The sequence below is a fragment of the Streptomyces sp. NPDC018263 genome, assembly GCF_055562575.1.
The window spans coordinates 1-53,242 of record NZ_JBVHFA010000013.1; the positions used below are offsets into that span (position 1 = coordinate 1).

The following is a 53,242-nucleotide window of genomic DNA, read 5'->3' on the forward strand; positions in this document are numbered from 1 at the left end:
CCAGTCAGAGGGGGTTGTCTTCCCGGCCCGCTGGGCCGTTCCGACGTCTCAAACCTTAGCGGATCATCCCCGGCAGTTCCTAATCGGGCTGCCGGCTCCCATTCGAATTGAATTCGGACGCGCCGAAAGCAATCCCAGGGGGATGGTCGTACTGGTGGTTGAGTGCCGCTCTCGCGGCGAGGTGCCACCGCGGAACCGTTACGGCTCCGGGGCAGACCAAGAACTCTACGGATCGGCCAAGGGGGTGTCAACTCGTCCTATCAAGATTTTTTCGAGCGGGTGTTCGCCCCGGCGACGCACTGGGGCCCCTCGACCGGTGTCGAGGGGCCCCAGTGCAGGTCAGAGCGTCGGGATCAGACCTCGACGACGACCGGGAGGATCATCGGGCGCCGACGGTAGGTGTCCGAGACCCACTTGCCGAGCGTGCGCCGGATGAGCTGCTGGAGCTGGTGAGGCTCCACGACGCCGTCCTGAGCGGACCGCTCCAGCGATTCCGTGATCTTCGGGAGGACCTCCGAGAAGGCACCGTCGTCGATACCGGAGCCGCGGGCCTGGATGTGCGGGCCACCCGTGATCTTGCCGGTGGACGCGTCCATCACCACGAAGACCGAGATGATGCCCTCGTCGCCGAGGATCTTGCGGTCCTTCAGCGCGGGCTCGCGCACATCGCCGACCGAGAGGCCGTCGACGTAGACGTAACCGGCCTGGACCTTGCCCGCGATCTTCGCCTTGCCCTCGACCAGGTCGACGACCACGCCGTCCTCGGCGATGACGATCCGGTCGTGCGGGACGCCGGTCGCGGCGCCCAGCTCGGCGTTGGCGCGCAGGTGGCGCCATTCGCCGTGGACCGGCATGAGGTTCTTCGGGCGGCAGATGTTGTAGAAGTACAACAGCTCGCCCGCGGACGCGTGGCCCGAGACGTGCACCTTGGCGTTGCCCTTGTGCACGACGTTGGCGCCCCAGCGGGTCAGGCCGTTGATCACGCGGTAGACCGCGTTCTCGTTGCCCGGGATGAGGGACGAGGCCAGGATGACCGTGTCGCCCTCGACGATGCGGATCTGGTGGTCCCGGTTGGCCATGCGGGACAGGGCCGCCATCGGCTCGCCCTGGGAACCCGTGCAGACCAGGACGACCTTGTCGGCCGGCAGGTCGTCGAGCTGCTTGACGTCGACGACCAGGCCCGGCGGGACCTTCAGGTAGCCGAGGTCCCGCGCGATGCCCATGTTGCGGACCATGGAGCGGCCGACGAAGGCGACCTTGCGGCCGTACTTCTGGGCGGTGTCCAGGATCTGCTGGATGCGGTGCACATGGCTGGCGAAGCTCGCCACGATGATGCGGCTGTGCGCGCCCTGGAAGACGTTGTCCAGCACGTTGGAGATGTCGCGCTCGGGCGGGACGAAGCCGGGTACCTCGGCGTTCGTGGAGTCCGAGAGGAGGAGGTCGATGCCCTCCTCGCTCAGCCGCGCGAAGGCGTGGAGGTCGGTGAGCCGGCCGTCCAGCGGGAGCTGGTCCATCTTGAAGTCGCCGGTGTGCACGACCATGCCGGCCGGGGTGCGGATGGCGACCGCGAGGGCGTCCGGGATGGAGTGGTTGACCGCGACGAACTCGAGGTCGAAGGGGCCGACCCGCTCGCGGTCGCCCGCTTCCACCTCCAGGGTGTACGGGCGGATGCGGTGCTCCTGGAGCTTGGCCTCGATCAGCGCGAGGGTCAGCTTGGAGCCGATCAGCGGGATGTCGGGCTTCTCGCGCAGCAGGTAGGGGACCGCGCCGATGTGGTCCTCGTGGCCGTGCGTGAGGACGATGCCCTCGATGTCGTCGAGGCGGTCCCGGATGGACGAGAAGTCCGGCAGGATCAGGTCGATTCCGGGCTGCTCCTCCTCGGGGAAGAGCACGCCGCAGTCGACGATCAGCAGACGGCCGTCGTACTCGAAGACCGTCATGTTCCGGCCGATCTCACCGAGACCGCCGAGGGGGGTGACGCGCAGGCCGCCCTTGGCGAGCGGCGGCGGCGGGGCCAGTTCAGGGTGCGGATGACTCAAAAGACTCTCCTGACCACACGCGCCACGTACCGGTGGGCACGTGGCGCGCATGACGTTCAGTGCGTGCGGTTGTCGTAAGGGGGGCGGGACGCCGGTGCGCCCGCTGTTCTGTTGTGTGCTGCGGTTGTGTGGCTCGGATGGTGCTGAAGTCTGATGTCAGAGCTGTACCCCGCCGGCGGCAAGATCGATCTTGAGCTGGGCGATCTCCTCCGGGGAGCACTCGACCATGGGGGCGCGCAGCGGACCGGCGGGCAGGCCCAGCAGGGCGAGCGCGGCCTTGGTGGTCATGACGCCCTGGGTGCGGAAGACGCCGGTGTACACCGGGAGCAGCTTCTGGTGGATCTCGGCGGCCTTGACGACGTCGCCCGAGGTGTAGGCGTCCACGAGGGCGCGCAGGTCGGGGGCGACGAGGTGACCGACGACGGAGACGAAGCCGACGGCGCCGACGGAGAGCAGGGGCAGGTTCAGCATGTCGTCGCCGGAGTACCAGGCGAGGCCGGAGCGGGCGATGGCCCAGCTCGCGCGGCCGAGGTCGCCCTTGGCGTCCTTGTTGGCGACGATCCGCGGGTGCTCCGCGAGGCGGACCAGGGTCTCGGTGCTGATCGGAACGCCGCTGCGGCCGGGGATGTCGTAGAGCATCACCGGCAGGCCGGTGTTGTCGGCGACGGCCGTGAAGTGGCGGTACAGGCCCTCCTGCGGGGGCTTGTTGTAGTACGGCGTGACGACCAGCAGGCCGTGCGCGCCGTCGCGTTCGGCCTGGCGGGCCAGTTCGAGGGTGTGGTGGGTGTCGTTGGTGCCGACTCCGGCCACGACGCGGGCGCGGTCGCCGACCGCTTCCACGACGGCTCGTACGAGGTCCGATTTCTCCGCGTCGCTGGTGGTGGGTGACTCGCCGGTGGTGCCGTTGACGATCAGGCCGTCGTTGCCTGCGTCCACCAGGTGGGCGGCGAGCCGCTGCGCGCCGTCGAGGTCGAGTGCGCCGTCCGCCGTGAAGGGCGTGACCATGGCGGTGAGGACCCGCCCGAAGGGGGTCTGCGGAGTCGAGGTCGGAGCCATGAGTGACACGCTACTCGGTACTCGATCCATGGTCTGCCCGTGGGGTGTCGGGAAAGTCAGGACAAACGCGGGTCAAACTCTCGACCCGCCCCTCGATCCGTCTCTCGGCCGAAAAGGAGCCCGGCACTGCCTGCTCGGGGGTTCAAGCAGTGCCGGGTCCGTTTGATCAGGCTAGATGAACTTCTCTAAATGCCGCAATACGGACACTTCGGGAGGCTGATCCGTACATCCGTTCCGCACGGGGGAACAGGGTTACGGGGCCACCCGGCCGTTGGCGTTGAAGGCCGCGTAGGTGAGCGGCATCAGACGGGCCCACTCGGCCTCCATCTTCTCGCCCACCATCTCGATCTCCCGCTGCGGGAACGACGGCACCTTGGCCAGCTCGTGCTGGGTGCGCAGACCGAGGAAGTGCATCAGGGAGCGGGCGTTGCAGGTGGCGTACATCGAGGAGTACAGCCCGACCGGCAGGGCCGCGCGGGCCACCTCGCGGGCGACGCCCTCGGCGAGGAGCTTCTGGTAGGCGGCGTACGCCTGCTCGTAGGACTCCGTCAGGGTGTCGCGCACCGCGTCGTACTGGGCGGGGCTGCCCTCGACGAAGACGTACTTGCCCGGGCGGCCCTCCTGGACCAGCTTGCGGGAGGTGTCGGGGACGTAGAAGACCGGCTGCAGCTCCCGGTAGCGGCCCGATTCCTCGTTGTAGGACCAGCCGACGCGGTGCCGCATGAACTCGCGGAAGACGAAGATCGGGGCGCTGATGAGGAAGGTCATCGAGTTGTGCTCGAACGGGCTGCCGTGCCGGTCGCGCACCAGGTAGTTGATGAGGCCCTTGGAGCGCTCGGGGTCCTTCTGGAGCTCGTCCAGGGACTGCTCGCCCAGGGTGGAGACTCGGGCGGCGAAGAGGACGTCGCTGTCGGACGCGCTGGACTTCACTAGCTCGACGGTGACGTCGCTACGGAGCGTGAGCGGCTCGGGGGTGGTCACAAAGGTCCTTCCATCACTTCTGCGGTTTGCAGCCACCATACGGGGCACGCGCACCGGTCAGAGCAACACCTCACCCCATAAATCGCATCCAGCGGTTTTCCGGACATGGGCACCTTTTGCGGCACTCGGACGTCTGAGGGGGTGAGGTCGCAGACCCCCGGAAGGAGACCCACCCCAGATGTTCCGTCGTCGTGAGCCCGTACCCTTCGCCTTCATCGCCGAGGCCGACAGGTTCCGCGGCAATGTCACTCCCCCGCCCCCCGAGCGCGTGTCCCGCGCCGAGCGGGCCGGGCGCTCGCTGCTCATGCTGACCCTCGTCGCCGGGATAGTCGGCGCGCTGGTCGTCGGCATGCCCGCGCTGTCCACTCCGGCCGCGCCGCCGGCCGGCCAGTCGCAGGCGGCGCCGGGTCACTGACCCTTGTGGCCGCCCACGGCTGGTGAGCCCCGCCACCGGCGGATAGCCTCACCGGGCACAAGCCCGTGCGAGGACCTTGCGAGGAACAGCCGTGCCCCTGCCCTTCCTGACGGCCGACCGCACTTTCGAGGCGGCCGACGAGAGCTCGCTGCCCTATGACGACCGGGACCGCTGGCGGCGCCCGTACCGTCCCGGCCCGTGGCGGGTGGGCGGGGCGGCGCTGGGGCTGCTGTTCTCCTCGTTCGTGCTGTTCGGGGCCGTGCTCACCGCGCTGACCGGCACCACGACCTCCGCCGGGGTCACCTTCGTGCTCGCCGGGGCGATCGTCGTCGGCGCGCTGCGGGTGCTGCGCATGGGGGTCTGGGTCAGCCCGCGCGGCCTGCGCCAGGTCGGCTTCCTGGTGACGCGCACGGTGCCGTGGGAGCGGGTGGTCTCGCTGCGGACGGCACAGCAGCCGGTGCGCTGGCTGGGCCTGCCCCGCACGGTGCAGGGACAGGCGCTGACGCTGGTCCGCGACGACCGCGCCCCCGACGACACTCCCCCGCTGCTGACGACGCACACGCTGGACTTCCTCAACCGGCCCGCCGGGTTCGACCGGGCCTCGGACACGATCGAGGCGTGGGCCGCGGAGTACGGGCGCGGCTGAGGCGTCAGGCCGGGATGTGGCGGCCGTCGTGCAGGGCGATGGCGCGTTGCATCGTCCTGCGGGCGCGCGGGGTGTCGCGGGCGTCGTGGTAGGCGACGGCGAGCCGGAACCAGCTCCGCCAGTCGTCCGGGGCGGCCTCGGTCTCGGCCCTGCGCCGGGCGAACACCTCGTCGGCCGAGTCGCGGTCGATCCGGCCGTCCGGGGTGCGGCGCAGCTCGTCGACGGGCAGGCCGCCCTCGGCCTCCAGTTCGGCGGCGAGCTGGTTGGCCCGGCGGACGAACTGGGTGTTCTTCCAGAGGAACCAGACGCCGATGACCGGCAGGATCAGCACGGCCACGCCGAAGGTGACGGTGAGGAGCGTGCCGGACTGGATGAGCATCACGCCGCGGCTGCCGACCAGGACGAAGTAGAAGACCAGGACGGCGGCCGTGACGAGGTAAGTGATCTTCGCGCGCATGAGGTGGGGGTACTCAGCCCAGGTCCAGGAAGTGTTCGAGGCCGAAGGTGAGGCCCGGAGCGGACCCCACCCGGCGCACACCGAGCAGGATGCCCGGCATGAAGCTGCTGTGGTGCAGCGAGTCGTGGCGGAGGGTGAGGGTCTCGCCCTCGCCGCCGAGGAGGACCTCCTGGTGGGCCAGGAGGCCGCGCAGCCGGACCGCGTGCACGGGCACCCCGTCCACGTCGGCGCCGCGGGCACCCTCCAGCGCGGTGACCGTGGCGTCCGGGGCCTCGGCGGTGCCGGCCCTGCGGCGGGCCTCGGCGATGAGCTGGGCGGTGCGGGTGGCGGTGCCGGAGGGGGCGTCCACCTTGTTGGGGTGGTGCAGCTCGACGACCTCGACGGACTCGAAATACGGCGCGGCGATCTGCGCGAACTTCATGGTGAGGACGGCGCCGATGGAGAAGTTCGGGGCGATGAGCACGCCCGTCTCCGGGGACTGGTCGAGCCAGCCCTGAAGCTGCGCGAGGCGCTCCTCGGTCCAGCCGGTGGTGCCGACGACCGCGTGGATGCCGTGGCGCACGCAGAAGTCGAGGTTGCCCATGACCGAGGCGGGGGTGGTGAGGTCGACGGCGACCTGGGCGCCGGCGTCCACCAGCGTCTCCAGCTTGTCGCCCCGCCCGAGGGAGGCGACCAGTTCCATGTCCTCGGCGGCCTCGACGGCCCGTACCGCCTCGGACCCGATACGGCCGCCTCCACCGAGGACCGCCACGCGCAGCTTGCTCATCTCTTCGTTTCCTTACCGCAGTTGAGGGGCGGGGTCAGGCGACCGCGTCGTCGAGCCGGGCGGCCTGCTTCTCCTTCAGCGGGCCTATGACCGACAGCGACGGGCGCTGTCCCAGGATGTCGCGGGCGACCGAACGGACCTCGTCCGGGGTCACCGCGGCGATCCGGGCCAGCATGTCGTCCACCGACATGTGGTCGCCCCAGCACAGCTCGCTCTTGCCGATACGGTTCATCAGCGCGCCGGTGTCCTCCAGGCCGAGGACGGTGGCGCCCTTCATCTGGCCGATGGCCCGGTTGACCTCGTCGTCGCTGAGGCCGTTCGCGGCGACCTGGTCCAGCTCGTCCCGGCAGATCTTCAGCACGTCGTGCACCTGGCTCGGGCGGCAGCCCGCGTACACCCCGAACAGGCCGCAGTCCGCGAAGGCCGAGGTGTAGGAGTACACGCTGTAGGCCAGGCCGCGCTTCTCCCGGACCTCCTGGAAGAGCCGGGAGGACATGCCGCCGCCGAGGGCGGTGTTGAGCACGCCCATGGCCCAGCGGCGGTCGTCGGTGCGGGCGAGGCCGGGCATGCCGAGGATGACGTGCGCCTGCTCGGTCTTGCGGCCGACCAGCTCGACGCGGCCCGCGGTGCGGATGGTGCGGCTGCCCTCGCGCGGGGCGATCGGCTGGGCGCCGTTGTCCCGCAGGGCGCCCGACTTCTCGAAGGCCGCGCGGACCTGGCGGACGACCTTGGCGTGGTCGATGTTGCCGGCGGCCGCGACGACGAGGTGGGTCGGGTCGTAGTGCTTCTTGTAGAAGCGGCGGATGCGGTCGGCGGTGAGGGCGTTGACGGTGTCGACCGTGCCGAGGACCGGGCGGCCGAGCGCGTTGTCGCCGAACATGGTGTGCGCGAACAGGTCGTGCACGCAGTCGCCGGCGTCGTCCTCGGTCATGGCGATCTCTTCGAGGATCGCGCCGCGTTCGACGTCGACGTCCTCCTCGCGGATCAGCGAGCCGGTCAGCATGTCGCACACCACGTCGATGGCGAGCGGCAGGTCGGTGTCGAGCACGCGTGCGTAGTAGCACGTGTACTCCTTGGCCGTGAACGCGTTCATCTCGCCGCCGACGGCGTCGACCGCGGCGGAGATGTCGAGGGCGGAGCGCTTGTCGGTGCCCTTGAAGAGCAGGTGCTCCAGGTAGTGCGTGGCGCCGTTCAGCGACGGGGTCTCGTCACGGGAGCCGACGTGGGCCCAGATGCCGAAGGTCGCCGAGCGCACGGAGGGCAGCGTCTCGGTGACGATGCGCAGACCGCCGGGCAGGGTGGTCCGGCGGACGGTGCCGATGCCGTCTCTGCCCTTGATGAGGGTTTGGGTACGGGCGACGGCCCGCGCCTCCGAGGAGGTGCGGGCCGTCGCCTTGAAGCTACGGGACGTCACTGGTCGGCGTCGTCCTTCTTGTCGTCCGAGCCGTCCTCGCCCTCGATCACGGGGATGAGGGAGAGCTTGCCGCGGGAGTCGATCTCGGCGATCTCGACCTGGACCTTCTGGCCCACACCGAGGACGTCCTCGACGTTCTCCACGCGCTTGCCGCCGGCGAGCTTGCGGATCTGCGAGATGTGCAGCAGGCCGTCCTTGCCGGGGAGCAGGGAGACGAAGGCGCCGAAGGTGGTGGTCTTCACGACCGTACCCAGGTAGCGCTCGCCGACCTCGGGCATCGTCGGGTTGGCGATGCCGTTGATCGTGGCGCGGGCGGCCTCGGCGGACGGACCGTCCACGGCGCCGATGTAGATCGTGCCGTCGTCCTCGATCGTGATGTCGGCGCCGGTGTCCTCCTGGATCTGGTTGATCATCTTGCCCTTGGGGCCGATGACCTCACCGATCTTGTCGACCGGGATCTTGACGGTGATGATCCGCGGGGCGTTCGGGGACATCTCGTCGGGCCGGTCGATGGCCTCCATCATCACGTCGAGGATGTGGAGACGGGCGTCGCGGGCCTGCTTGAGGGCCGCGGCCAGGACGGAGGCCGGGATGCCGTCCAGCTTGGTGTCGAGCTGGAGGGCGGTCACGAAGTCCTTCGTGCCGGCGACCTTGAAGTCCATGTCGCCGAAGGCGTCCTCCGCACCGAGGATGTCGGTGAGGGTGACGTAGTGCGTCTCGCCGTCGGCCTGCTCGGAGATCAGGCCCATGGCGATACCGGCGACGGGGGCCTTGAGCGGCACACCGGCGTTCAGCATCGACATGGTGGAGGCGCAGACCGAGCCCATGGACGTCGAGCCGTTGGAGCCGAGGGCCTCGGACACCTGACGGATCGCGTAGGGGAACTCCTCGCGCGTCGGCAGCACCGGCACGAGGGCGCGCTCGGCGAGGGCGCCGTGGCCGATCTCGCGGCGCTTCGGGGAGCCGACACGGCCGGTCTCGCCGACGGAGTACGGCGGGAAGTTGTAGTTGTGCATGTAGCGCTTGCGCGTCACCGGGGAGAGGGTGTCGAGCTGCTGCTCCATGCGGAGCATGTTCAGGGTGGTGATGCCCAGGATCTGGGTCTCGCCACGCTCGAACAGCGCCGAGCCGTGCACGCGCGGGATGGCCTCGACCTCGGCGGCGAGCGTACGGATGTCCGTGACGCCGCGGCCGTCGATGCGCTTCTTCTCCTTGATCACACGCTCGCGGACCAACTGCTTGGTCAGCGCGCGGTAAGCGGCGGAGATCTCCTTCTCGCGGCCCTCGAACTCCGGCAGGAGCTTCTCGGCGGCCAGAGCCTTGACGCGGTCCAGCTCGGTCTCGCGCTCCTGCTTGCCGGCGATCGTGAGGGCCTGGGCCAGCTCCGGCTGGACGGCCTTCTTCAGCGCCTGGAAGACGTCGTCCTGGTAGTCCAGGAAGATCGGGAACTCGCCCTCGGGCTTGGCGGCCTTGGAGGCGAGGTCGGCCTGAGCGCGGCACAGGACCTTGATGAAGGGCTTGGCGGCCTCGAGACCGGCGGCCACGACCTCCTCGGTCGGCGCCTCGGCGCCGCCCTCGACCAGCTTGATCGTCTGGTCGGTGGCCTCGGCCTCGACCATCATGATCGCGACGTCGCCGTCCTCCAGGACGCGGCCGGCGACCACCATGTCGAAGACGGCGTCCTCGAGCTCGGTGTGCGTCGGGAACGCGACCCACTGGCCGCGGATCAGCGCGACGCGGACGCCGCCGATCGGGCCGGAGAAGGGCAGGCCGGCGAGCTGCGTCGACGCGGACGCGGCGTTGATCGCCACGACGTCGTACAGGTGGTCCGGGTTGAGCGCCATGATCGTGGCGACGACCTGGATCTCGTTGCGCAGGCCCTTCTTGAAGGAGGGGCGCAGCGGGCGGTCGATCAGGCGGCAGGTGAGGATCGCGTCCTCGGAGGGGCGGCCCTCACGGCGGAAGAAGCTGCCGGGGATCTTGCCGGCGGCGTACATCCGCTCCTCGACGTCCACCGTGAGGGGGAAGAAGTCGAGCTGGTCCTTGGGGGCCTTGGAGGCGGTGGTGGCCGACATCACCATGGTGTCGTCGTCCAGGTACGCCACGGCGGAGCCGGCGGCCTGCTTGGCAAGGCGGCCCGTCTCGAAGCGGATGGTGCGGGTACCGAAGGAACCGTTGTCGATAACGGCCTCGGCGTAGTGGGTCTCGTTCTCCACTAGCGTTCTCTCCTCGTCTTCGTCCCGCTCGCCCGTGTGGCGTGGGGACGGTGGTGGGAGAAGCGCTCCGTCTGGTGCGGGCCGGTCTTCGATCGAAGCACCCAGGGGCTCTCTTCCCCCCTGGGGGCCACTACCGAGGACCGGCGGCGGCGCGGTGCGCCTCTCCTCGTTCTGTGTCGTACGTGATGCGTTGTGCCAACACCCTACAAAGGGGGAGTGACAGTCCGCACGTTTCCGCACCTACAGCGGGTACGGGCGCTGGGCCCGGCAAGCAAAAAAGGAGCGGCTCCCGACAGGCTCGGGAACCGCTCCCTCATGGCGACTTACTTGGCGCCGGCCGCACCGCGGCGGATGCCGAGGCGGTCGACCAGGGCGCGGAAGCGCTGGATGTCCTTCTTGGCCAGGTACTGCAGCAGGCGGCGGCGCTGACCGACCAGGATCAGCAGACCACGGCGGGAGTGGTGGTCGTGCTTGTGGGCCTTGAGGTGCTCGGTCAGGTCGGAGATCCGGCGCGACAGCATGGCGACCTGGACCTCGGGGGAGCCGGTGTCGCCCTCCTTCTGGCCGAACTCGGCGATGATCTGCTTCTTCGTAGCGGCGTCGAGAGACACTCGTACTCCTCATGGTGGTTGCCACCGAGTGCCCCCGGTCTGAATCTCGGGGGAGCTTCCGTTACTCGGGAGGCGGGGCTCGCTGGGCGCGGCCTCCAGAGCTGCTGCTCCGGGGGTGCGTACACGAACGGCCGTCACTCAGGGTACCAGGGGCTTCCGGGGCCTCCTCACGGCCCCTAGGGGGCGTCTGGTCGGTCACGCCGGGCTCGCGGCGCCTGGCACCGCACCTCGCCGCGTTGTCGTCGGTCCCCGATGCTCCGCATCGACTCCCTCCTCCGCCTTGCGATGCACGGCACCAGACGCCGCTCCCTGACCCGGCCTGACCGACCAGACGCCCCCTAACCGACCATCGAGCGTACGTCCGCGAGGACGCCGAGGGTGGCGAGGCACAGGGGGGCCAGGGCGAGCAGGACGGCGCCCTCGGCGAGGTCGAGGAAGCGGCCCCAGAAGGGTGACAGCCCCTTGCTGGGGACGGTCAGCCCGATCCCGGTGATCAGTACGGCACCCGCCGCGACGGCCGCCGTCAGCCAGGCGGTGCGCAGGTCGAGGGCGCCGCGGTCCTGGTGGAGCACGAAGTCGGTGAGGGCCGCGTGGGGCGGGTTCAGGGCGAGGCCGAGCAGCAGCAGCGCGATGGCGGCCAGGCCGGCGACCAGGACGCAGGACACCTGGGCGGTGTACCGGAACAGCCGGGCGCGGATCAGCATGGCGAGGCCGGTGGTGAGGGCGAGGAGCTGGCCCCAGACGTTGTCGCAGAAGCCGAGGACGGCGGCGGAGGCGACGACCAGGGCCGCCGTGCCGCCGACGAGGCCGAGCAGCATCTCGTGTCCGCGCCGGGCCTGGGCGGCGACGAGGTCGGCGTCGAGCGGTTCGGTGTCGGCGCCCTGCGCGGCGTCCGGGTCGAAGGCGTCGTCGGTGGCGGAGTGCGGCGAGGCGTAGCCGATGGGCAGCCGGGCGAAGCGGGCGGAGAGGCCGGGCAGGAAGGCGACCAGGCCGATGGCGACGGGGGCGCACACGGCGGCGGTCGCGGTGGCGGACGCGTCGGTGAGCAGGGCGACGAAGGTGGCGACGGTGCCGACGGCCGCCAGGAAGGAGGCGGCGACGAAGGGGGCGTCCCCGCCGGGCGTGAGCGCCACCAGGACGACCGAGGCGATGAGCACGGCCACGCAGCCGAGCATGAACTGGAGCTTGCCCGGCCCCTGGGCCGCCGGTGCGCCGATGATCCCGGAGCCCGCGATCATCAGCAGCGGCAGCGCGCCGAGGCCCACGGCGACGGCGGCGCCCCGGTCGCCGTACACCCGCGCGCGGACCCCGGCGAAGGCGGTGAGGAGCACGCCGAGGCCGCCGGCGATGACGCCGGGCAGTCCGTTCATGTCGTGGCGGACCGGGTCGGCGTACCAGAGGACGAAGCCGGTCAGCAGGATCAGCAGGGCGCCGCCCGCAAGTCCGGCGACGCGCAGCAGGTCCTCGCTCCACAGGTGCCGGTCGCGAACGACGGCGGAGGCGACGGCGTCGGAGACGTCGTCGTAGACGGCGGGCGGCAGGGACTCGGCGAAGGGGCGCAGGCTCAGCACCTCGCCGTCCAGGACGCCCTCGTCGGCCAGGGTGCGGGCGCTGTCGAGCACGCGCCCGTCGCGCCGGACCAGGTGGTAGCCGGCCGGGGTGCCGACCTCCTGGGTCTGCCCGGTCAGCCGCAGTATCTCCGGGTAGATGTCGGCCACGGCGATGTCCACCGGAAGCGCCACGTCGATGCGGCTGTCGGGTGCCACGACCGTGACCCTGCTGAATCCCGTCGCCGCTGTCGTAGTCACCTTCACAGACCCCCTGTTCGCGGATGCGCACGCTGCGGGCGTCACCCTACCGGGGCCCGGTGTCAGTGGTGACCAGTAGGATCGCCGGCAAGCGGAGGACGACCGTCGCCACGGGGGTGCCGGTGATCAACCGATCGTCCGCGCAGGAGGATTGACGCTCCGGTGAGCCAGCTCGTCATCAAGCGCCCGCCTCGTGCGCTGCCGCCCGAAGTGTCCTCGGAAGAGGTGCAATTGGAGGCTCCTCCCGAGCTGCCGCGCGGGCAGCAGGAGGGCATGCTGATGCAGGTCCTGCCGACCCTCGGCATGGGCTCCTCCGTGGTGTTCTACTTCGCATCCCCGAACGCCCATCCGTTCATGCGGATCATGGGTGTGGTCATGCTCGTGTCCACGGCCGCGATGGTCGTCTCGCAGATCGTCCGGCACCGTCGCGGTACGCAAGGGCAAATGGCCGACGTGCGCCGTGACTACCTCCGTTACCTGGCCCAGACGCGGCGCACGGTGCGCAGGACGGCCCTGCGTCAGCGGGACGCGCAGCTCTATCTGCACCCCGCTCCCGAGCAGTTGTGGTCGCTGGTCGCCGAGGGCAGCCGGGTGTGGGAGCGGCGGGTGGCGGACGAGGACTTCGGGCAGGTCCGGATCGGCCTGGGTCCGCAGCAGTTGGCCACTCCCCTGCTGGCGCCGCAGACCGCGCCGGTGGACGAGCTGGAGCCGCTGTGCGCGGGTGCCATGCAGCGTTTCCTGTCGGTGCACGGCCAGTTGGACGGTCTGCCGGTGGCGCTGTCGCTGCGCGCCTTCTACCACGTGACGGTCTCCGGCGACCCGGAGCGCGCCCAGTCGGCCGCGCGCGCCCTGGTCGCGCAGGCGACGACCCTGCACTCCCCCGACGACCTGATCGTGGCCGTCGTCGCCTCCCGGGGCGCGGCGGAGCGCTGGGACTGGACGAAGTGGCTGCCGCACTGCCAGTTGCCGGGCCAGTTCGACGGCGCGGGCACCCGCAGGCTGTTCAGCGACGACCTCGGTGAGCTGGAGCAGTTGCTGGCCGGGCGGCTGGAGGAGCGGCCCCGGTTCAGCCGGGGCGGGCAGCCGTTGCTGGACCAGCCGCACGTCCTGGTGGTGCTCGACGGCGGCATCGTGCCGCCGTCGTCGGTGTTCGCGGCCGCCGAGGGCCTTCAGGGCGTGACGATCGTGGAGGTCGTCAGCGGCGAGCTGGACACCCCGCGCGGTGACCTCTCCATCGTGGTGCGCCCGGAGCGGCTGCGGCTGGACTCCGGTGGCGACGTGGCCTTCGAGGGCACCCCCGACGGGCTGTCGCTCCCCGGCGCCGAGGCGCTGGCCCGGCAGCTCGCGCCCTTGCGGATGGGCGGCGGGGACGACGACGAACCGCTGCTGTCCAACCTGGACTTCACCGATCTGCTCGGCCTCGGGGACGCCGCCTCGGTGGACGTACGGCGCACCTGGCGGCCGCGTTCCATGTCGGAGCGGCTGCGGGTGCCGATCGGCGTCGGCGAGGACGGCCAGCCGGTGATGCTGGACCTGAAGGAGGCCGCGCAGGACGGCATGGGCCCGCACGGCCTGTGCGTGGGCGCGACCGGCTCCGGCAAGTCGGAGCTGCTGCGCACCCTGGTGCTGGGCCTGGCGGTCACGCACTCCTCGGAGACGCTGAACTTCGTCCTCGCGGACTTCAAGGGCGGCGCGACCTTCGCGGGCATGTCCCAGATGCCGCACGTCGCGGCCGTGATCACCAACCTCTCCGACGACCTCACCCTGGTCGACCGCATGGGCGACGCGATCCGGGGCGAACTCCAGCGCCGTCAGGAGCTGCTGCGGGCGGCGGGCAACTACGCCAACATCCACGACTACGAGAAGGCGCGCGCGGCCGGTGCCCCGCTGGAGCCGCTGGCCTCGCTGGTCCTGGTGATCGACGAGTTCAGCGAACTCCTCACCGCCAAGCCCGACTTCATCGACATGTTCATCCAGATCGGCCGGATCGGCCGCTCCCTGGGCGTGCATCTGCTGCTCGCGTCCCAGCGGTTGGAGGAGGGGCGGCTGCGCGGTCTGGACACGTATCTGTCGTACCGGGTCGGTCTGCGGACGTTCTCCGCGGCCGAGTCGCGGGCGGCGCTCGGGGTGCCGGACGCGTACCACCTGCCGTCGGTGCCCGGTTCGGGGTACCTGAAGTTCGGCACGGACGAGATGACGCGCTTCAAGGCGGCGTACGTCTCGGGCACGTACCGCGCGGGCGGGGCCGAGGTCGCGCAGGGCAGCGCGCCCGTGGAGCGTCGTCCGGCGCGGTTCACGGCGCTGCCGGTGCCGATGGCGTACGCGGCGCCCGACCCGGCCGAGGAGCGGGCACGCGCCTCGCGCGCGGAGGACGACGCGCTCGCGGACACGGTGCTGGACGTGATCGTGCAGCGCCTGGACGGCCAGGGGGTGCCCGCGCACCAGGTGTGGCTGCCCCCGCTGGACGAGGCGCCCGCGCTGGACCACCTGCTGCCCGCGCTGTCGGTGTCGCCCGAGCGGGGTCTGCACGCGCCGGAGTACCCGGGCGCGGGCGCGCTGACCGTGCCGCTGGGTCTGATCGACAAGCCCTTCGAGCAGAAGCGCGAGGTGCTGTACCGGGACTTCTCCGGCGCGGCCGGCCACATGATGGTGGTCGGCGGCCCGCAGTCCGGCAAGTCGACGCTGCTGCGCTCGCTGGTGACGTCGTTCGCGCTGACCCACACCCCGCTGGAGACGCAGTTCTACTGCCTGGACTTCGGCGGCGGGGGCCTCGCCTCCCTGGCGGACCTCCCGCACGTCGGCGGGGTCGCGTCCCGGCTGGACCCGGAGCGGGTGCGCCGTACGGTCGCCGAGGTCGCGGGCATCCTCAACCGCCGCGAGCAGTTCTTCCGCACGAACGGCATCGACTCCGTCGCCACCTACCGCAGGCGCCGCGCGGCGGGCGAACTGCCGGGCGAGGCGTGGGGCGACGTGTTCCTGGTCATCGACGGCTGGGGCAATTTCAAGACGGAGTACGAGGGCCTGGAGGGTGTCGTCAACGACATCGCGGGCCGGGGTCTCGGCTACGGCATCCATGTCGTCGTCTCCGCGTCGCGCTACATGGAGGTCCGCGCGGCCCTCAAGGACCAGATCCTCAGCCGGCTCGAACTGCGGCTGGGCGACCCGATGGACTCCGAGTTCGACCGCAAGGTCGCGGTGAACGTGCCTGCGGGCGTGCCCGGCCGGGGCCAGGTCTCGGAGAAGCTGCACTTCATGACGGCTCTTCCCCGTATCGACGGCGCCTCGTCGGCGGGCGACCTGTCCGAGGCGACGGCCGCGCTGGTGCAGCGGGTCAAGGCCGGCTGGGAGGGTCCCGCGGCTCCGACGGTGCGTCTGCTGCCGCGCAAGCTGCCGGCCGACCAGTTGCCCAAGGGCTTCGAGTTCCCGCAGGCGGGCATCGCGATCGGTATCGACGAGGCCAACCTGGAGCCGGTCTTCGTCGACCTGGACACCGACCCGTTCTTCCTGGTCTTCGGGGAGAGCGAGTCCGGCAAGACCAACCTGCTGCGGCTGATCGCCAAGCAGATCGCCGAGCGGTACACCCCGGCGGAGGCCCGCATCGTGGTCGGTGACTACCGGCGCACCATGCTGGAGGCGGTCGGGGAGGAGCATCTGCTGGAGTACGCGCCGATGGCGTCGGCGATGCAGGTCCACATGGACGCGATCCGGCAGTTCATGGAGATGCGCGCGCCGAAGCCGGACATCACGCCGCAGCAGTTGCGCGACCGCAGTTGGTGGACCGGCCCGCAGCTCTTCGTCATCATCGACGACTACGAGCTGGTGGCGACCAACTCCGGTAATCCGCTGAGTCAGTTGGTCGAGCACCTGCCGTTCGCGCGGGACGTCGGCGTGAAGTTCATCATCGCCCGCAGCCAGGCGGGCGCCTCGCGTGCGATGTACGAGTCGTTCATGCAGCGGGTGAAGGAGCTGGGAGCACAGGGCGTCGTTCTTTCGGGCGACCCCAGCGAGGGCGACATCCTCGGCACGGTACGGGCGCGTCCCATGCCGCCGGGGCGTGGCGTGTTCGTTTCGCGCAAGCGCGGAACGTCCCTTATTCAACTGGGGTTGCTTCCGCAACGCCATTAGAGTGATCGATGGAAACCACCCCCGTTCCCGCGTTCGAACGAGCGAAGGGACGGGGATGACACGGGGAGAACGGGGAGGCGGCTGAGGTGAGTTCGGACGGGGGCGGCAAGGTTCCTGACACGGGGACCGGCTTCGACACCCTGGCGGGGGTCAATCCGGCGATGGCGCTGGACATCCAGCACAACGCCATGAAGAGCTTCAAGAAGCGGGTCGACGCGCTGCTGGTCGAGCTGGACAAGTCGGAGGCGGCACCGGGCAAGGTCGGCGAGGACCGGCTGCCGCGTGCGCAGCTCGGGGCGGCCACCTTCAAGGAGGCGCAGTTCCTCCACGACTCGTACACCATCGTCCACGACGAGTTGGAGAACCTCTCCAAGGCCCTCAGCGCCCAGATCGAAAGCATGAGCCTCGCGGTCCACGCCTCCCGCGTGGGCTACGAGAACCTCGACGAGGACATCAAGGCGCGGATGCGGGCGGTGAACGCGGAGGCGGAGAAGTATTACGACGCGGCGCGGGATCCTTATGCGCGGGGCGCGAAGGACTCGGCTGCGGCCAAGCCGGGCGCAGGAGAGTCCAAGGAGGGATTGTCGTGAGTGAGCGGAAGCAACCGAAGCTCAGTCGTACGGACTTCGAGTCCATGACGCATGAGCAGCTCGCGGCCATGCTCGACTCCGCCGACCGGGAGTCCGCGGCTCATCTCGCCACCAAGCTGCACAATGCCTCGTCAACGATCACCAAGATCGGCGATGACTTGATGAAGCACGTCAAGAGCCTTGAGTGGCAGGGCAAGGCCGGTGACTCCTTCCGCGATTGGGGTGGCCACACCGCGAGTGCCACCCTACGGCTGGGCGAGTACGCGGGGGCGGCGTCGCAGTGGATGAGCGAGGTCTCGCAGGCCATCGCCAATGCGAAGGCATCCATGCCGGACACGTCGGAGACGACCCAGGCAAAGGCCGTGCTGGCCGACGCCCACAAGACGATCGATGCGGCGAGGCAGCCGGGGTCGCGGAACGACCCTGATGCCCGTAAGGCAGCCGAGACCGCCCATTCCGACGCGGCCGCCGCCCAGACCTATATTGACGCGACCCGCCAGGACGCCATCCAGCAGATGCGGAAACTGGCGGAGTCGTATGAGCATTCAGCCTTGCAGATAAACAGCATCACGCCTCCTACGTTCGCGCCGGCGTCGGGGCGAACGGGAGATGCTGAGTGGTGGGTCAATGACGAGAGGGTGGTTCCTAGCAGATCCACCGAGTACGCCGGATACGACTCGTCCGGTGCGGCCAGTTCTACGGCCGGCTCCGGGGGGAACTCGCAGTCTGCTGCCGTACACCGCGCCGCGACGGGCCCGGTCCTCGACGCCCCGACGCGTTCAAGTGGCCATCCCGCTACCCGTCCCGAGCCCGTGTCCCTGAACATCGACAGCGCCGATACGCTCCCGCGCACGTCGGCGCCGCCCCTCACCACGTCGTCGACGGGTCCGGTTCTGCCACAGCGTGAGGTGTCGACGCCGGGACTGCCAGTTGCTTTGCCGCCGACCTTCGCCGGAGGTGGCCGCCTCCCCGGCGCAGAGCTGCCCGCACGCACGCCCGGCCTCGGCCGGCTCCCGCAGGTGCCTGGTCTGGCGAAGCCGATCGAAGGCATGACGCGCATGCCTCGGGACACGGGCATCGTCGGCGGCAGACCGGTCAGCGCGACTGGTCGGCCGACGAACGGGATTCCACGAGGAACCGTCATCGGAAGCGAGAGCGGGCAGGGCCGCACCCCTCTCGGTCGCGCCATCACGCCCGGCTCCGTGGAGGGAGCTCGGTCCGCAGGAGCGATGGGCGGCTCCGGTCGCCGGCTCGCGTCCGAGACGGGAGGGGTTCTCGGTGGGCGTTCCGGCCAACCGGGGCAGCCCGGCGGTCGTCCCTTCACCTCGGGCGGTTCCGGACTCGTTCGCCCGTCGGCCAAGGGCGCCGACCAAGCACAGACATCCCATGTCGGTCGCGCCGGCGCCCCAGGCAGGCCCGCCGACTCGCGCAAGTCTCAGGAGCACGACAAGCGGCCGGACTACCTCGTGGAAGACGAGGAGACCTGGACAAGAGAGGGGCGCCGGACTCTGCCCCCCGTGGTCGACTGAGTCCGCATCTATCAACCCCAGGAAGGCACATGCGCACCAGAGGCATGCAGCGCTGTCGAGTCACCTCCACGGCGGCGGCAGCTCTAAGCCTGCTACTCGTCGGTCTCTCGGCCGGTCCCGCGCAGGCGGAGCCCATACGAGCGGAGCAGTGGTACCTCGACGCCATGCGCGCACCCGAGATCTGGAAGTCCAGTACGGGGCGCGGAATGACAGTTGCCCTCATCGACTCCGGGGTCGATGACTCACTCGCAGATCTCAAGGGCCAGGTCCTGGACGGGACGGACTTCTCCTCGCTGCGCGGCGACGAGCACACCGATGTCGCGGGCCACGGCACCTCGATGGCCGCGCTAATCGCGGCGACGGGAGCACGCGGAGGGGCAAACGCTTCGTACGGGCTCGCGCCGGGAGCGAAGATCCTGCCCATTCGAATGCTGGACAGCCAAGAGGTCAGCGGTCGGATGGATGCCAATACGGAGTACTCCGAGAAGTTGACCCAGGCGATCCGCTACGCCGCCGACTCCAAAGCACAGATCATCAACATGTCGCTGGCGCTGAGCGACTCACGTGGGCGCCACGACGTCGGCACTCCACAGCTTGAGGCTGCCGTCAGATACGCCTTGTCCAAGGGGAAGCTGCTCTTCGCCGGGGTCGGCAACAGGGGCGACAAGGAGAACCTGCCTTCTTACCCGGCTTCAACCCCTGGCGTGGTCGGAGTTGGAGCGGTGGATCGGGATGTCAAGGTGGCCGCCTTTTCCCAGCGGGGACCTGAGGTCGACATAGTCGCTCCTGGCGTGGACATGTTCCACGCTTGCACCTCGGAGACGCAGCTCTGCGAGTCACAAGGCACTAGCGACGCCACCGCCATCGCCTCCGCCTCTGCAGCCCTCATCTGGTCGGCTCATCCCAGCTGGACCAACAACCAGGTTCTGCGCGTCATGCTCGGCACGCTGGCCAAGCCCGCGAACGGCGCGAACAGGACCGATCTTCTCGGCTACGGCGCCATACGCCCCCGGCGCGCATTCACGGAGCCCGTGGACCCCGGCCCGGCCGACGTGTACCCCCTCCCCGACCTGGCCGCAGCCGCCGCCAAGTCTCCGTCTCCCAAGACGCCCAAGCCCACGGCGCCCGCCAAGCAGGAGAAGGTGGCGGCGAAGTCGAGTGAGGGTGGAAACGCGCTCCTCTGGACCGGCGTAGGCGTCGCGGCCGCCCTGCTCATCGGCGCCGTGGTCACCGTCGGCGTACTCCGCTCCCGTCGCCGCACGCCCGCGACACCGCCCCCTCCCGCGTACCCCCCGCACGCCCCGGCCCAGGGCCCGTACAACGACCCCCCGCAGAACCCACAAGCCGGGTAACGGCATGCAGGCCATTATCGAATCGGGCAGCGCCAGCGTCTACTTTCAGTGCGACTCAAAGGACCGGATGCGCCCACTTTCTTTCACCGGCACTATTTACAGTGACTTCTACATGAGCTTCGAAGCGCGTTTCCGGCCTCTGTTCCGCTCCTCGCTCAAGGTGGCGAAGATTCTCAAGTGCGAGAACGAGATCAAGTTCCCGGATCCCGCGAAGATGAAGTACCTGCCGCTCAAGAAGGACTAGAAAGCCAGCCATGTCATTCGACGCGATGTGGGGTCAGGCGCGTGATACCGCCGCGGCCCGGCAGCAGAGCAGTATGCGGATCGATCACGCGGCAGCAGACGGGGCGGGTGGGGGTGCCTCCGATTACACCGTCACGTCGCCCGAGCTGAAGGCCGTGGGGAACGACGCACAGGAGTTGTTTCACCATCTGGAGACCGACGCGTTCCACGCCGGCGCCACCACCGGCACGGCCTCGACCCAGTTGACCGACGACGGCTTCAAGACCGGCTCCGCACTGTTCTCCGCGTGGGACACGTGGTGTTCGCAGGCGGAGGCGCTGCTCAGTGCATGTGCGCATATCCACAACCACCTGGAAGACACGGTGTGGACGCACAAGAACTATGAGGAAACCCTCAAGACCAATCTTTCCGTCGAGGAAATCGACAAGCATTTCAAGTAAGGAAACCTGAGCATGGTCGCGTTCGACGATCTCCTCCATGCCCGCCTGGGCAGCATGCAGGACGCCGTGAACGACTGGACGGAGACCGTCAAGAAACTGAAGACGCTGCAGGAGAAGGCCGAGAACGGCATGCAGCACAAGGCGGAGAAGGCGGACTGGAAGGGCCAGAACGCCGGCATCACCCGCCCCTTCATCAAAAAGACCGCCAAGGAATTCAGCGACGCGGCCAAGGAAGCCGAAAGCATCCGGAACATCCTCCGGGACGCGCTCCACGAGTTCAAGACCGCCAAGGACAAGCTCAAGAAGATCGTCGACGACGCTCCCGGCCAGGGCATCCGTATCGACTCGGACGGGACGGTGAGCTACCTCATCCATCCCGACCGGCGGCCGAAGGACTACGCCGGGCCGAAGCCGAAGCAGGCGGACTTCGACCATGTGCGCAGCGGCATCGAGAACGCCGTGACCGCGGCGACGGAGGCGGACGAGACCGCCGCCCGTGCCCTGCAAACGCTGACCGGGAAGGACGACAACAACTTCTCCGGCACGGAGTACAAGTCCCTCAAGCAGGCGGCCCACGCCCAGGACGCCGAGGATGCCAAGGCGGCGGCGAAACTCGTCGCCAAGGGGGACGACGCCTCCTCCGCGGAGATCGCCCGCCTGAACAAGTACCTCGAGGACAACAAGGGTGACGCGTACTTCGCCGAGCGCTTCGCTCTCGAGGTCGGAGTGAAGGGCAATCTCGACTACTGGGTCGACATGGGTGACCCGTCGGACGGCTCGCGTCTCGGGCTCGACCATCAGAAGCAGATCAAGGAGCTTCAGCAGAACTGGAGCATGACGCTGGCCGAGGCGACCCACTCGCACAGTCCGGCCATGGAGCGGTGGAAGTCCGACGTCATCAGTTCGGGCACCGATGTGGTGCAGAGCCGGGGTACGTCCGCCTACGGCTTCCAGGTGATGAGCAACCTGATGCGGCACGGGTCCTTCGACACGAAGTTCCTGAAGGACTACGGGAACGCGGTCACGGTCGCCGAGAGCCGGATGACGCACAACGGTGCCCTGCGGCCGGGGCAGGTCTGGAACGCCGGGCTGGGGATGGCACCCCATTTGAGCTGGGACGGCAAGGATCTCGGGCGTGATCCCATGGCCGGATTCATGGAGGCGCTCGGGCACAACTCCCGGGCTTCCACCGACTTCTTCAACAGCAAGATCGACGTGCCCGGGGAGCACAAGCCCCTCGACGCCTTCAGTTACTTCACGAAGGACCGGGCGTGGGTCGAGGACGCGTACAAGGACGGTTACGGCACCAAGTACGGCTACGACAGCCTCGGCCACGCCCTGGAGTCCGCGGCGACCGGCCATGCCTACGACGCGCCGGCCGAGGGGTTGAAGGACACGCGGACGCTGGACAACGCGAAGGTCGTCCAGAAGATCGTGGAGTTCTACGGCAGCGATCCCAAGTTCTCCCACGAACAGGGGATCTCGGACAGCCTGGGGAAGATCGGTAGTGCGTACATCGATGAGTTCAATCGCTCCATGGAGCAGGAGAGCATCGATTCCATGCGTGAGACCCGCAACTCCCCCTTCGGGGCCAACCTGCCGGATGGCACCTCTCGATTCGGGTCTGACTACAACGAGCGCCTGCTCTTCAACAGCGGCGACGCGGTCAATTATTTGAGCATCGTGTCGCAGAGCAAGGAGGGGCATGCACTGCTCTCTGCGGCGCAGACCGTGTACACCGCTCACACCCTCGGGGTGGTAGGTCCTGAGCCCAGCGGGGCAGAGATCAAGAACACCGATATGACCGACGCTCACACCATGGTCCGCGTGAGTGCCGAAACTCACGGAATTCTCGATCACTCACGCATGGGACAGATCGACCAGGACTATGCGGACGATTCGGAAGAGAAAAAGAAGGCCATTGCCCAGTCGTCCGAGTGGATCAAGTTTGGCACCGAGGCGGTGGTGGGAGGTGGCCTCACCATCGCGACTGAGGGTGCGGCCAGTCCTTTTGTTCCACTGGTCGCCGATACGGTGGGAAATGCCGTGGTCAGCGGCCTCGGCATGTATACGGATGAGGCCGCTGAAAACCACGCCGAGCACATGGATGACGAACTGAAGAAGACGTACAGCGACCTTAAGGCCGATACCTTGGCGCGAGGGAAAGAAGCCACCCAGATGCCTGTGGACGCTTACGTGGACGCGCCTGGCTGGAGTGAAGAAAACAGAAACTATATCCAGGAGGATCTGACGGGGTTGCTTAAAGACTCACGCCTGCACTTTGGGGACTCCGATCTGCCCGATCCATACAAGAAGGAAAAATAATGCCGCGCAGTTTGAAAGTAGCTGCGACAGGAATTGCCCTGGTATGGGCTGTTTCAGCGTGCAGCGCGGATCCCCAAGACGAGGATTCCGGGATTCGGGCAGGTGAAGTGTGCGGAAAGTTCGCCCATGATCCTTCAGTGGAGTCCGCACTCACCAAGATCGCTGGCACAACGCGCTTCAGCGACACTGGCTCCGAACCGGAGAAAGCGCTCGCAACACTTCGAGCCGCAGATGGGCGGGTCGGGGGCGGGGAGATGGAAGGAGTGCCCAAATGTCTCCTGAGGCCGCCGTCGGGAGGTGAGCATCTGGTCACGCTCTACTTCAGGGAGGCCGCCATCGTCCTGAAGGCCAACCCTGAACTGGAGAAGATGTATACGTACTATCGGACTGGAGCGTCGGCGTCGTCCTCAGACAGGCTGGCTTCCATCTATTTCCGGTGCCGTATGTCCAGCCCGAAGAAGAACATCATCGTCAACGCATCACTGGAGCGCGAGAGCAAGGTCAAGATCTCGGGCAAGGAAGCCGCCGACAAGCAGATGCTCGTCGCCAACGCGGCCGCCCAGAACGTTGCTCAACAGCTCGGCTGCCAGGGGACCGACCTCGTGAAGGGTGCGCCGCAGGCGGTTTCCGGGGTGTACGGACCCCGCTGAGGTAGCTCTTCCGGGTGAAACGCCGAGGGGGCGCCACGCGTGATGCGTGGCGCCCCCTCACAGACTCAGGCCCGGACTCAGCCCATCAGCATGCGGAACCGGGCCGCGTTGCCCTGGTCCGTGTCCTGGTAGCCGACGACCGAGTCGTCGAGGAGCTTGGCGATGCGGGCGAGCTTGTGGGTCATCTGGTCCATCTGCTCGCTGCTGTCGCGCTGGATCTCGGCGTAGGCGGTCTTCGCCTCGCCCTCCCAGGTCTCGGCGACGGCCTTCACGCGGCGCATGAGGGTCTCGAGCTGTTCGGACAGGTTCTTGGCCGTGTTGCGGACATCGCTGGCGGCCTGGGTGACGGTGTCGTAATTGACTGCGGTGCGGTCTGCGGAGTAGCTCATGATGCGTTTCTCCCTCGTGGATGCGGCCGGGATGTCAGGCGAGGTCAGTGATGCGGCTCTTGACCTCGTAGGAGTTGTCCACCTTGCGGATGTCGGAGATCCGCTCCTGCTCCTGGTCGGTGAACCCGCCGACGCTCGCCCGCATCGCCTCCTCCAGGTCGACGAGGTCGTCCTGGAGCTTCTTGAGGTTCCTGTTCACACCCTGCTGGACGGTGTCGAACTCCTTGCCCGCCGCGCCCTTCCAGCCGGCCTGGATCATGTCGACGACCCGGTTGAGGGACGTCACGCGCTCGCTCACCGTGTGGTGGAAGTCCCGGATGTCGTTCGCGAGTCCGGTGAGCGCGTGTGCGCTGAGGTCAACGCCCGAAGCCATACGTTCTTGCCCTCCTCTTGCTGCGACGGTGACCTTCACCACCGCGACGGGTCCGCCGGAACCGACGTCCCGGCCCTCCTGGCGGGCAAGCCCTGCTGCGTGTTCACGCGCCGCGTGGCCGCAGCGTCGCACCGCCCCCGTGCGGTACCACAGTCGTGGCACCCGGAGCCACTCTAGTCATTCCGAGTGGCCCTTCCAACTGCAAAGTCAACATACGGGAGTTCCGGCTACCGGTACCGTGACGGCTACTGTCGGCACAGAGTGTTGAAACGTGGGAAAGGGGTCGCCGCGTCATGACGGAGACGGCTGAGGAGATGAAGGCGCGCAAGGATCGTGAGCGCGACGAGCTGTACGCCCTCGACATCTCCGGCGTCGCCTGGCACTGCGCGCCCGGCGCCGAGGAGCACGAGGAGCGGGTGGAGATCGCCCATCTCCCCGACGGTGCCGTGGCCATGCGGTCCTCGCTCGAACCCGAGACCGTGCTGCGCTACACCGCCGCCGAGTGGCACGCCTTCGTACTCGGCGCCCGTGACGGGGAGTTCGACCTGACGCCCACCGAGCGCAACGGCGGCCTGATCGCCATCGAGGAGACCGAGAGGGAGCGGACCGCCGCTTCCGAGTAGGGCGGAACGCGTGGGAAGGCCGGGAGGGGTCCAGTGGGCCCTCCCGGCCTTCTCGCGTCGTCGTCAGTGCCTCAGCCCCGCCGAGCCCACACCCAGCACCGACAGCACCGGGCTCTTCGGCCGCTTGTCGTCGCGTTCCATCTCGCGGGCCGCGAAGAGGACATGTCCGTGCTCGTACACGATCTGGCCCTGCTCCGGGTCGCTGAGCGCGCCCTCGTCGTCCTCCGGGAGGTGGAAGAAGAGGTACGGCTTCTCTGTGTCCGTACGGGAGTTCCACGCGAGCACGGCGGCGGGCTGGACCTCGTCGATGCTGCGGCGGTAGAGGATCAGGTCGTCGCCGTCGGCGCGCAGCGGGACCACGTTCTGGAAGGGCCCGCCCTCGAACTTGCCCGCCATGGTGCCCTTTTGGACGTCGAAGGCGACGACGCGGTTCGCGGGCCCGTCGGTCTCGTCGCTCTCCTTGGACATGGCGTACAGCCGGTCCCGGCCGACGACCAGGCCGGGGCACTTGTCGAGCACGCCGAAGAACGGGCCGGCGAAGCCGGTGCTGCCGCACAGGGGCTCGTAGCCGCTCATCGAGATGGTGGCCCGCTGCCGGCCGTTGGTGCCGTCGAGGGTGATCAGGTCGGTGACGTCGATGTCCCCGGCCTCCACGGCCAGTACGGGCGGGTCGGCGGAGGGCAGGTACACGCCCTGCACGCCCTTGGAGACCTGGTAGGTCCAGCGGGGCTTGCCGGTGCGGGCGTCGAGCTTCTGCACCCGGTAGGTCGCGTCGCCGGACCGGCCGCACTTGACCAGGGCGAGGAGGGCGCGTCCGCCCGCGTACCCCTGGTCCTGGCAGGCGCCGGTGGAGGTGTTCCACAGCTTCTCGCCGCTCGCCATGTCGTACGCGACCGAGCCGTGGCCCCATGCGATCGCGACGACGCCCCTGGTGAGCGCGAGGTCGGTGTTGGTGACGTAGGCGAAGTCGGCGCCGGGCATCTTCCGCTGCCACAGCTTCCTGCCGGTGTCGAGGTCGACGAACACGACCTGGTCGCAGATGCCCCTGCCGGCCGCAGCGCCGGGGTGGGGCGGCTGGATGACGACGGCGGTGCGGTGGTCGGCCGTCATGTCCCTGCTGACGGCGCAGATGTGGCCGTCGAGCTTCAGGGACCAGGCGGTGTCGTCCTGGCCGGGCGCGATCCGGTAGCCCTCCAGGCGGGTGGCCACACCGCGCACCGCGATCTTGTCGGTGGCCCAGAGGCCGGGGCCGTAGCGGGTGTCGGCGGTGAGCTCGTCCTCGTTGTGCTGGACAACCAGCTCGCCCTCGGGGGAGGCGGGGGCCGTCTCGTGCGTCTCGCGTACCTCGTCGGGGGCCTGCTTCACCGCCGCCGCGCTCTTCGCGTCGTCCCCGGGTCCGGCGGACGGCCACAGGGCGACCGCCCCGGCGACGAGGGCGGCGGCCGCCACGACCGCGGCCGCTCCGCCCAGCAGGCGTCTGCGGCGTCTGGTCCGGGTCCGGTCCGCGGACCGGGCGGACTCGGTGAAGACGGACGGGGGCGGGCCGAAGCTCACGCTGCGGGGTCCTTCCGGCGGCGGCGCAGGTCGCGCGTGACGATGGCGGTGCCCGCGATGACGGCGACGAGGACGACGGCGATGCCGAGCGCGTAGGTCGCGTAGCGCCGGTCGCGCTCCTCGGGGGACTCGGCCAGCGAGAAGGGCGCCACGTCGGGCACGGGGGCCTTGGACAGGCCCGGGTCGGGTGTCGGGCTGGCCGGTGCGGCGGCGAGGTCGGAGTCCTGGACGGCGCGTACGGGGTCGACGACGCCCCAGCCCACGAAGTTGTCGTGACCGTTGACCGAGCGTTCGGCGGTCTGCTCGATGCGGGTGACGATCTGGGCCGGGCTCCAGTCGCGGTGCTTCTCCTTGAGGAGGGCCGCGACTCCCGCGACGAAGGGCGCGGAGAAGCTGGTGCCGTTGTCGGTGCACTGGCCGCCGCCGGGGACGGTGGACAGGATGTCCACGCCGGGGGCGGCGACGCCGACGAAGGAGCCCGCCTGGGAGAAGGGCGCGCGTTCGTTGTTGCGGTCCGAGGAGGCGACGGCGAGGACGCCCGGGAAGGCGGCCGGGTAGGTGTTCTTGACCTTGCCGTCCAGGCCGTCGTTGCCCGCGGAGGCGACCACCACGACCCCGTGCGCGAGGGCGCGGCGCACGGCTTCGGCGAGGGCGGAGGTGCCGGAGAGCGGCTTGGTGGTGTCCTGGGAGATGTTGATGACACCGGCGCCCTTGGCCACGGCGTGGTCGATCGCCTTGGCCATCGAATCGGAGTCGCCGCTGTTGCGGGCGTCGTTCTGCCGGATCGGGATGATGGTGGCGTTGGGGGCGAGGCCGACGAACCCGGTGCCCGCGCGGGGGCGGGCCGCGATGATCCCGGCGACCTTGGTGCCGTGGCCGACCTGGTCGTCGGTGGGGTCGGCGCCCTTGCCCTTGGTCAGGAAGTCACGGCCGAGCGCCTTGTCGACGGCCGGGGCGAGCTGGGGGTTCCTGGTGTCGACGCCGGTGTCGATGACGGCCACCCGGACGCCCTTTCCCTTGTCCGTGCCGCGCCACAGCTCGTCCAGCAGCACGCGCTGGAGGGACCAGGGGGTGCCCTTGACGGTCTTGGCGGGGAAGGTGCACTCGCCGCTGCCGTCCAGGTGGAGGCCGGGTGCGGGCGGGGCGGTGCCGAGGGTGGTCAGCAGTACGGCGGCGGTCAGCAGGGTTGCCTTCGCGGGCAGCACTCCTACGGCGCTCCTCATCGTGTTGTCGTCGCGTGGGAGGTGCGCGCTCACGAACCCTGCGGCTGGCGGGCGCCGTTGGTGTCGAGGCGGGGTCCCTTGGCGAGCAGTTCGGACCAGGCGGCGGGCACCTTGGCGGGCCGGACGTTCTCGTAGCCGAGCTTGACCTGGGCCTCGCTGGGCTCGGGGGTGCCGTCGGCGGACTTCTTGGCCTGGGCGCCGATGTCAGAGGTGCGGCTGTCGCTGTCGCCGTTGTTCTGGACGGCGTAGCGCAGGCCGGTGTCGGTGACCAGGAAGAGGCCGCCCGCGGTGGTCGCGGTGCCCTGGCTCTGGGTGTAGAGCAGGCCGGTGCCGGGGGTGACGTAGGTGCTGGTGCCGTCGGCGGTGATCTCGGCGGGGTAGTCCTTGCCGGCCCAGGTGCTCAGGGTGGTGGTGTTGTCGCCGGAGACCTCGCGGAGCACGCTGCACACGGTGTCGCGGCCGGAGGCGGAGTCGGCCACGTTGACCCGAACGGCCTGCTGCTGGGGCCAGTCGGCGGGCTGTCCGGCGAAGGGGGTGGGGTCGGCGGTGAAGTCCTGGAGCCCGACGCTGCGGGCCTGGCTGTTCATGTTGAGCTTGCCGGTCTGGGGCGAGGTGATGAGCAGCCAGGCGGTGAAGTCGCTGACGGGCTGCACCTTGCCCGGCAGCACCACGTAGTGCTTGGTGCCCTCGCCGGTCTCGGTGCGCAGGACCATGCCGACCCGGTTCTCCTCGGGGGAGAGCTGGCCGGGCACCCCGGCGGGGGCGCCGACGTTCGCGGGGAGTCGCGGGAAGCGGATGGGGGTGCCCTGGTGGAGGGTGGCGAGCCACTCCTTGGTGACCGTCTGGGGCTGCCGGGTGCCGACGAGGGCGTTGGTCAGCAGGTCGTTCTCCGTGCCGGTGAGGGCGTACGCGGTGCCGTGGGCGTCGACGAGGTAACGGGCGCCGGTGCGGGTCCTGACGTAGAGGACGTCGCCGCCGTGGAGGCGTCCGGCGCCCTCCGTCTTCGGGGCGTCCCGGCCGGCGAGGACGAAGGTGGCCTGCTGGACGGTCTCGCCCTTGCCGCCCGGCTGTTCGCAGACGGCCCAGCGCTTGGCGGTGCCCGCGTCGGCGGCTGCGGGGAGCCGGTCGGGGGCGTAGGGGATGCCGAGGATGGGGCCGCGCGACAGCTTGCCGGAGTCGAGGATCTTGTCGCTGACCTGGATGACCTGGTAGCCGGCGTCGTTCATCAGCAGGCGGGCGGAGGCGAGGTTGAGCACCGGGTGCAGGCGGGTGGTCTTCCCCGTCTTGAGCACGACGTACCGGGTGGTGGACTGCTTGCCGACGATGACCCGGGTGCCGGGCTCGTCCCAGCCGGCGGGGGCGGTGGGCTGGAACATGCCCCAGGCGCCGAACACGGCCAGCGTCAGCGCGCCCGCCACCAGGGTCGGTACGACGGCACGCAGCGGCTTGGGGGCGCCTTCCTCGGTCCCGGACGGCGACGGCTGGAGGAAGGCCGCGAGGGTGCGCCTCTTCGCAAACGTGTAGGCGTTGAGTTCATCCCGCCGTGATGCCATAAGTGCCTGCTTCTCCCCGTTGTCGCAGTGGCGGGCACCGGTCCCGCGCCGCGATGTCAGACCGGCCCTCTACTATGCATGGTGGCCGCCGGTGCTGGTGGAGCGGGTAGGGTACCGGGGCCTTCGAGGGGCCCGAATGGGATGCCGGGGCCTGTGAGTTGTGAGTGATACGGGGGGATTCGGTGATGGCTTCCGTTACGCGGTCGCGCTTGCGGGGCCGGGCGCGGGCCGGGGGACCCCGTGCGCCCGAGCCGGAGTCCGGCGGCGCCCCGGCGGGACCGTCGACGGCGGCCACCCCTTCCGGGACCCACTTCCGTACGACAGCCGGGCAGGTCGGATCGTTTCGCCTGCAACGGCTCGTCCTGCTGGAGCTGGCCGTCGCCGTCCTGGTCGTCGGCTGGGTGATCTCGCCGTTCGCGCTGATGCCAGCGGGGCTGGTCGCGGTGGCACTGGTGCTGCTGGCGCTGGTGCGCCGCCGGGGGCGCACGCTTCCCGAATGGCTGGTCACGGCGCGGGCGTTGAGGGCGCGTCAACAGCGCGCCCGGAACACACCCGTACCGCCGGGCACCGAGCCCGCGCTGGTGCCCGCGCTCGAGTGCGAGCCAGCGCTGCGGACCTACTCGTACGGGGGACGCGACCGGCGCCCGGTCGGCATGGTGGGTGACGGCACGTTCCTCACCGCCGTGCTCCAGGTGGAGGCCGACGCGACGGCACTGCGCGCGGACCGCAACCGCCAGCCGCTCCCCCTCGCCCTGGTGCGGGACGCCCTGGAGGTCGACGGCATCCGGCTGGAGTCCGCCCAGGTGGTGCTGCACACCCAGCCCGCGCCCGCCCTGCACCTCCCCCAGCAGTCGGTGGCCGTCGCCAACTACCTGCCGCTCCAGGAGCAGACGGGCGCTCCGGCGGTCCGCATCACCTGGATCGCGCTGAAGCTCGACCCCGAGCTGTGCGCGGAGGCCGTGGCCGCTCGCGGGGGCGGGCTCGCGGGGGCGCAGAAGTGCGTGGCGCGGGTCGCGGACCATCTGGCGAGCCGGCTGACGGGCGCGGGCATGCGGGCCACCATCCTCGACGAGGAGGAGCTGATCGGCGCGCTGGCCACCTCCGCCTCCGCCAACCCGCTGGTCACGGCCGAGGCCGGGCGCGGTGAGCGGCGCGAGCGGCGTACCGAGGAGTCCGGGCGGGGCTGGCGCTGCGACAACCGGCGGCACACCACGTACTGGATACGGCGCTGGCCCCGGCTGGGCGGTGAACGGGGCGAGACGCTGCCGCAGTTCGTCGCGCTGGTCACCGCCACCCCGGCGCTGGCCACCACGTTCAGCCTCACGCTCGCGCGGGCGGAGCGGCAGGAGGTCGCGCTGACCGGTCATCTGCGGGTGACGGGGCGCAGCGACGACGAACTCGTGGCCGCGCGCCGCTCGCTGGAGGGCGCGGCCCGGCACGCCGGGGCGGGGCTCGCCCGGCTGGACCGTGAGCAACTGCCGGGCATGCTGGCCACGTTGCCGCTGGGAGGCGCGCGATGACGAGCACACAGGCGACCACCGCCCCGGAGGCGCCCGCGCGCGGGGGGTCCGGACTGCGCCGGGCCGGGGAGCGGCTGCGGCAGGGGTTCGGGCTGCTCGGCCCCCGGCACGGCCGGCACCTGCTGCCCGCCGCCGAACTGGACGCGCTCGCGCTGCCCATCGGGGACGACGGCGTGGTGGCCGGCGTGGACACCGAGGGGCGGCCAGCGGTGCTGGGCGTCAACCGGCCGACCCCGTACGACGTGGTGCTGATCGGCGGCCTGTGGACGGCGCAGGTGCTGGCGCTGCGCACGGCGGCCACGGGCGCGCGGGTCGCGGTGGAGACCGGCCGGCCGCAGGCGTGGATGCAGATGGTGCACGCCATGGGCGGCGGCCAGAACGGCCTCTCGGTCTACGAGGTGGGCCGGGTGCCCCCGCAGGGCGCGTCCGCGGGCACACCGGTGCTGGTGGTGCGGGACTGCGGGATGCGGCCCCCGCGCGGGCGGGTGGCGGCGGGGCCCTGGCAGTCGGTGGTGACGCTGCTGCCGTATCTCTCCCCGGTCGCGCCCCGGTTGCTGCGCCAGGCGCGGCTCACCGGCATCCAGCGGGTCTCGCCGGACGAGGCGGCCGAGTTGGGGCGCACGATGGGGCTGTCGCGGACCGAGGTCGAGTCGCTGCCGGGGCTGCCCGACGGCGTCACCCTGTGGTGCACCGACCGGGACCGGCAGTACGTGCTGACGCAGCCCACCGACGCCGAGATCGGGCTGCTGGGCAACCCGCGCCGGATGGACTGAACCGACCTTTTCCGTCCGCTTTGTTCGTGTTGTGAGCGTTCCGGGTGTGAACCGGGCCTGCCGGGGTGGGGCTCGTGGTGATTAGGCTGGGAGCGGGCGCGATGCCGAAACCTGTGGACGGGCGCCGTCCCTGGGGGGAGCACCGGTGGACCGGGCTGTCGTACGGCCCGGTCGCCCCGGCACGCGATGAAAGTGCTCGACCACACCAGGAGGAACTGTGAGCAGCGATCGGGACGGTATGCGCGGGGGCTGGGCCACACCCGACGACGACCAGCCCGACGCGGAGTCGGCCGTCGAGAACACGGGCGAGTTCACCATCGACTACGCGCCGCCCGCCTGGTACACGCAGAACGCGGGTGCCTCCGGCGGTTCGGCCGGTGGCGGTACGCACGGTTCCGGTGAGCCTGCTCCGGTGCCGCCGTTCCCCGCGACGCCGCCCGCGCCTGGTACGCCCTTTGCTCCGCCGGCCCCGGCGGGCGGTTCCGGTGCGCCGTACGCCCCGCCCGCGCCCTCGGCTCCGCCCGCGCCGCCGGTCGGCAGTCCGGTGCCGGTGCCGCAGCTTCCGACGGGGTTCGAGGCACAGCACGCCGAGGAGTCCCCCTCGCCCGCTCCGGAACCCGAGCCGGAGAACGGGGACCTGGAGTCCGGCGCGACCATGCGCTTCTCCGCCGCCGCGCTGAAGCGGGAGATCGCGGAGCGGGAGGCGGCCGGGGACGAGGCGGCTGACGCCGGTGACGAGGACGCCGAGGAGGCGCCCCGCGCGGATGCTGACTCTGCCGCTGCCGCTGCCTCTGCCGAGAACGGCGGCGACGAGCCGAGCGCCGCCGCCGAAGCCGAGGACGAGGACAGCCCGGCCGAGGCGGAGTCCGCCCAGGACGGGCCTGCCGAGGACGAGCCCGAGCAGGGGACCGCCGAGACCTCTCCCGAGCAGGAGGCCGAGGCCCCGGAGGCCGGCGCCGAGCACGCGGACGCCCCGGAAGCCCCGGCCACGGAGCCCACCGCCGTCGAAGCCCCCGCTGCCAAGACCCCCGCAGCCTGGACTCCCCCGCCCGCCCCCCAGCAGAGCGTCCCGCCGCTGCCCCCGTCGTACCAGCCCGCCGCCCCCGCCCCGGCGGCACAGTGGCCCGCGCAGGCCGGCCCCATGCCCGGTCAGCCGCCGCATGCACCGGCGCCCCCGCCGCAGGCGCCCACCCCGCCGCAGCCGGCCCCGGCCGCCTGGGACCAGTCCGGCACGCCGAACCAGCCGACGCCGCCACCCGGTTATGGCTTCCCGCCCCAGCAGAACCCCCCGCAGCCGCCCCCGGCACCGGGCTACGGCTTCCCCGCGCAGCCCAACCCGCCTGCCCAGCAGCCGCCCACGGCACCCGCCCCGCCGCCCGGCCACAACTCCCCCGCACAGCCCAACACCGCCGCCCAGCAGCCGGGTTACGGCTTCCCGCAACAGCCGGGCGCGCTCCAGCAGCCGCCCACGGCCCCCACCCCGCCGCACGGCCACAACTCCCCCGCACAGCCCAACACCGCCGCCCAGCAGCCGGGTTACGGCTTCCCGCAACAGCCGGCCGCGCTCCACCAGCCGCCCACGACACCCACCCCGCCGCACGGCCCCCACCAGCAAACCGACTCCCCCGAGCTGCCCAACCCGCCTGCCCCGCCCGCCGGTTACGGCTTCCCGCAGCCGGGCACCCCTCAGCAGCCCCCGGCCGCCCCCACCCCGCCCCCCGGCCCCACCTTCCCCCGCCAGCAGACGGACTCCTCCAGGCCGTCCAACCCCCCTGCCCCGCCCGCTGGTTACGGCTTCCCCCAGCAGGGCATCCCTCAGCAGCCCCCGGCCGCCCCCACCCCGCCCCCCGGCTACGGCTTCCCTCAGCAGCAGACCGACTCCCAGCAGTCCAACCCCCCTGCCCCGCAGCCGGGTTACGGCTTCCCGCAGGGGCCCGAGGGGCAGCCGCCCGTTGACCCCCGGGCCGGTGCCGCGTGGCCGCAGCCCGTGCAGCACGACCAGCGGCAGCCCACGCATCCGGGGGCCGCGCCGCTGGGTTACACCGCGGCTGTGGAGCTGTCCTCCGACCGTCTGCTGAACAACAAGCGGCAGAAGACGCGCAGCGGGCGTCCCGCCGCGGCCGCGTCCAGGTTCAAGCTGGGCGGCAAGAAGGAGGAGGCGGAGCGGCAGCGCAAGCTGGAGCTGATCCGCACCCCCGTGCTGTCCTGCTACCGGATAGCGGTGATCAGCCTCAAGGGCGGCGTCGGCAAGACGACCACGACGACCGCGCTGGGTTCCACGCTGGCCTCGGAGCGGCAGGACAAGATCCTCGCCATCGACGCCAACCCGGACGCGGGCACCCTCGGCCGCCGGGTGCGCCGGGAGACCGGCGCGACCATCCGTGACCTGGTGCAGGCGATCCCGCATCTGCACTCGTACATGGACATCCGCCGGTTCACCTCGCAGGCGCCCTCCGGTCTGGAGATCATCGCCAACGACGTGGACCCGGCGGTGTCGACCACGTTCAACGACGAGGACTACCGGCGCGCGATCGACGTGCTCGGCCGCCAGTACCCGGTCATCCTGACCGACTCCGGCACCGGTCTGCTCTACAGCGCGATGCGGGGGGTGCTGGACCTCGCCGACCAGCTCATCATCATCTCCACGCCCTCGGTGGACGGCGCGAGCAGCGCCAGCACCACGCTGGACTGGCTGTCCGCGCACGGCTACGCCGACCTGGTGTCCCGCTCGATCACCGTCATCTCCGGGGTCCGCGAGACCGGGAAGATGATCAAGGTCGACGACATCGTGTCGCACTTCGAGACGCGCTGCCGGGGTGTGGTCGTGGTGCCGTTCGACGAGCATCTGTCGGCCGGCGCCGAGGTCAACCTCGACATGATGCGGCCCAAGGTGCGCGAGGCGTACTTCACGCTCGCGGCGATGGTGGCCGAGGACTTCGTGCGGCACCAGCAGGCGCACGGGCTGTGGACCAGGGACGGCAACCCGCCTCCGGTCGCCGCGCCGCCGATGCCGGGGCAGCAGGCTCCCGGCCAGCCCTACCCGCCGCAGCAGCCCCAGCCGTTCGTGCCGGGCCAGCAGCAGTACCCGCCGCAGCCGGGCCACCCGTACCCGCCGCAGCAACCGCAGCCGGGTCAGCCGTATCCCCCGCAGCCCGGCCCGCAGCAGTACCCGTACCCCGGCCCGCCCCAGGCCCAGCCCCCGCAGGCGCCGCCGCCCCAGGCGCCCCCGCAGCAGTAGCCGGAGACGGCGAAGGGCGGCCGGTGCTCAGCGCACCGGCCGCCCTTTCACATCCCGGGGCGCTACGCGTCCGCGGCCACGATCTCCCGGCACCGCTCCACGTCCGCGCCCATCTGGACCAGCAGGTCGTCCAGCGAGTCGAACTTCGCCTGGCCGCGCACATAGGCGAGGAACTCGACGGCGACGTGCATCCCGTACAGGTCGAGGCCGACGCGGTCGATCGCGTACGCCTCCACCGTGCGCTCGGTGCCGTCGAACTGCGGGTTGGTGCCGACCGAGATCGCGGCGGGCATGGTCTCGCCCTGGGCGTACAGGTACCCGGCGTAGACGCCGTCGGCGGGGATCGCGGTGTGCGGCAGGGTCTCCACGTTGGCGGTGGGGAAGCCGAGTTCGCGGCCGCGCTGGGCGCCCCGGACGACCACGCCCTCCACCCGGTGCGGGCGGCCCAGGATCTCGCGGGCGCCGGCGACGTCGCCCTCGGCGATCAGGTTGCGGGTCAGGGTGGACGAGAAGGGCTTGCCGCCGCCCGCCTCGCCGGTGACGTACAGGTCGACGATCTCCACCTCGAAGTCGTAGACCCGGCCCTGCTCGGCGAGGAAGTCCACGGTGCCGGCCGCGCGGTGCCCGAAGCGGAAGTTCGGGCCCTCCACGACGGCCTTGGCGTGCAGCTTGTCGACCAGCACCTTGACGACGAAGTCGGCCGGGGAGAGCTGCGAGAACTCGGTGGTGAAGGGCAGTACGAGGACCGCGTCGACGCCGAGGTCCGCCATCAGTTCGCAGCGGCGGGGGTGCGGGGCGAGCAGCGGGGGGTGGCTGCCGGGCCGCACGACCTCGCTGGGGTGCGGGTCGAAGGTGACCACGACGGCCGGGACGCCCAGCTTGCGGGCGCGGTCGACGGCGTGCTCGATGATCAACTGGTGGCCGCGGTGGACACCGTCGTAGGACCCGATGGTGACGACGCTGCGCCCCCAGTCCTGAGGGATGTCCTCCAAGCCACGCCAGCGCTGCACTGTGACCGCTCCTCGAACCCGTGTCCGTGTCTGACTCTTGTGCAGGTCCAAGAGTGCCATGCCGGGTCACCGGGCTCCGCATCGGTACGCCCCCTGTGATCGGACGCACGCGGAAAACCCCTGCTCATGCCGGTACGGGCGTCCCGGCGCGTTCCTCGATCGCACGCCGGACACCGGGGCCGACGACGGCGGACCACTCCTCCGGCGCCTCCGTCAGCCAGCGGGCGAGCCGGGCGCCGAGGCCGGGCAGCTCGCGGACGAGCCCGGACAGCCGGTGGTCGCCGCCCCCGGGGGTACGGCCGAGGAGCCGGGCGGTCCGGTGGACGAGCCCCCGCGCCTCCTCCGCCGCAGGGCCCGCGCCGTCGCCGTCCAGGAGGGTGGCGGCCGCGCGCAGGACCGCGACCAGCACGTCCGGGTCCCGTTCGTGGGCGAGCAGCAGGTCCAGGAGTTCGCGGCGCAGCGGGGTGGTGGCCGGGGTGCCGGGGGCGACGAGGACGGCGGCCAGGGCGGCGCGGGCCGCCTCGTATCCCTTGCCGAGCAGTCCGGTGAGCAGCGGCAGCAGCTCGGTGCGGGCGGTGGGGCCGCGGCCGAGGCGCCGGTCGACGTAGTCGGCGACGCAGGGGGCGGCCTCCGCGCGGGGCGCGACCGTCTCCCGGACCAGGGCGGCGGCACGGCGGGCGAGCGCCGGGTCGGTGATGTCGGCGAGCGCGCGCAGGGTGACGGCGGGGTCGGGGGCGCCGCGCAGTCGGGTGCGGAAGGCGTCGAGCACGGTGTCGGGGTGGGTGGCCAGGGCCGGGAGGAGCGCGGTGGGCGGCAGGCCGCGGTCGCCGGCCGCGAAGTGGCGCAGCGCCCTGGGGAGATGCTGGTCGCGGCTGACCGGGTCGACGGCCAGCAGGGCGAGCGCGCCGCCGTGCAGGGCACGGTCGGCGGGGCGGGCCAGCAGGGCCTGAGCGGCGCGGCGCAGCAGGGTGTGGTCGGCGGACGTGCCGGTGTGGGGTGCGGTGCGGCGGGCGAGGACCAGGGCGGTGGCCCGGCGGTCGGGGTCCTCGTCGCGGGCCCAGCGGTCGACGGCGCGGCAGGCGGCGGAGGGTTCGTCCTCGGCGAGGACGGCGAGGAGTTCGACGGCTCTGCGGTGGCCGCTGTCGATCAGGGCCTCGGTGAGGTGGTCGAGCGCGCCGTAGCGGTGGGTGTGCAGGAGGGCCTGGGCGGCGGTGGCAACGGTGGCGTGCGGGGTGGCGGGCAGCGGGCGCTCGTCCTCGAACCAGCGGGTGAGGTGTGGCTGCCCGGCGGCCGGATCGGCGGCGAGCAGCCGGGCCGCCGCGTCCAGGTACCGCTCCCCCGCCCCCGCGAGCACCGCCGGGTCGGCCGGCACCAGCCGCCGCAGCAGGGCGTACCGCTCGGCGTCGGGCAGCGCGAGCGTGGTCCAGAAGCGGGGCCCGAACTCCTCGGGCACCGCCCGCCCCGCGTGCCGCCAGGCCACGATCCGGTCGGCCAGGAAGCGCAGCTCCTCCCGATAGGGCAGCGCGTCCGGGGTGCGCAGCAGGGTCCGTGAGAGCAGCCGGGCGGCCCACCAGGAGCCGGGGTCCAGATCGAGGGCGTCGGCCAGCTCCCGCAGCCGGAAGGCGAGTTGGCGGGGTCCGCGACGGCGGCCGAGGAGCAGCAGGGCCTGCACGACGGGCCCGATCCGGTGGTGCGGCACCGGCATCACCCCGGCCGGCCGCTCGGCGCGCGGGCGGTGGACCAGGACGTGCAGCGCCTCGTCCAGGTCGAGATGCGCGCCCTGCACCCAGTCCGCGAACTCCTCGTGCGCGAACCGGTATCCGCCCCCGGAGCGCACCAGCAGCCCCTCTTCCAGGACGGCCGACGCCCACCCGGTCCCCCCGCCGAGCCGGGCCGGGGCGCGCTCGGGCGGGAAGACGGTCGCAAAGCTCTCCGGGTCCAGCATGCCCCGCCCGTGCCCGAGGGCCCGCCGGGCGGCCTCGTGCACCTGCCCGGCGACCCGGGTGGCGAGGCGCCGTACGGCGGTGTCGGCGAGACCGTTGGCGGCGGCGATGCGCTCGGCGACGCGGAGGCAGGTCAGGTCGAGGTGGGCGGCGAAGACGTCGTGCCGGTCCAGCAGATGCGGAGGCAGGTCGGCCGGGATCTCGGACAGCAGGCGCAGGACGAGCGGGTGACGGGCGTCGGTGTCGGTGAGGGCGCCGTCGGGGACGCCGTACCGGGACCGGGCGGTACGGGCCTCCTGGCGGGTGAGCCCGGTCAGGCGCAGACGGGCGGGGAACTCCTCGGCCACGCCCTCCCAGAACTCCTCTCGGCAGGCCAGCACCAGCCGGGCCCCGGTGGCGCGCAGCCACTGGACGGTTCCTTCGGCCCACGCGAGCAGCAGGGAGGGCGGCATCTCCTCGGGGGCGTCGAGACAGAGCAGCAGCGGGCGCCCCTCGCGGGCGGCGAGCGCGGCCGGCGGCTCGGGGTCGAGGTCGCCGGGGTCGGCGGGGCGGCCCGGTCCGGAGGCGGCGGCGACGGGCGCGGCCCGCTCCAGCGCACGCCGGACGGCGTCGGCCACGGAGTCGTCGGTGTCCCGCAGATCGGCCCCGCGCAGCCACAGCGTGGGAGCCGGGGTGTCGCCCTGCCGCCGCCGTGCCGCGAGCGCCGCCAGCTCGGTGGTACGGCCGCTGCCGGGGTCGCCGGTGAGCGCGAGCACGGGGTGCGGGCCCGCCGTGAAGTCGGCCAACTCTCGCTGCACAGCAGGGCGTTCCACGATTCCGGTCAGCCCGGTGAGGGTGCCGGGCGGGCCGTCCTGGCTGACGGAGGCGGCGCAGAGCTGGAGGACCCCGGCGAGGTTGAGGTCGGTGCCGTAGGCCGGGACGGTGGCCGCGTTGCGGGCGAGCAGCGCGGTGAGCGCGGGGTCCGCCTCGTCTGCGGGGCGCACGGGGGCGGCGAAGCCGGAGTCCCGGCCGGCGGAGCGCAGGGAGGCGCCGAGGACGCCGAGGACCGCGCCGGTCCGGGCGTCGAGCACCGGTCCGCCGGTCGTGCCCCCGCCGGGCCGGAGCGCGTCACGGGCGGCGGTGCCGAGCGCGAGTTCCAGCGCGTCGGCCACCACCTGGCTGCGGCCTCCGACGGGATAGGCGGCGCGGGCGGCGGTGAGCACACGCGCCTCGCGCCAGCCGCCCGCGACGATCCGTACGTAGGTGCCCGCCTCGATCCGGTCGCGCGCGGTCAGCGGCAGCGGGGCGACGCCCAGGTGCTCGGTGCGGACGAGCGCGAGCCCGTGGCGGGGCAGCGGGACGACGGCATCGGCGTCGACCACGCGCGTGCGGTCGTCGGCCGCGCGCAGGACGAGCCGGTCCAGGCCCTCGACGGCCTCGTGGCTGGTGAGCAGGGTGCCGTGGTGGTCGGCGAGGAAGCCGACGCCGCGCAGGCGTCCGGCGAGGTCGCGGATCTGCACCAGGGCGTCCGCGCGGTCGCCCACGCCACCGCTCCCCGTTCGCGGCCCCTCTCCCGCCATGGTCCTGCCTCCCCAGCCGTGCACCCGCGTCTCACCTCGACGGTAGGCGCGCGATGATCACCGGAACAGGGCGCGGGGAGAAAGCGCCCCCTTCCACTCCCCCGGTTCACTCCGAGCGCCCGGCCGGACGGGTGAATACGCGGTGCGAAGTGGATAGAGGTCAGGGGTGGGGGAACCGAGGGGGGACCGTGGAGCGGCGGATGTGGCACGTACCCCGTGACCGCCGCTCCACGGGCACACCCGTGGCGTTCTGGGAAAGGCCCGCTCAGCCGAAGACGGCGAGGCTCTTGGCCTTGCCCTTCTGCTCCTCGACCAGCGCGAGGAACCGGCCCTCGGGGTCGAACACCGCGACCGGACCGGCGCCCGCGTACACCTCGGGCATCTCCAGCCGGACGCCGTTGAGCAGCAGCCTGCCGCGCTTGGCGTCCACGTCCCAGCGGGGGAACGCGGCGGAGGCGGCCTCCGCGACCGGCATCACCGTCAGCTCCGCCTGGAGCTGGTCCAGGGTCCGCGCGGAGTCCAGCTTGTACGGGCCGACCCGCGTCCGGCGCAGCGCCGTGAGGTGGCCGCCGACGCCCAGGTCGGCGCCCAGGTCGCGGGCGAGGGCGCGGATGTAGGTGCCGGAGGAGCAGACCACGGAGACGACCAGGTCGAGTACGGGGGTGCCGTCCTCGGCGACCGCGTCCCGGACGTCGTACACCGCGAAGGAGGAGACGGTCACCGGGCGGGCCGGGATCTCGAAGTCCTCGCCCTCACGGGCCCGCTTGTAGGAGCGCACGCCGTCGATCTTGATGGCGCTGACCTTGGACGGCACCTGCATGATGTCGCCGCTGAGCTTGGCGATCCCGGCGTCGATCGCCTCGCGGGTCACCTTGGAGGCGTCCGTGGAGGAGGAGATCTCCCCTTCGGCGTCGTCCGTGAGGGTGTTCTGGCCGAGCCGGATGGTGCCCAGGTACTCCTTCTCGGTCAGGGCGAGGTGCCCGAGGAGCTTGGTGGCGCGCTCCAGACCGAGGACGAGGACACCGGTGGCCATGGGGTCGAGGGTGCCGGCGTGGCCGACGCGGCGGGTCCGGGCGATCCCGCGCATCTTGGCGACCACGTCGTGCGAGGTGAAGCCCGACGGCTTGTCCACGATGACAAGGCCGTCGGGCGGGGTGGGCTTGCTGGTCATTCGGTGGTGTCGTCCGTCTCGTCGTCGGACTCCGGCTTGCGGTACGGGTCCGCGCCACCGGCGTACGCGGCGCCCGAGGACGCCTCGCGCACCTGGGCGTCGGACTGCCGGGCCCGGTCGAGGAGGTCCTCGATGTTGCGGGCCGTGTCCGGCAGGGCGTCCGCGACGAAGGTCAGCGTCGGCGTGAACTTCACCCCGGCCGCGCGGCCGACCTCGGAGCGCAGGATGCCCTTGGCGCTCTCCAGGCCCGCGGCGACGGCCTGCCGCTCCTCGTCGTCGCCGTAGACCGTGTAGAAGACGGTCGCCTCCCGCAGGTCACCCGTGACCCGCGTGTCCGTGATGGTGACGTGCGAGCCGAGCCGCGGGTCCTTGATCCCACGCTGCAGCTTCTGGGCCACCACCTCCCGGATGAGGTCCGCCAGCCTTTTCGCCCGAGCGTTGTCGGCCACTGGTCCGTCTCCCGTTCTTTCTTCTTCTTCGCGTTTCTTCGGTCAGTCGTCGTCGCCGTGGAAGCGCCGTCGCACGGACAGCAGCTCCACTTCCGGGCGGGCGGCGACCAGCCGTTCGCACTGGTCCAGTACGTCGGTGAGGTGCGCCGCGTCGCCGGACACCGTGGCGAGGCCGATGAGCGCTCGCCGGTGCAGGTCCATGTGGTCCACCTCGGCCGCGCTCACGGAGTACTTCCGCTGGAGTTCGGCGACGATCGGGCGGACGACGGAGCGCTTCTCCTTCAGCGAGTGGACGTCGCCGAGGAGGAGGTCGAAGGACAGAGTCCCCACATACATGTGTAACCGGTTGACCCGCCGGTACGGGATCGGTGGTTCTAAGCACGGTACCCCGTACGCGCCGGTGGCTCGACAGGGTTTCCGGCACCGTGGGCTGCTGGGCCACCTGGGGGCTCCGCCCCCAGACCCCCGGCCTATGCCCACCCACCACCCGAAACTGTTGGCTGTAAAGCCGACCGAGACGGGTGGGTGGGTGGGAAACGGGGGTCTGGGGGCGGAGCCCCCAGGACGGCGCGTCGGCCGACGGAACCCGGAAGGTCCCATCGGCCGACGCACAGCGCAGCGTTACGCTCGCGGCTTCTCGCGCATCTCGTACGTCGCGATGACGTCGTCGACCTTGATGTCGTTGAAGTTTCCGAGGTTGATACCACCCTCGAAGCCTTCGCGGATCTCGGTGACGTCGTCCTTGAAGCGACGCAGACCGGAGATGTTGAGGTTCTCCGCGATGACCTTGCCGTCGCGGAGGAGGCGCGCCTTGGTGTTGCGCTTGACCTCGCCCGACCGGACCAGGACACCGGCGATGTTGCCCAGCTTGGACGACTTGAAGACCTCGCGGATCTCCGCCGTGCCGAGCTCGACCTCCTCGTACTCCGGCTTGAGCATGCCCTTGAGGGCCGCCTCGATCTCCTCGATGGCCTGGTAGATCACCGAGTAGTACCGGACGTCGACACCCTCGCGCTCCGCCATCTGCGCCGCGCGGCCCGCGGCGCGGACGTTGAAGCCGATGACGATGGCGTCGGAGCCGGTCGCCAGGTTGATGTCGGACTCGGTGACCGCACCCACACCGCGGTGCAGGATGCGGATGTCGACCTCTTCGCCGACGTCGAGCTGGAGCAGCGAGGACTCGAGAGCCTCCACCGAACCGGACGCGTCGCCCTTGATGATGAGGTTGAGTTCCTGCACCAGACCGGCCTTGAGGGCCTCGTCCAGGTTCTCCAGGGAGAACCGGACACCGCGCCGGGCGAAGTTGGCGTTGCGCTCGCGCGCCGCCCGCTTCTCCGCGATCTGCCGGGCCGTACGGTCCTCGTCGACGACCAGGAAGTTGTCGCCGGCGCCCGGGACGTTGGTGAGACCGAGGACGAGGACCGGGGTCGAGGGACCCGCCTCTTCCACGTTCTCGCCCTTGTCGTCGAGCATCGCGCGGACACGGCCGTACGCGTCGCCGACCACCATGGTGTCGCCGACCCGCAGGGTGCCTCGCTGGACCAGGACGGTCGCGACGGCGCCGCGGCCGCGGTCGAGGTGGGACTCGATCGCGATGCCCTGCGCGTCCTGCTCCGGGTTGGCCCGCAGGTCGAGCGAGGCGTCCGCGGTCAGGACCACGGCCTCCAGCAGGCTCTCGATGTTGAGGCCCTGCTTGGCGGAGATGTCGACGAACATGGTGTCGCCGCCGTACTCCTCGGCCACCAGACCGTACTCGGTGAGCTGACCGCGCACCTTGGTCGGGTCGGCACCCTCGACGTCGATCTTGTTGACCGCGACCACGATCGGCACGTCGGCCGCCTTGGCGTGGTTCAGCGCCTCGACCGTCTGCGGCATGACGCCGTCGTTGGCCGCGACGACCAGGATCGCGATGTCGGTCGACTTCGCACCACGGGCACGCATGGCGGTGAACGCCTCGTGACCCGGGGTGTCGATGAAGGTGATCTTGCGCTCTTCGTCGTTGACCTCGGTCGTGACCTGGTACGCGCCGATGTGCTGCGTGATACCGCCGGCCTCACCCGCGACGACGTTCGTCTTGCGGATGGTGTCGAGCAGCCGGGTCTTACCGTGGTCGACGTGACCCATGACGGTCACGACCGGCGGACGCGGCACGAGGTATTCCTCGCCGCCCTCGTCCTCGCCGAACTCGATGTCGAAGGACTCGAGCAGCTCGCGGTCCTCCTCCTCCGGGCTGACGATCTCGATGATGTAGTTCATCTCGCCGGCGAGGAGCTGGAGCGTCTCGTCGGAGACGGACTGCGTGGCAGTGACCATCTCGCCGAGGTTCATCATCACGGCGACGAGCGACGCCGGGTTGGCGTTGATCTTCTCCGCGAAGTCGGTGAGGGACGCACCGCGCGACAGGCGGACGGTCTGTCCGTTGCCGCGAGGCAGCATCACGCCGCCGACCGACGGGGCCTGCATGGCCTCGTACTCCTGGCGCCTCTGACGCTTCGACTTGCGACCGCGACGCGCGGGACCGCCGGGACGGCCGAAGGCGCCCTGCGTGCCACCACGGCCACCCGGACCACCGGGACGACCACCGAAGCCGGGACGGCCACCGCCGCCACCACCGGGACGGCCGGCGAAGCCGCCGCCACCGCCACCCGGACCACCGGGACGGCCGGCGAAGCCACCGCCGCCACCGCCACCCGGACGACCGGCGAAGCCGCCGCCGCCCGGACGACCGCCGCCGCCACCGGGACGACCGCCGGCACCGGGACCGCGGCCACCGGGGCCACCGCCGCCGGGACGCGGGCCCGCGGCGGGACGCTGCGGCATCATGCCGGGGTTGGGACGCGGACCGGCCGGGCCGGGACGCGGTCCGCCCTGCGGGCGGGGCATGCCGGCGGGCGACGGACCGGGACGGCCCGGAGCCTGCGGACGGGGACCGCCGCCCTGAGCGCCCGGACCCTGCGGACGGGGACCGGCGCCGGGGGCACCGGGACCGCCGGCCGGACGGGGACCGCCCTGCGGACGGGGCGCCTGCGGGCGCGCCATGCCGGTGGAGCCACCGGACGTGAAGGGGTTGTTGCCCGGACGGGGACCCGCCGGACGGGCGCCGGGACGCTGGCCCTGGCCACCGGGGCGCGGGGCGCCCTGGCCGGGACGGCCCGACTGCCCCTGACCGCCCTGGCCGGGAGTGGCCGGACGGGCGCCACCGGGCTTGGGTGCGCCGGGACGGGCGCCGCCGGGACGCGGGGCCTGCGTGGCGGGACCCTGCGCGGCGGGGGCCTGCGGAGCCTGGGCGGCCGGCGGAGCGGTGAACTCCGGGGCGGCCGGGGCCGGGCGCGGCGCGGGCTTGGGACCCGGCACCGGACGCGGGCCGGAAGCGGCCGGCGCGGGAGCCGAGGGAGCCGCCGGGGCAGCGGGCTGCTGCGCGGCGGGCTTGGGGGCGCCCGGCTTCGGGGCGGCCGGACGAGCCGACTGCGCCGGGGAGGGCGCGCCGGGCTTGGGGGTTGCCTTGCGCGGGGCGGGCTTACCGGCGGACTTGCCGTTGCCACCGCCCTGGAAGGCGTCGGTCAGCTTGCGTACGACAGGCGCTTCGATCGTCGAAGACGCCGAACGGACGAATTCACCGAGTTCTTGGAGCTTGGCCATGACGACCTTGCTCTCGACACCGAACTCCTTGGCGAGTTCGTATACCCGGACCTTAGCCACTTCGCTCCTTTGAGGTCCGGGTGATGCCGGACCGTCGCTAGTTCATGGGCGTACTCATCGCGTACTCATCGAGTGCTCATCGCAATCTCGACCTGCTTTCGACTCGCGAGGTACCAGGCCGCCACGGTGTTCCGGACGGCACTTCTTACGGTGTTGCCTGCTCGGCAACTGTTGTCTGCTCGACGTATCGGCGCAACGCGTTTGTGTCGAGCGCTCGCGGGGCGCGCAGTGCCCGCGTGAACGCCCGGCGGCGAACCGCCTGGTCCAGACAGACCGGTGCCGGGTGTACGTAAGCACCCCGGCCGGGCAGCGTACCGCGAGGATCGGGGACGCAGGCGTCCTCGATCATCACGATCCGCAGTAGATCGTTCTTGGCCGCCCGCTTCCGGCACCCCACACAGGTGCGTTCAGGGCATGCTCGGGTGTGCGTCCGGCCAGACACGGTTAAGTCTACCTCCCCGTACCGACCTCACCCCTTTGGGGCAGAGATCGAACAGTTGCAGTGTGGTGAACGGACACGATCGGTCGGCCCCAGTCGGGGCGCTAGTCGGCGACCTGCTCGGTGTCCGGACGGATGTCGATGCGCCAGCCGGTGAGGCGGGCGGCGAGCCGGGCGTTCTGGCCCTCCTTGCCGATCGCCAGCGAGAGCTGGTAGTCCGGCACGGTGACCCGCGCGGACCGGGCGGCGAGGTCCACGACCTCGACCTTGCTCACCCGGGCGGGTGACAGGGCGTTCGCCACCATCTCGGCCGGGTCGTCCGACCAGTCGACGATGTCGATCTTCTCGCCGTTCAGTTCGCCCATCACATTGCGCACCCGGCCGCCCATCGGGCCGATGCAGGCGCCCTTGGCGTTCAGGCCCGAACGGGTGGACCGTACGGCGATCTTGGTGCGGTGGCCGGCCTCGCGGGCGATGGCGGCGATCTCCACCGAGCCGTCCGCGATCTCCGGCACCTCCAGGGAGAAGAGCTTCTTCACCAGGTTGGGGTGGGTGCGCGAGAGGGTGACCGACGGGCCGCGCACACCCTTGGCGACGCGGACCACGTAGGACCGCAGCCGCATGCCGTGCTGGTAGGTCTCGCCGGGCACCTGCTCCTGCACCGGCAGGATGGCCTCCAGCTTGCCGATGTCCACCAGCACGTTCTTCGGGTCGCGGCCCTGCTGGACCACGCCGGTGACGATGTCGCCCTCACGGCCGGCGTACTCGCCGAGCGTGGCGTCGTCCTCCGCGTCGCGCAGCCGCTGCAGGATGACCTGCTTGGCGGTGGTGGCGGCGATCCGGCCGAACCCGGAGGGGGTGTCGTCGAACTCGCGGCGCTCCTGCCCCTCCTCGACGTCCTCGGGGTCCTCCTTCGCCCACACGGTCACGTGACCGCTCTGGCGGTTCAGCTCCACGCGTGCGTGGCGGCGGCTTCCCTCGGTGCGGTGGTACGCGATGAGGAGGGCCGACTCGATCGCCTCGACCAGCAGGTCGAAGGAGATCTCCTTCTCCCGGACCAAGCCCCGCAGGGCGCTCATGTCGATGTCCACGGCTACGCCTCCTCCTCTTCCTTCATGTCCTTCTTGTCCTTGCGGTTGAACTCGACCTGCACCCGCGCCTTGGCGATCTCCGGGAAGGCCAGCCGGCGGTTGGTGGCCTTGCGGCCCTTCACACCGGGAACCTCCAGGTCCACGCCCTCGTCGTCCGTGCCCAGGATGCGCGCGACCACTTCGCCGCCGTCGGCGAGCTGGAACTTGACCAGCCGGTCCACGGCGCGCCGGTAGTGGCGGGGTTCGGTCAGGAGGCGCTCGGCGCCCGGGGTGCCGACCTCCAGGTCGTACGCCTGGTCGCCCATCGCGTCGGTCTCGTCGAGCTTCGCCGAGAGCGCGCGGCTCACATCGGCGATGCGGTCCAGGTCCGCTCCGGTGTCGGAGTCGACGACCACGCGCAGCACACGCTTCCGGCCGACGGAGTCGACGGCGATCTCCTCGAGATCCAGCCCCTGGGAGGTGACGAGCGGTTCGAGCAGCTCTCGCAGCCTCTCGCTCTGGGTGGTGCTCATCCGGGTGACTCCTCGGCCGCGTGTGCTGTTGTGGGATGGTCGCGTGTCTGGTCAAAGGGTATCCGGTCGGGATGGGTGTTGCCGTCCACCCTCGGCGTCCCCGCACCTCCCGCGCGTCCGTCCGGTGGGCGGCCGGGGGTGAGGAACGGTGCCGGTGAGTGGTGCGGGGACGGGGCGCGGGTACGGTGATCACGGGCGGGCGGCCGGTTCGAGCGGCCCCGCTCTCCGGTGCCCTCGTCCGTCCCGCGCCTGATCTTCGCCGCCCCTCACCGTGTCTCTCCCGTATCTCCCGTATCTCCCCGTACGAGTTCCCCGAGGACGTCTGCCGTGTCGTACTCCCCTTCGCCGCGCGCCCGCTCGGGGCCGCGCAGAAGAACCCTGCTCGCCTCCCTGGCCGGTGCCACCGCCCTGCTGACGGGCTGCTCGGCCGGGTCGAGCCCCGCCGAGCGCGCGGTCTCCGCGGCCACCCGCGCCCGCTCGCGTGCGGCGCGGGACAGCGCCGATCTGCTGGCGCGCTACGACGCGGTGCTCGACGCGCACCCGGCGCTCGCCGGGCGGCTCTCCCCGCTGCGGGCCGCGGTGGCCGCGCACCTGGACGCCTTCGGCGGCACGAACGCCCATGACAGCAAGGCGACGAAGGGCGCCACGGCGCAGAAGTCGCCCTCGCCGGTGCCCACCGCGTCCGCCGACCGCAAGGAGGCGCTGACCTCGCTGGCGTCCGCCGAGCGGACCGTGGCGGACCGGCGCGCGGCGGCGCTGCTGGAGGTGCCGGGCGAGCTGGCCCGGCTGATGGCATCGGTGTCGGCGGCCGGGTCCGCGCACGTGTATCTGCTGACGGAGGCGGCGAGGTGAGCGCCCACGACAAGACCGAACTGACCGCCCTCCAGGCCGCGTTGGCGGCCGAGCACGCGGCGGTGTACGGCTACGGGGTCGTCGGCGGCCGGATCGGTACGCCCCGGCAGGGCGAGGCCCGCTCCGCGTACGACGCCCACCGCGCGGCCCGCGACACCCTGGCCCGCTCGGTCCGCGACCTGGGCGGGGAGCCGGTGGCGGCGAGCCCCGCGTACGCGCTGCCCTTCTCGGTGGCCGACTCCGCGGCGGCGCTGCGCCTGGCCGCGCAACTGGAGGAACGTCTCGCCGGCGTCTACGCCGACCTGGTCCGCGCCACCACCGGCCCCCGCCGCACCACGGCCGCCGCGTCCCTGCGCGAGTCAGCGGTACGCGCCACCCGCTGGTCCGGCCACACCCCCGCTTTCCCCGGCCTGACCGAACGCACCGACAACACGACAGGCCACGCCGGCGCGCCGGACACCCCCCCCGTCCGCACCCCCGCCCCCCTGACCCCCGACCCCCGCGTCCCCACGGGCCGGCACCGCCGCCGACACCGGCTGGGAACCGGGACCCAGGGGCACCCACAGCCGACTCCACACCTGCGTCGCCCCGCCGACCCGGACCGGGCGCCCCCCGGCCGGACCGGCGGGCTCCTGGGCCCCGCCTCGGGGTCGGCGCCGAGACAGGCGGCCCGCCGCCGGCACCGGCTGGGAACGGGGGACCAGGGAGCCCACAGCGGACTCCGCCCCTTCGTCGCCCCTGCCGACCCGGACCGGGCGTCCTCCGGTCGGACCAGCAGCCCCTGGGGCCCCGCCTCGGGGTCGGCACCGAGACAGGCGGCCCGGCGTCGGCTGGAGTCGCGGCCCCGGAGGTGCCGCTTCGGCGGCCTGGGGGCGTGGACCGTGGATCGCGGCGGTGGCGCTGGGGCTGGGTGGGGGTGGGGAAGGCGTAGCCTTCCCTGGGCCTTCGGTTGTGGGGGTGCCCTGAGGGACAGCAGGCGGATTCAGGAGAAGGGGAACGACTCGCGTATGGCTTTGGAACCGCCCCGGCGACTGGTCCGGGCGAGCCGGGAGACCGCGCCGCCCGGTGACGACTGGCTGGCGGGACTGCCCGAGGCGGCCGAACGGGCTGTCGCGGAACGCGAGTTGACCGTGGACCGGGTGCAGGTGCCGGGCGGCCGGAGCAGCCTGGTGCTGCTGGTGCGGCGCGCGGACGGCAGCCCCGCCGTACTGAAACTGGCGCCCGCGCGGGCCCGGCCGGAGAGCGAGCGGGCCGCGCTGGCGCACTGGGGCGGCCTGGGCGCCGTACAGCTCCTGGACGGTGGGCCCGCGGACGTGGCGGCGGGCGCGCTGCTGCTGGAGCGGCTGCACCCGGACGTGTCGGTGCGCTCGCTGCCGGAGGCGAAGGCGCTGCTGGAGGCGGCCGGGACGCTGCGCCGTCTGTGGGTGGACCCGCCGTCGGGCGAGGACGCGCACCGGTTCGAGACGGTGGCCGAGCGCACCGGCCGGCAGGCCGAGGCGATGGCCGCGAGCGCGCGGCAGGACCCCGACTCGGCGCCCCTGGTGGACGCGGCACTGGCCGTACGTGAGGAACTGCTGGCCGACGCGCCGGACCACCGACTGCTGCACGGCACGTTCCGGCAGAGCAAGGTGCTCGGCGGGGAGCGGCTGCCGTGGCTGGCGGTGGGCCCGGACCCGGTGGTCGGCGAGTCTGCCTTCGACCTGGCGCGGCTGGTGCGGGACCGGGTGGAGGACCTGATCGCGGTGCCGTCCGGCGCGTCGGTGACCCGGCGCCGGATCAAGCGGCTCGCTGAGTCGCTGGAGGTGGACCAGGAGCGGCTGCGCGGCTGGACGCTGTTCCGGGCCGTGGAGTCCGGGGTACGGGCCCGCCGGGTGGGCCGGGAACAGGACGCGGACCTCCTGCTGGAGTTCGCCACCTGGCTCTAGCGGAAACAAAAGAAGGCCCGGCCGAGCGGCCGGGCCTTCTCACGTATCCGCTCAGGCGGTGAGGCGGGCGATGGCCTCCTCGACCGTCAGCTCCTCGCGCTCACCGGTCTTGCGGTCCTTCAGCTCCAGCACACCGTCGGCCGAGCGGCGTCCGGCGACCAGGATCTGCGGGACGCCGATCAGCTCGGCGTCGGTGAACTTGACGCCCGGCGACACCCCGGCCCGGTCGTCGACCAGGACGCGGACGCCCGCGGCGGACAGCTTCTCGGCGACGTCGAGGGCCAGCTCCGTCTGGAGCGCCTTGCCCGCGGCGACCACGTGCACGTCGGCCGGGGCGACCTCCTTGGGCCAGCACAGCCCGTGCTCGTCGGCGGTCTGCTCGGCGAGGGCGGCGACCGCGCGGGAGACGCCGATGCCGTAGGAGCCCATGGTGACGCGGACGGGCTTGCCGTTCTGGCCGAGCACGTCGAGCTTGAGGGCGTCGGCGTACTTGCGGCCGAGCTGGAAGATGTGGCCGATCTCGATGGCCCGGTCCAGCTTCAGCCCGGCGCCGCACTTGGGGCAGGGGTCGCCCTCCTGGACCACGACGACGTCCACGTACTCGTCGACCTCGAAGTCACGGCCGGCGACGACGTTCTTCGCGTGCGTGTGCTCCTTGTTGGCGCCGGTGATCCAGCCGGTGCCGGGGGCCACGCGGGGGTCGGCGATGTACTTGACCTTCTCGCCCAGGCCCTGCGGGCCGACGTAGCCGCGCACCAGGTCGGGGCGGCCGACGAAGTCCTCGGCGGTGACCAGCTCGACGGCGGCCGGGGCGAAGTGCTCCTCGACCTTGCCCATGTCGACCTCGCGGTCACCGGGCACGCCCACGGCGACGATCTCGCCGTCCACCTTGACCAGCAGGTTCTTCAGCGTGGCGGAGGCCGGGACGCCGAGCGAGGCGGCGAGGGTCTCGATGGTCGGGGTGTCCGGGGTGGGGATCTCCTCCAGCGCGGGCACGGCCGAGCCGTCGACGGCGACGAGGTCGTAGCGCACGGCCTCGGTGTTGGCGGCGAAGTCGCAGTTGGGGCAGTCCGCGAAGGTGTCCTCGCCGGCCTCGGCGGGGGCGAGGAACTCCTCGGACCGCGAGCCGCCCATGGCGCCGGCGGTGGCCGCGACGATGCGGTAGTCGAGGCCGAGGCGCTCGTAGATCCGCTGGTAGGCGGCGCGGTGCAGGGCGTAGGAGGAGGCCAGGCCCTCGTCCTCGGTGTCGAAGGAGTACGAGTCCTTCATGAGGAACTCGCGGCCGCGCAGGATGCCCGCGCGGGGACGCGCCTCGTCCCGGAACTTGGACTGGATCTGGTACAGGATCACCGGCAGGTCCTTGTACGAGGATGCCTGGTCCTTCACCAGCAGGGTGAAGATCTCCTCGTGGGTGGGGCCGAGGAGGTAGTCGCCGCCCTTGCGGTCCTGGAGGCGGAACAGCTCGGCACCGTACTCGTCCCAACGGCCGGTGGCCTCGTAGGGCTCGCGCGGCAGCAGGACGGGGAGGACGACCTCCTGGGCGCCGATGGCGTCCATCTCCTCGCGCACGATCCGCTCGACGTTGGCGAGGACCTTGGTGCCCAGCGGCAGCCAGGACCAGACGCCGGCGGCGGTGCGGCGGACGTAACCGGCGCGGACGAGGAGCTTGTGGCTGAGGACCTCGGCGTCCGCCGGGTCGTCGCGCAGCGTCTTCGCCAACAACTTGGACATGCGCTGGACCGGTACGTTCGCCATTTTTCTCGTACTCCTGCCGGAAATGTAGGTGATGGCTAGGAGGTTAGCCGGGCCGCCCGCACGGGTGGAAATCGGTTAACGACGGCGCAGTGGGAGGGGGGCGCCCATGACGGCGTACGGCTTGGGGGCGCTCGGGAAGTGGACCTGGCGGGCCAGGTCGGTGTAGCCGAGGGCGTGGTAGAGGCCGCGGGCGGGGCTGTCGGTGTCGATGGCGGAGAGGATCGAGCGGGGTTCGGCGGCGCTGTCGGTGATGCGGGTGATCAGGCGGCGGCCGACGCCCCGGTTCTGGTGGCCGGGGTGGACGTGCAGCTCGGTGATGACGAAGGAGTCGTCGAGCCAGCCGTCGTTGCCCTCGGCGCGCAGGTAGGGCTCCACGATGGTGGACCACCAGTGGTCGCGGGAGTTGGGCATCCCGTACACGAACCCGATCAGCGCGCCCCGGCTGGTGGCCCCGAGGGCGCGGGCGCCGGGCATCCGCATGTGCCGCTGGACGATCTGGCGGCGTACGGCGATCTCGTCGGGGCCGAGGCCGAAGGCGAGGGCCTGTACGGCGAGGGCCTCGTCTACGTGGGCTGCGAGGTCCAGGGTGCCGATCACGAGGTCCATGCGGGGAGCGTACAGGGGCGGCCCGGTGTGCCCGTCAGAAGAGAATGCTCATGAACTCGCCGACCTCTTCGAACCCCACCCTGCGATAGGTGGCGCGGGCGGCGGTGTTGAAGTCGTTGACGTAGAGGCTGGCGACCGGCGCGATGTCGGCGAGCGCGTAGCGCAGTACGGCGGCCATGCCGGGGGCGGCGAGGCCCTTGCCCCGGTACTCGGGGGCGACCCAGACGCCCTGGATCTGGCACGCCTTGGCGGTGGCGGCGCCGATCTCGGCCTTGAAAACCACGTTGCCCCGGCCGTCGAGACGGGCGAAGGCGCGGCCGGAGCCGACGAGTTCGGCGACGCGGGCCTGGTAGAGCAGTCCGCCGTCGCCGGCCATCGGGGAGATGCCGACCTCCTCGGTGAACATGGCCACGCACGCGGGCATGATCGTGTCCATCTCGTCCTTGCGGACGCGCCGGACGTAGGGGTCGGGGTGGATGTCCTCGGGCAGGTGGTCGGTGACCATGAGGGGCTGGTGGGCGCGGACTTCGCGGGCGGGGCCCCAGTGCGGTTCCAGCAGGCGCCACAGTTCGGAGGTGGGTCCGGCGGGGCCGACGATGGAGGAGCAGCGGCGGCCGGCCCGCCGGGCGCGGTCGGCGAAGGCGCGGACGGCGCGGGGGGTGGCGCAGACGGGGACGAGATTGGCGCCCGCGTAGCAGAGGGAGGTGAGCATGCCGTCCTCGTACCAGCCCCACATCTCGCCGCCGAGCCGCCAGGGGTCCAGGCCGGCGACCTGGACGCGGGCGGTCACGAAGGCGTTGGCGACGGGCTCGCGGTCGAGTACCGCGAGCGCTGCGTCGAGGTCGCTCGGTTCGAGCACCCGTGAGGTGGTCTGGGTCAACACGTGCGGGGCCTCACCCTGGGGGTTCTGCTGTGGTCCCCGCACTATAGCTGCGCTGCTTTGGGGGTGCGCTCTTGAGCTCGGGTGCCTGGGGTCTGTGCGGCGGGTGCGGGTTCGTCGTGGCTTGTCGCGCAGTTCCCCGCGCCCCTGGAGGGCGGGGAACGGGGCCTGCGGCCCCTCCCCGCCCTCCACAGCGTTCTCAGCCCGCTACCGCCACCGTCGGCTCGCCCGACGTGATGCCGTCGGCCTCCATCTGCTCGGCCAGCTTCATGGCCTCCTCGATGAGGGTCTCCACGATCTTCGATTCCGGGACGGTCTTGATGACCTCGCCCTTCACGAAGATCTGGCCCTTGCCGTTGCCGGAGGCCACCCCGAGGTCGGCCTCGCGGGCCTCGCCGGGACCGTTCACCACACAGCCCATGACCGCGACGCGGAGCGGGAC

42 protein-coding genes and 2 pseudogenes are annotated in these 53,242 nt (G+C 71.4%); 17 read left to right on the forward strand and 27 right to left on the reverse strand.

What is annotated here, in order from left to right:
* Positions 1–353: 353 nt before the first annotated feature.
* The 3 genes from ACZ3HQ_RS29120 to thyX form a co-directional block, all read right to left on the reverse strand.
* Entirely contained in the window at positions 354–2,039 is a 1,686-nt protein-coding gene (locus tag ACZ3HQ_RS29120) for a ribonuclease J (protein WP_467515484.1), read from the reverse strand.
* Between the two features lie 156 nt (positions 2,040–2,195).
* Positions 2,196–3,095, reverse strand: a complete 900-nt coding sequence (dapA, locus tag ACZ3HQ_RS29125) for a 4-hydroxy-tetrahydrodipicolinate synthase (RefSeq protein WP_030816863.1) — start codon at positions 3,093–3,095, stop codon at positions 2,196–2,198.
* A 252-nt stretch (positions 3,096–3,347) separates the two neighbouring features.
* Positions 3,348–4,076 carry an FAD-dependent thymidylate synthase gene (gene thyX, locus ACZ3HQ_RS29130; RefSeq protein WP_030816861.1) on the reverse strand — a complete coding sequence of 243 codons (729 nt, stop codon included), beginning with the start codon at positions 4,074–4,076 and terminating at the stop codon, positions 3,348–3,350.
* A 178-nt stretch (positions 4,077–4,254) separates the two neighbouring features.
* On the opposite strand from thyX, the gene ACZ3HQ_RS29135 reads away from it, so the two are divergent.
* Both ACZ3HQ_RS29135 and ACZ3HQ_RS29140 read left to right on the forward strand, forming a co-directional pair.
* Positions 4,255–4,491 (forward strand): hypothetical protein, encoded by a 237-nt coding sequence (locus ACZ3HQ_RS29135; protein WP_467515489.1) that lies wholly within the window; start codon positions 4,255–4,257, stop codon positions 4,489–4,491.
* Positions 4,492–4,582: 91 nt separating this feature from the next.
* Complete coding sequence (locus ACZ3HQ_RS29140) at positions 4,583–5,137, forward strand: hypothetical protein (protein WP_467515491.1); 555 nt, start codon at positions 4,583–4,585, stop codon at positions 5,135–5,137.
* 4 nt (positions 5,138–5,141) lie between these two features.
* Here ACZ3HQ_RS29140 and ACZ3HQ_RS29145 read toward each other — a convergent pair whose 3' ends face one another.
* The 6 genes from ACZ3HQ_RS29145 to eccD form a co-directional block, all read right to left on the reverse strand.
* Positions 5,142–5,594, reverse strand: a complete 453-nt coding sequence (locus tag ACZ3HQ_RS29145; protein ID WP_350899680.1) for a tetratricopeptide repeat protein — start codon at positions 5,592–5,594, stop codon at positions 5,142–5,144.
* A 13-nt stretch (positions 5,595–5,607) separates the two neighbouring features.
* Positions 5,608–6,360: a 4-hydroxy-tetrahydrodipicolinate reductase gene (dapB, locus tag ACZ3HQ_RS29150; protein WP_467515494.1), complete on the reverse strand. Its 753-nt coding sequence runs from the start codon at positions 6,358–6,360 to the stop codon at positions 5,608–5,610.
* Positions 6,361–6,394: 34 nt separating this feature from the next.
* Complete coding sequence (locus ACZ3HQ_RS29155) at positions 6,395–7,774, reverse strand: M16 family metallopeptidase (RefSeq protein ID WP_467515496.1); 1,380 nt, start codon at positions 7,772–7,774, stop codon at positions 6,395–6,397.
* On the reverse strand, positions 7,771–9,990 hold the full coding sequence (locus tag ACZ3HQ_RS29160; protein ID WP_467515498.1) for a polyribonucleotide nucleotidyltransferase: 2,220 nt from the start codon (positions 9,988–9,990) through the stop codon (positions 7,771–7,773). The genes ACZ3HQ_RS29155 and ACZ3HQ_RS29160 overlap by 4 nt, the downstream gene beginning before the upstream one ends.
* Positions 9,991–10,313: 323 nt before the next feature.
* Complete coding sequence (rpsO, locus tag ACZ3HQ_RS29165) at positions 10,314–10,601, reverse strand: 30S ribosomal protein S15 (protein ID WP_030816847.1); 288 nt, start codon at positions 10,599–10,601, stop codon at positions 10,314–10,316.
* A gap of 338 nt (positions 10,602–10,939) precedes the next feature.
* Positions 10,940–12,409, reverse strand: a complete 1,470-nt coding sequence (gene eccD / locus ACZ3HQ_RS29170; RefSeq protein ID WP_467515500.1) for a type VII secretion integral membrane protein EccD — start codon at positions 12,407–12,409, stop codon at positions 10,940–10,942.
* A gap of 162 nt (positions 12,410–12,571) precedes the next feature.
* On the opposite strand from eccD, the gene eccCa reads away from it, so the two are divergent.
* The 8 genes from eccCa (at position 12,572) to ACZ3HQ_RS29210 (ending at position 23,663) form a co-directional block, all read left to right on the forward strand.
* The gene (eccCa, locus tag ACZ3HQ_RS29175; RefSeq protein WP_467515503.1) at positions 12,572–16,534 is read left to right on the forward strand and encodes a type VII secretion protein EccCa; all 3,963 of its coding nucleotides are present in this window, start codon (positions 12,572–12,574) and stop codon (positions 16,532–16,534) included.
* Positions 16,535–16,620: 86 nt separating this feature from the next.
* Positions 16,621–17,124 carry a hypothetical protein gene (locus ACZ3HQ_RS29180; protein WP_467515506.1) on the forward strand — a complete coding sequence of 168 codons (504 nt, stop codon included), beginning with the start codon at positions 16,621–16,623 and terminating at the stop codon, positions 17,122–17,124.
* Entirely contained in the window at positions 17,121–18,653 is a 1,533-nt protein-coding gene (locus ACZ3HQ_RS29185) for a WXG100 family type VII secretion target (protein ID WP_467515508.1), read from the forward strand. The genes ACZ3HQ_RS29180 and ACZ3HQ_RS29185 overlap by 4 nt, the downstream gene beginning before the upstream one ends.
* 29 nt (positions 18,654–18,682) lie before the next feature.
* Positions 18,683–20,005, forward strand: coding sequence for a type VII secretion-associated serine protease mycosin (gene mycP / locus ACZ3HQ_RS29190; protein ID WP_467515511.1), 1,323 nt, complete (start codon positions 18,683–18,685; stop codon positions 20,003–20,005).
* Positions 20,006–20,009: 4 nt separating this feature from the next.
* Positions 20,010–20,249, forward strand: a complete 240-nt coding sequence (locus ACZ3HQ_RS29195; RefSeq protein WP_467515513.1) for a hypothetical protein — start codon at positions 20,010–20,012, stop codon at positions 20,247–20,249.
* Between the two features lie 10 nt (positions 20,250–20,259).
* Positions 20,260–20,688 carry a hypothetical protein gene (locus ACZ3HQ_RS29200; protein WP_467515515.1) on the forward strand — a complete coding sequence of 143 codons (429 nt, stop codon included), beginning with the start codon at positions 20,260–20,262 and terminating at the stop codon, positions 20,686–20,688.
* Between the two features lie 12 nt (positions 20,689–20,700).
* Positions 20,701–23,013 carry a hypothetical protein gene (locus tag ACZ3HQ_RS29205; RefSeq protein ID WP_467515517.1) on the forward strand — a complete coding sequence of 771 codons (2,313 nt, stop codon included), beginning with the start codon at positions 20,701–20,703 and terminating at the stop codon, positions 23,011–23,013.
* A gap of 137 nt (positions 23,014–23,150) precedes the next feature.
* On the forward strand, positions 23,151–23,663 hold the full coding sequence (locus ACZ3HQ_RS29210; RefSeq protein WP_467515519.1) for a hypothetical protein: 513 nt from the start codon (positions 23,151–23,153) through the stop codon (positions 23,661–23,663).
* A 77-nt stretch (positions 23,664–23,740) separates the two neighbouring features.
* Here ACZ3HQ_RS29210 and ACZ3HQ_RS29215 read toward each other — a convergent pair whose 3' ends face one another.
* Both ACZ3HQ_RS29215 and ACZ3HQ_RS29220 read right to left on the reverse strand, forming a co-directional pair.
* Positions 23,741–24,052 (reverse strand): WXG100 family type VII secretion target, encoded by a 312-nt coding sequence (locus ACZ3HQ_RS29215; protein ID WP_359710152.1) that lies wholly within the window; start codon positions 24,050–24,052, stop codon positions 23,741–23,743.
* A 34-nt stretch (positions 24,053–24,086) separates the two neighbouring features.
* Positions 24,087–24,425: a WXG100 family type VII secretion target gene (locus ACZ3HQ_RS29220; RefSeq protein ID WP_030816816.1), complete on the reverse strand. Its 339-nt coding sequence runs from the start codon at positions 24,423–24,425 to the stop codon at positions 24,087–24,089.
* Between the two features lie 293 nt (positions 24,426–24,718).
* On the opposite strand from ACZ3HQ_RS29220, the gene ACZ3HQ_RS29225 reads away from it, so the two are divergent.
* The gene (locus ACZ3HQ_RS29225) at positions 24,719–25,048 is read left to right on the forward strand and encodes a DUF397 domain-containing protein (protein ID WP_467515527.1); all 330 of its coding nucleotides are present in this window, start codon (positions 24,719–24,721) and stop codon (positions 25,046–25,048) included.
* A 63-nt stretch (positions 25,049–25,111) separates the two neighbouring features.
* Here ACZ3HQ_RS29225 and ACZ3HQ_RS29230 read toward each other — a convergent pair whose 3' ends face one another.
* From ACZ3HQ_RS29230 to eccB, 3 genes are read right to left on the reverse strand one after another with little or no spacing between them, the layout of a single operon-like run.
* The gene (locus ACZ3HQ_RS29230; protein ID WP_467515529.1) at positions 25,112–26,602 is read right to left on the reverse strand and encodes an outer membrane protein assembly factor BamB family protein; all 1,491 of its coding nucleotides are present in this window, start codon (positions 26,600–26,602) and stop codon (positions 25,112–25,114) included.
* Positions 26,599–27,825 carry a type VII secretion-associated serine protease mycosin gene (gene mycP, locus ACZ3HQ_RS29235; RefSeq protein WP_467515532.1) on the reverse strand — a complete coding sequence of 409 codons (1,227 nt, stop codon included), beginning with the start codon at positions 27,823–27,825 and terminating at the stop codon, positions 26,599–26,601. Before mycP (ACZ3HQ_RS29235) ends, ACZ3HQ_RS29230 begins: the two co-directional genes overlap by 4 nt.
* A 29-nt stretch (positions 27,826–27,854) precedes the next feature.
* A complete protein-coding gene (gene eccB, locus ACZ3HQ_RS29240; protein WP_467515535.1) occupies positions 27,855–29,378 on the reverse strand; it encodes a type VII secretion protein EccB in 1,524 nt (507 codons plus the stop codon).
* 185 nt (positions 29,379–29,563) lie between these two features.
* Here eccB and eccE point away from each other — a divergent pair, with 185 nt between their 5' ends.
* The 3 genes from eccE to ACZ3HQ_RS29255 all read left to right on the forward strand — a co-directional run bounded on the left by eccE (position 29,564) and on the right by ACZ3HQ_RS29255 (position 34,909).
* A complete protein-coding gene (eccE, locus tag ACZ3HQ_RS29245; RefSeq protein ID WP_467515538.1) occupies positions 29,564–30,898 on the forward strand; it encodes a type VII secretion protein EccE in 1,335 nt (444 codons plus the stop codon).
* Entirely contained in the window at positions 30,895–31,671 is a 777-nt protein-coding gene (locus tag ACZ3HQ_RS29250; RefSeq protein WP_467515541.1) for a hypothetical protein, read from the forward strand. The genes eccE and ACZ3HQ_RS29250 overlap by 4 nt, the downstream gene beginning before the upstream one ends.
* Before the next feature lie 217 nt (positions 31,672–31,888).
* The gene (locus ACZ3HQ_RS29255) at positions 31,889–34,909 is read left to right on the forward strand and encodes an SCO5717 family growth-regulating ATPase (RefSeq protein ID WP_467515543.1); all 3,021 of its coding nucleotides are present in this window, start codon (positions 31,889–31,891) and stop codon (positions 34,907–34,909) included.
* Positions 34,910–34,971: 62 nt separating this feature from the next.
* Here ACZ3HQ_RS29255 and ACZ3HQ_RS29260 read toward each other — a convergent pair whose 3' ends face one another.
* The 9 genes from ACZ3HQ_RS29260 to rimP form a co-directional block, all read right to left on the reverse strand.
* Entirely contained in the window at positions 34,972–35,919 is a 948-nt protein-coding gene (locus tag ACZ3HQ_RS29260) for a bifunctional riboflavin kinase/FAD synthetase (RefSeq protein ID WP_364818460.1), read from the reverse strand.
* A gap of 124 nt (positions 35,920–36,043) precedes the next feature.
* On the reverse strand, positions 36,044–39,421 hold the full coding sequence (locus tag ACZ3HQ_RS29265; protein WP_467515547.1) for a trypsin-like peptidase domain-containing protein: 3,378 nt from the start codon (positions 39,419–39,421) through the stop codon (positions 36,044–36,046).
* A 265-nt stretch (positions 39,422–39,686) separates the two neighbouring features.
* Entirely contained in the window at positions 39,687–40,592 is a 906-nt protein-coding gene (truB, locus tag ACZ3HQ_RS29270) for a tRNA pseudouridine(55) synthase TruB (RefSeq protein WP_467515550.1), read from the reverse strand.
* Positions 40,589–41,041, reverse strand: coding sequence for a 30S ribosome-binding factor RbfA (gene rbfA, locus ACZ3HQ_RS29275; protein WP_467515552.1), 453 nt, complete (start codon positions 41,039–41,041; stop codon positions 40,589–40,591). Before rbfA ends, truB begins: the two co-directional genes overlap by 4 nt.
* 42 nt (positions 41,042–41,083) lie before the next feature.
* Positions 41,084–41,377 carry a DUF503 domain-containing protein gene (locus ACZ3HQ_RS29280; RefSeq protein ID WP_030817206.1) on the reverse strand — a complete coding sequence of 98 codons (294 nt, stop codon included), beginning with the start codon at positions 41,375–41,377 and terminating at the stop codon, positions 41,084–41,086.
* A 285-nt stretch (positions 41,378–41,662) separates the two neighbouring features.
* Entirely contained in the window at positions 41,663–44,740 is a 3,078-nt protein-coding gene (gene infB / locus ACZ3HQ_RS29285) for a translation initiation factor IF-2 (RefSeq protein WP_467515554.1), read from the reverse strand.
* 145 nt (positions 44,741–44,885) lie between these two features.
* Positions 44,886–45,182: a YlxR family protein gene (locus ACZ3HQ_RS29290; RefSeq protein WP_078858668.1), complete on the reverse strand. Its 297-nt coding sequence runs from the start codon at positions 45,180–45,182 to the stop codon at positions 44,886–44,888.
* Between the two features lie 101 nt (positions 45,183–45,283).
* Positions 45,284–46,270 carry a transcription termination factor NusA gene (nusA, locus tag ACZ3HQ_RS29295; protein ID WP_467515556.1) on the reverse strand — a complete coding sequence of 329 codons (987 nt, stop codon included), beginning with the start codon at positions 46,268–46,270 and terminating at the stop codon, positions 45,284–45,286.
* 2 nt (positions 46,271–46,272) lie between these two features.
* Positions 46,273–46,782 (reverse strand): ribosome maturation factor RimP, encoded by a 510-nt coding sequence (gene rimP, locus ACZ3HQ_RS29300; protein ID WP_161202398.1) that lies wholly within the window; start codon positions 46,780–46,782, stop codon positions 46,273–46,275.
* A 327-nt stretch (positions 46,783–47,109) separates the two neighbouring features.
* On the opposite strand from rimP, the gene ACZ3HQ_RS29305 reads away from it, so the two are divergent.
* The 3 genes and pseudogenes from ACZ3HQ_RS29305 to ACZ3HQ_RS29315 all read left to right on the forward strand — a co-directional run bounded on the left by ACZ3HQ_RS29305 (position 47,110) and on the right by ACZ3HQ_RS29315 (position 49,559).
* Entirely contained in the window at positions 47,110–47,634 is a 525-nt protein-coding gene (locus ACZ3HQ_RS29305; protein ID WP_467515558.1) for a hypothetical protein, read from the forward strand.
* Positions 47,631–48,041: pseudogene (locus ACZ3HQ_RS29310) on the forward strand (ferritin-like domain-containing protein); the annotation flags it as partial. The gene ACZ3HQ_RS29305 and the pseudogene ACZ3HQ_RS29310, both read left to right, overlap by 4 nt.
* Positions 48,042–48,641: 600 nt before the next feature.
* Entirely contained in the window at positions 48,642–49,559 is a 918-nt protein-coding gene (locus ACZ3HQ_RS29315) for an aminoglycoside phosphotransferase family protein (protein WP_467515570.1), read from the forward strand.
* Positions 49,560–49,610: 51 nt separating this feature from the next.
* On the opposite strand, the gene ACZ3HQ_RS29320 is transcribed toward ACZ3HQ_RS29315, so the two are convergent.
* From ACZ3HQ_RS29320 to ACZ3HQ_RS29335, 4 genes and pseudogenes are all read right to left on the reverse strand, one after another.
* The gene (locus tag ACZ3HQ_RS29320; protein WP_467515562.1) at positions 49,611–51,314 is read right to left on the reverse strand and encodes a proline--tRNA ligase; all 1,704 of its coding nucleotides are present in this window, start codon (positions 51,312–51,314) and stop codon (positions 49,611–49,613) included.
* Between the two features lie 75 nt (positions 51,315–51,389).
* Positions 51,390–51,920 (reverse strand): GNAT family N-acetyltransferase, encoded by a 531-nt coding sequence (locus ACZ3HQ_RS29325; protein WP_467515565.1) that lies wholly within the window; start codon positions 51,918–51,920, stop codon positions 51,390–51,392.
* Positions 51,921–51,954: 34 nt separating this feature from the next.
* Positions 51,955–52,803, reverse strand: a complete 849-nt coding sequence (locus ACZ3HQ_RS29330) for a GNAT family N-acetyltransferase (RefSeq protein WP_467515567.1) — start codon at positions 52,801–52,803, stop codon at positions 51,955–51,957.
* A 196-nt stretch (positions 52,804–52,999) separates the two neighbouring features.
* A pseudogene (locus ACZ3HQ_RS29335) lies at positions 53,000–53,242 on the reverse strand (flavodoxin-dependent (E)-4-hydroxy-3-methylbut-2-enyl-diphosphate synthase); the annotation flags it as partial.

What these genes read in the sequence shown, in the direction of transcription:
- ACZ3HQ_RS29205 (WP_467515517.1), top strand. Translation starts at nt 20,701, where the DNA reads ATGGTCGCGTTCGACGATCTCCTCCATGCCCGCCTGGGCAGCATGCAG.
- ACZ3HQ_RS29225 (WP_467515527.1), top strand. Translation starts at nt 24,719, where the DNA reads ATGACGGAGACGGCTGAGGAGATGAAGGCGCGCAAGGATCGTGAGCGC.
- ACZ3HQ_RS29220 (WP_030816816.1), bottom strand. Translation starts at nt 24,425, where the DNA reads ATGGCTTCGGGCGTTGACCTCAGCGCACACGCGCTCACCGGACTCGCG.
- mycP (WP_467515532.1), bottom strand. Translation starts at nt 27,825, where the DNA reads ATGAGGAGCGCCGTAGGAGTGCTGCCCGCGAAGGCAACCCTGCTGACC.
- dapB (WP_467515494.1), bottom strand. Translation starts at nt 6,360, where the DNA reads ATGAGCAAGCTGCGCGTGGCGGTCCTCGGTGGAGGCGGCCGTATCGGG.
- ACZ3HQ_RS29315 (WP_467515570.1), top strand. Translation starts at nt 48,642, where the DNA reads ATGGCTTTGGAACCGCCCCGGCGACTGGTCCGGGCGAGCCGGGAGACC.
- truB (WP_467515550.1), bottom strand. Translation starts at nt 40,592, where the DNA reads ATGACCAGCAAGCCCACCCCGCCCGACGGCCTTGTCATCGTGGACAAG.
- ACZ3HQ_RS29145 (WP_350899680.1), bottom strand. Translation starts at nt 5,594, where the DNA reads ATGCGCGCGAAGATCACTTACCTCGTCACGGCCGCCGTCCTGGTCTTC.
- ACZ3HQ_RS29325 (WP_467515565.1), bottom strand. Translation starts at nt 51,920, where the DNA reads ATGGACCTCGTGATCGGCACCCTGGACCTCGCAGCCCACGTAGACGAG.
- ACZ3HQ_RS29265 (WP_467515547.1), bottom strand. Translation starts at nt 39,421, where the DNA reads ATGGCGGGAGAGGGGCCGCGAACGGGGAGCGGTGGCGTGGGCGACCGC.
- rimP (WP_161202398.1), bottom strand. Translation starts at nt 46,782, where the DNA reads ATGAGCACCACCCAGAGCGAGAGGCTGCGAGAGCTGCTCGAACCGCTC.
- ACZ3HQ_RS29215 (WP_359710152.1), bottom strand. Translation starts at nt 24,052, where the DNA reads ATGAGCTACTCCGCAGACCGCACCGCAGTCAATTACGACACCGTCACC.
- ACZ3HQ_RS29250 (WP_467515541.1), top strand. Translation starts at nt 30,895, where the DNA reads ATGACGAGCACACAGGCGACCACCGCCCCGGAGGCGCCCGCGCGCGGG.
- mycP (WP_467515511.1), top strand. Translation starts at nt 18,683, where the DNA reads ATGCGCACCAGAGGCATGCAGCGCTGTCGAGTCACCTCCACGGCGGCG.
- eccB (WP_467515535.1), bottom strand. Translation starts at nt 29,378, where the DNA reads ATGGCATCACGGCGGGATGAACTCAACGCCTACACGTTTGCGAAGAGG.
- eccE (WP_467515538.1), top strand. Translation starts at nt 29,564, where the DNA reads ATGGCTTCCGTTACGCGGTCGCGCTTGCGGGGCCGGGCGCGGGCCGGG.
- dapA (WP_030816863.1), bottom strand. Translation starts at nt 3,095, where the DNA reads ATGGCTCCGACCTCGACTCCGCAGACCCCCTTCGGGCGGGTCCTCACC.
- ACZ3HQ_RS29195 (WP_467515513.1), top strand. Translation starts at nt 20,010, where the DNA reads ATGCAGGCCATTATCGAATCGGGCAGCGCCAGCGTCTACTTTCAGTGC.
- ACZ3HQ_RS29320 (WP_467515562.1), bottom strand. Translation starts at nt 51,314, where the DNA reads ATGGCGAACGTACCGGTCCAGCGCATGTCCAAGTTGTTGGCGAAGACG.
- ACZ3HQ_RS29280 (WP_030817206.1), bottom strand. Translation starts at nt 41,377, where the DNA reads ATGTATGTGGGGACTCTGTCCTTCGACCTCCTCCTCGGCGACGTCCAC.
- ACZ3HQ_RS29135 (WP_467515489.1), top strand. Translation starts at nt 4,255, where the DNA reads ATGTTCCGTCGTCGTGAGCCCGTACCCTTCGCCTTCATCGCCGAGGCC.
- ACZ3HQ_RS29200 (WP_467515515.1), top strand. Translation starts at nt 20,260, where the DNA reads ATGTCATTCGACGCGATGTGGGGTCAGGCGCGTGATACCGCCGCGGCC.